A 57,671-nucleotide genomic window follows, 5' to 3' on the forward strand; every position below is an offset into this window, starting at 1 on the left:
TTGCGCCGCCTCGTGGCGCAGCGCCAGGATGTCATTTATACGTTGGGAATTATCGAATTTTCCGGCGTTCGGGCCCTGGTCGGAGGCGCGGGTGGAGTAGGCCGCATAGACACGCTCGCGCAGGCGGCGGTCATCGGCGTAGGAAAGGACCGCCTGCACGCTGGGCTGGCGCAGGGTGATCAGCCAGCCGTCGAGGCCCTTCTCGCGGGCGTACTCGCGCAGTACCGCGCGGCCGGATTCGGGAATTCCCGCCAGCTGGGCCTCGTCGGTGAGGTGCTCGGTCCAGGCTTCGGTGGCGTCGAGCACTGCTTCCTCGAATTCGGTGCCCAGGCGCGACAGCTCGTTGGCGATCGCCTTGAAGCGCGAACGTGCCGGTTCTTCCAGGGCGACGCCCGACAGCCGGAAATCGCGCAGGGCGTGCTCGATCAGGGTGCGCGCCGGCCGTTCCAGCCCGGCATAGCCGCCGCCGTGGGTGATCGCTTCCACCGCCGCGTAGAGTTCACGGTTCTGGCCCAGTTCCGTAGCATGTTCGGTAATTGCTTCGAGCGCGGTCGAGTAGGCTTTGCGCAGCTCATCCGAATCTTTCACCGAATGCAGGTGAGACACCGGCGACCACGCGCGGCCCAGGCGTTCCTCGAGCGATTCCTGCGGGAGCACGGTGTTGGCGAAGGTGCGCGGCTGGGACTCGGCCGTCAGCCGTTCGATCGCCTGCCGATAGTCGGCCAGGATCGCGTGGATTGCCGGTTCGACATGTTCGGGCCGGATCTGCGAGAAAGCCGGAAGTTCAGCGTCGACGAGTAGCGGATTGGTCGCGTCCATGGCGTGGGTCTCACAGAAGGGGCTGGGGAGAATGAGCAAGGTGCGTCGGGCCGGGGACAAATTCAAGCCGTGCCGGCAGCGGCCCCGGCGTAGCATAGACGCATGACCGACGCGCTGCGCCTGCCCGTATCCGACGTGCGCCAGATCCTGCGCGAGGCGCCCTTGTTCCAGCACCTGGACGAGGCCGAGCTCGACCAGCTCGAACAGGTGCTGGAGTGGTCCGTCCTGCCCGGCGGCGCCACGCTGTTCGAGGAAGGGGATATCTCGGATGCGCTGTACGTCCTGCGTTCGGGCAGCCTTGGGGCATTCCGCGTACCGCGCAGCGGTGGTGTCGCGCGGCTGATCGGGCTGATCGCCGCCGGCGAAAGCGTGGGCGAACTCGGTCTGATCGTCGACCAGCCGCGCTCGGCCACGGTGCGTGCCCTGCGTGACTCGGAACTGCTGCGCCTGTCACGCGCGGGTTTCGATGCGCTCGTGCAGCGCCAGCCGCGGGCCATGCTGCAGGCCGCGCGCATCGCGGTGGAACGCCTGCTGGTGCGACGCACCGGCGAGCCCCTGTCGGTGGCGCGCACCTTCGCGGTGATCCCGCACGATCCCGGCGTCGACATCACCGGTTTCAGCCGGGCCCTGCAGGCTGCTTTGCGCGACTATGGAAGCTGCTCCCTGCTCGATGCCGTCACGGGCGCCGGCCACACCAGCGCCTGGTATTCGGCGCAGGAAGCCCAGGCGCGCTTCGTGCTCTACCAGGCGGGCCCGACCCTGGATGCCTGGCACGAGCTGTGCGTGCGCCAGGCGGATGCGCTGATCTTCGTGGCCAACGCCGTCGACCAGCCGGCAGCGTGGACCGACCCGTCCTGTACCGGCGCCGAAGAGGCGCTGCACCGGCCGCGGCACCTCGTGCTGTGGCATGCGCGCGGCGAGATCCAGCTGGGCCGCGGCGCGGCGTGGCTGGCCCAGGTGAAGGGGGCGCGACTGCACCACTGGTGCGGGCCGGCGGATGTCGAGCGCATTGCCCGCCTGATCGCCGGACGCAGCCTGGGCCTGGTGCTTTCCGGCGGGGGCGCGCGGGGATTTGCCCATATCGGCGTGATCAAGGCGGTGCGCGAGGCGGGGCTGCGCATCGATTCGGTCGGCGGCACCAGCATCGGAGCGATCATCGCCGCCGGCGTGGCCGCGGGCTGGAGCGACGAGGAAATGCTGCAACGCTACCGGCGCGCCTTCGTCGACGGGCGCCCGCTCAAGGACTACACCTGGCCCTTCCTGGCGATGACGACCGGACGGCGGGTCTCGCGCCTGCTGCGCGAAGCGTTCGGCGAGCGGCATATCGAAGACCTCGCGCTGCCCTATTTCGCCGTCTCCGCCAATCTCACCAGTGGCGATGCGGTAACGCACCGCACGGGCCTGCTGTGGTACTGGCTGCGCGCGAGTTCCGCGATTCCGGGCGTCTTGCCGCCGGTGTTTCACCAGGGCCAGGTACTGGTGGACGGCGCGGTGATCAACAACCTCCCGACGGACGTGATGCGCGACATGGCGGTGGGCGATGTGATCGGCGTGGATATCGGTGCCGATGACGTCCTGCGGGCGGAGGTCGAGGAGGTGGCGTCGCCGTCCGCCTGGCAGCTGTTCTGGGAGCAGCGCCGTCCGGCACGGCCGGGCCTGGTGAGCATTCTGCTGCGTGCGGGAATGGTCAATTCCAAGGCAGCGAACGCGGATCGCCGGCAGAAGGCCAGTCTTCTGCTCACACCGCCCGTGACTGGCGTGGGGCTGCTGGACTGGCAGTCGTACGAACGGGCGATCGAACTGGGCTATCAGTACGCGCTGCGGGTGATCGGCGGCCAGAAGGATGCGCTGGCCGACGACACGCCGCTGCTGTAATCGCCGGAAAGCCGGCGGCGTGGCTGTGCGCCCCGGCACAACACGGCGTTTCGGGGTGGCGTACATCTGGCATGGCCTGCCGTTCTGGTCATAGCCAGTTGTTCGGAGGGGAACCTCGTGCGCGTCGGACTGCTGTTAGTGCTTCTGCCGTGGCTGGCGCTGGCCCAGCCGGCCATCGACTACGACATCGTCTACGTGCGCCAGGCGCGCCATGGCGACCAGACCAATACGATCTGGCCGGAGGTGTTTCACCCGGCGCGCCTGGATCCCGGCGCCGACCTCATGCTGCGCCATCCTAATGGCAGCGAGGAGGTACTCGTTGCCGGCGGCACGGGGGGCGTGACGGATCCGTTCGTTTCCTTTGACGCGCAGTGGGTCTATTACAGCTATTTCCCGGACCTGCGTGCGGAATCGCTCAACAACCAGCGCGACGACCTGCCCGAGGCCGGCGCGGATATCTATCGCATCCACGTGGCCACGCGGCAGGTCCAGCGCCTGACGTTCGGCGAATTCACGCCCAACACCGGTGCCGGCCAATGGGACGAATCCAACCCGCTCGATCCGCCCGCCCCGTACAACCGGCTCGGCTACGGCATCCTCAATCTGGCGCCGTGCCCGTTGCCGGGCGGCCGCGTGGTGTTCACCAGCAACCGTAACGGTTTCGAACCGCCCAAGGGCTATACGGCGCCCACCCTGCAGCTCTTCGTGATGGACCAGGATGGCCGCAACGTCACGCCCATCGCGCCAATGAGCATCTCCAGCGCATTGCACCCGACCATCCTTCGCGACGGCCGCTTGATGTTCTCCTCGCACGAAGACCAGGGGCTGCGCGACACGCGCAACTGGGGCATCTGGTCGATCCAGCCCGATGGCCGGGGATGGAAGCCGGTGGTCAGCGCCTTTCGCGAAGGACAGGCCTTTCACTTCATGACGCAGCTGGGCAACGAAGACCTGGTCGTGGAGGACTACTACAATTTAAACAATAACGGCTTTGGCGCGTTGTACCGAATGCCATATCGGCCGCCGGCGGGTCAGCCGTCCTTCCACAGCGCCCTGATCGCCCAGAATCCGGAGATCGCCCGGACGATGAGCGACGGCACGGTCTACCCTTTCCGGATGCCGTTCACGCCGCGCGGCCTGTACTCCATCACGCCCTTCACCACGGCAGACGACGAGGCCGCGCCGCCGGGTGCGGGGGGAACCCGCGTGGGCAAGTTCACCCATCCGTCGGCGGCGCCAGGCAATCACCTGTTGGTGGTGTGGTCGCCGGGACCGGCCAACGACCTGGATCGCCCCACGCCCGTGCCGCGCTATGACGCCGGCCTGTACCTGGTTCCCGACGGCGGAATCGTCACCGCGCCCCAGCAGCTGGTGCTGATAAAGAACGACCCGGCGTACAACGAAGCCTGGCCGCGGGCGCTGGTGCCCTATCGCGCCGTGCATGGTGTCGACCAGCCCGACGAGCTGGCCTGGTTGCCCAACGACGGCAGCGCGGATGCGCGCCTGCCGGCCGGCACGCCGCTGGGAATGGTGGGCACGTCGAGTTTTTATAAAAGGGAGAGTTTTCCCGGGTGGGTGACGCCCTGGGCCAACACCTTCGACGGACTCGATGCGTTCAACACCGCGGAGAACGGCCAGAGCAGCAACTGGGTGACGCAGGGGTCGGATGCGGGCAAGTACAGCAACAGCGACATCTGGGCCGTGCGCATCGTCGGCATGGAACCGCATACCCATCGCAGCTACGGACCGAACCAAGGACGCCAGTTCTACAGTCATGCGCAGGAGCGCCTGCGCATACTCGGTGAGATTCCGCTGCGCAAGACCAGCAGCGGTGCGCCGGTGCTCGATGTGGAGGGCAATCCCGACACGAGCTTTCTGGCCAGGCTCACTGCGGATGCCCCCTTCACCTTCCAGACCATCGATCGCAACGGCATGGCGCTCAACGTGGCGCAGACCTGGCATCAGGTTCGCCCCGGCGAGAAGCGCGTCGACTGCGGCGGTTGCCATGCGCACAGCCAGGCACCGCTGGCCTTCGAGCAGACCGCCGCAGCGCAACCGGGATTTTCCACCTATGACCTTTCGCGCCAGACGCCACTGCTGACCCGGTCCGCGCCGGGCGGCGACCCGTCGCTGCGGGTGGAGGCCACAGCGATGCACACGGTGGAATTCATCCGCGACATCCGGCCGTTGCTGCAGCGCAGCTGTGCAGGTTGCCACCAGGGCGCCAGCCCGGCCGGGAATCTTGACCTTGCGGATACGGGCGACAGTAACGGCCTGCCGGGCGACTATCGGCGGCTGGCCGCCGACGCCGACGCGCAATATGGCTATCCGCCGCTGATCGGTCGCTGGCGCCAGACCAACGCGAGCCGCTATATCCGCATGTTCCAGAGCCGGCGGAGCCTGTTGATCTGGAAGCTGTTCGGCCAGCGGCTGGATGGCTGGAGCAACGCCTCGCATCCGACCGAAGCGGTGCCGGGCAACGTCGCCACGCTGCCGGCAGGTGCCGACCCGAACGCCGCCGACCTGGACTACACCGGCACGGCGATGCCGCCACCGGGAAGCCCCGTCACGCCATTGAGCGAAGAAGAGAAACTGCGCTTCGTCCGCTGGATCGATCTGGGCTGCCCGATCGATACGGGCAACGCAGCCCTCGGCTGGTTCCTGGACGACCTGCGTCCGGCGCTGACGGTGAGCCTGCCGCGACCGGGCTTCAATGCCCTGCCGGTCACGCAGCTGCGCCTGGGGATCTCCGACGCCAACAGCGGCATCGCGGCAGGCACGCTGTCCGTGCGGGCCAGCTTCATGGTGGCCGGGCGTGCACCCGGTTCCGAACTGGCGGACCTGGCGGCCCCGGTCGACGCGGATATCCGCGCCATTGCACTGGGACAGCCCCTGCCGCCGATGACCGACGCCTGGTTGCGCGCGTCGGTGCGCGACAACCAGGGAAATATCACCCGGGTGGAACAGCGGTTCAGTACCAGCGACCGCCTCTTTGCCGATGGCTTCAACTAGCGCGTCAGGAAGCGCGTCATGAAGTCGGCCAGCCCCTTGTACGGCGGCCGCAGCAGGGCCAGGCTCGACCAGCGGAACTGGTGGAACACCGGCATCTGCTTGGAGAAGGTCACGAAGCCGTGATGGCCGTGGTAATGCCCCATGCCGGACGGACCGACGCCACCGAACGGCAGCTCGCCCTGCGCGTTGTGCAGGAGGCAGTCGTTCACGCTGACGCCGCCGGCCACGCAGTGGTCGAGCACATGGCGGGTGCGCCGACGGTCGTTGTCGAAGTGGTAGAGCGCCAGCGGCCGCGGCCGGCGGTTGATGTAGGCGACGGCGGCCTCGACCGAATCGACCACGACCACGGGCAGGATCGGACCGAAGATCTCGGTTTCCATGACGCGACTGTCATCCGGTGCGCCGACGACCACGGTCGGCGCAAACACGCGTTCGGCGGGATTGTGGGCCGCATCGTCGGGAAGGGTGACCACGCGGGCGCCGCGGGCGCGGGCTTCGTCGACCAGGCCCTGCAACCGGGCATACTGGCGGTCGTTGATGATGCTGGTGTAGTCCGGCGATTCGCGTAGCGCCGGATAGTGGCGGCCCATGTAGTCGCGCAGCGCGCCGACGAACTGTTCCGGGTCGCGTCCCACCAGCAGCACGTAGTCGGGGGCGATGCAGGTCTGCCCGGCGTTGAGCAGCTTGCCGGCGGCGATACGGGCCGCCGCGACATCCAGTGGATAATCCGGCGCCACGACGGCGGGCGATTTGCCGCCCAGCTCCAGCGTCACCGGCGTGAGGTTCGGTGCCGCCGCAGCCATGACCTTGCGTCCGACCTCGGTCGAACCGGTAAACAGCAGATGATCCAGCGGCAGTGACGCAAAGGCCGAGGCCACTTCGGCGCCGCCCTGTACCGTGGCCACGCGATCTGCCGGAAACACCTCGGCAATCAGTTCCGCCAGCGCCTCGGCCGTGCGCGGCGTGTATTCGGACGGCTTGAGCATCACGTGATTGCCGGCGCCGATGGCGCTCACCAGCGGAATCAGGGCCAGGTTGACCGGGTAATTCCAGGGCGCAATCACACCGACCACGCCCAGCGGCTGGTAGCGGATCTCGGCGCGGGCGGGCAGGAAGATCCAGTCCACCGCACGGCGCGACGGGCGCATCCAGCGGCGCAGGTGCGCGCGCACCTGGTCGATCTCGTGCAGTACGGTCATGCCGTCGGTCAGCAATGACTCGTGGCGCGAACGGCGGCCGAAGTCGGCGGCCATGGCGTCCACCAGGCCGCCCAGCCGGCGCTTGAACGCCTCGCGCAAGCGCGCGAGATCGTCCATGCGCTGGGCGTAGTCCGGGCGTTTGGCATCCCAGGCCGCGCGCAGGCGCGCGAGCGTGGCGTTGAGTTCGGCCGTGCTGATGTGGGTATCCATACGGTGCAGACTAGCGCGCACCGTCGCCGACCGCGAGAGGGCGCAGCGGTCGGCCGGTGGCCGCACCGCCTGCCTTCCCGTCGGTCGCGTCGCGGGCTACTCTCTTTCGTCTGACTTTCGCGCGCTGTGCCGCATCGAGTATTGCCATGACCTTGCGAACCTATCGCGGAATCCACCCGGTGGTGGCCGATTCCGCCTATGTCGATCCGGCCGCCACCGTGATCGGCGACGTGGAGATCGGCCCGGATTCCTCAGTCTGGCCGGGGACCGTGATCCGCGGCGACGTGCACCGGATCCGCATCGGCGCCCGTACCAATGTGCAGGATGGCACCATTGTCCATGTGACCCACGATGGTCCCTACACGCCGGGCGGTTTCGCCACGCATATCGGCAGCGACGTCACCATCGGCCATGCCGCGGTGGTGCATGCCTGCACGATCGAGGACGCCTGCCTGATCGGCATGCATGCGACCGTGCTCGACGGTGCCACCGTGCGCAAGCACGGTTTCGTCGGTGCCGGCGCCGTGGTGGCGCCGGGCAAGGTCGTCGGCGAGGCGGAACTGTGGCTGGGCAACCCGGCCCGTTTCGTCCGCCGCCTGAGCGATGAGGAGATCGAGCGTCTGTACTACTCGGCGAAGAAGTACGTCGAGCTCAAGAACGACTATCTCTAGTACCTGTTGCGGCACGCATATCACCAACAGGCAGGAAGTGGATAAGCGCTCCGCAGTGGGGCGCCTATCGCAACACCGTAGGTGATGAATGCGAAAATCAACACCGGATGGCGAGCATGACGACTGCTTGCTTTCGCGCTCCTGGCGGGCGCTGCCTCTTCGTGTGCCACGTCAGCAAAGAGGCCACATGCCTGGTGTGAGGTGCCAATTGATGAGTGGACGCTAGGATCAAGCGTGCCAGCCAATCAGCAGCAATTGCGCGCGATGGCCGGAGCAACGGACTCAAACGCGGACCGGGACGAGTTCTGGTGTGAGTCAAATGATGGCCGGTTCCTGCTCTGCACGGCACCACGCCTTGGCCGCCGAACGTAAGTGCTTTGCACCGCAATACTTCTCCTCGCGATGGCTCTTCGAGCAGCGCAATGGCGCACGGCAGCCTTCCGAGAACGACTCGATCACGTTATGTGGGTATCACTAACGCGGCTACCGGGAGCAGCCGCCCCGCGCGGCGAGTTCGTCTCGCGTCCATTTGTCGATTAGCAACGCTACTCTCGGTGACATACGCAAGTGCACTAATCGCCATGCCGTGTACATTTATCTACACGGCGATCGCCTTGTGCCAGCCGCCGGATGACAGGGAATCGGTAGGACCCTTAGGAGTTAACGTGAACAAGATAGTTGCTCGGCCGTCTCGCTTCGTCCTGGCCGCGTTCATGGCGGCTGGCGTTGTTCTTCCAATCGCCCCGACATTGGCCGCTGAAGTCGTCCAGCAAGACGTCGTCAGGACGATCAAGGTCGAGTTGCGCGATGGAACCAAGGAAAACGCGGACGCCTACAAATGGCTTGCGGCCCGGATGGCGGAAAGCCGTGCGCTAGACACAATGAAGGCACCGACTGCGGGTGACATCGAGGTCACGTATACGTGGCATGGGCAAGCGAGGGGGGATGACCCGTCCTCAAACCCACCTTTCAATCTTCCGATACATGGACAGAACGGCGACGTTGTTCGGTTTACCCGCCAACGGGCGTGCACTGATGGTGGCGGCTCAATGGCGTGGATCTATGCGTGGAAAAGCACGGGTGACGCAGGCGGCTGGGTGCTCCGTGATTATCGCTTTGACAACAGTGACAATAGTTGCAGCAACGGATGATTAGCCGCGGCTTACATTGAACCACTCGCAGTGGCAGTACCGGAGCCCCGCCCCGTGCGGGGCTCTGCAATTTCAGCTATTCGTCTAACGTCTGTCGTAGCGGGTGCGCACAAGACCGAGGCGGTGCGTAGTTGGTTCGCTCAGCGTCCGCGCTACCACCTGCACTTCACCCCGACAATCGGCTTCATGGCTCAACCGCGTCGAGCGCGTCTTCTCCACCTTGACCACGCGCTGGCTCAAGCGTGGCGCACCCGTGAGCGCCGGCCTCGAACGCTCCATCCGTGAATACCTGCGCCAACACAACCAAGATCCAAAGCCGTTCACTTGGCGACGCACTGCCGGCCAGATCATCGCCAGTGTCGGTCGGTTGGCGCGCGCAATTGGTTCGATTGCTACCACGGTAACTCGGTGCCGTCGTAGCTGATAAAACGGCCGGCGTCGCCGGGTGTGAGGTCCAGCATGCGCGGCAGCAGCTGGGCGACCGACTCGGCGGCCGACAGCGGCGCCTTCGCGCCGCCCATGTCCGTATGCACCCATCCCGGGTGGAAAGCGCCGACGCTGATGCCACGCGGCGCCAGTTCCGCCGCCAGCAGGCGCGTGGCCATGTTGAGCGCGGCCTTGCTCATGGCATAGCTGGGCGTGCGGAACGCCGTCGTCTGCGCCAGCGAGGCGATCTGGCTGGAAATATTGGCAATGCGCGCATTTGCCGCCTTTTCCAGAAAAGGCATCAACGCCTGGACCAGGAGCAGCGGCGCGGCAGCATTGGTGACGAAGCTGTCGGTCAATGACTGTGCATCGACCTGGCCCAGCCGTTCGCCGGCCTTGAGCACACCGGCATTGTTGATCAAGAGATCCACATGGCCGCACACCAGGCCCAGCTCGTGGACGAAGGCCTGGATGGATTTCTCGCGTGCCACGTCCAGCGCCAGCGCATGCAGGTGGCCCGGATGCGCGCCGGCCAGGGCCGTCAGCGTGAGGGCGCCGGCGGGTTTGCGACAGGCGGCGACCACGCGCCAGCGACGCGCCAGCAGCTGGTGCACGAATTCCAGTCCGAGGCCCCGATTGGCCCCGGTGACGACGGCGATACCCATACCGGTTCCTCCGCGCTTCTATCGCGAGTGTAGCTGCTGCGTCGCCGGCAGCGCGCAGCCGGGGGAACCCCGGCGGCCGGTCGTGGTCGCTAGCGTTGCGTCCGGCCACACGGCTCGCTAGCCTCGCCCGGTTGCATTGCCCATCTCCTGGAGAGCCCCATGCGCAATACGCTTGCGTTCGCCATCGGTGCGGTGTTGTCGATCGCCACGGCGTTCGCCGCCCCCACCGACACCATCGACATCCCGTTCGAGAAATTCGAGCTGCCCAACGGTCTGACGGTCGTCGTGCACGAAGACCGCAAGGCGCCGGTGGTGGCCGTGTCCGTGTGGTACCACGTCGGTTCCAAGGACGAAAAGGCCGGCAAGACGGGTTTTGCGCACCTGTTCGAGCACCTGATGTTCCAGGCGTCGGAAAACCACAAGGACGAGTACTTCCGTCCGTTCGAACTGGTCGGCGCCACCGACATGAACGGTACGACCTGGCTGGACCGCACCAACTATTTCCAGACAGTGCCGACCACCGCGGTCGACATGGCGTTGTGGATGGAGTCGGACCGCATGGGACACCTGCTGGGCGCGGTCGACCAGAAGACGCTCGACGAGCAGCGTGGCGTGGTGCAGAACGAAAAGCGCCAGGGCGAGAACGAACCGTATGGCCGCGTGTGGGAACGCCTGCAGATGGCCAGCTTCCCCGAAGGCCATCCCTATCGCTGGGAAACCATCGGCTCGATGGAAGACCTGAACGCGGCAAGCCTGGATGACGTCAAGCAGTGGTTCCGCGACTACTACGGCGCGGCCAACACCACGATCGTGCTCGCCGGCGACATTGACGCGAAGACCGCGCGCGAAAAAATGCAGAAGTATTTCGGCGATATCCCGGCCGGCCCGCCAATCGCACGGCGCAAGGCCTGGGTGGCTGCGCGCACGGAATCGACCCGCGACCACATGCTCGACCAGGTGGCGCAGACCCGCATCTACCGGAGCTGGAATGTTCCCCAGCGCGGCACAGCCGAGCTGACGCACCTGCAGCTGGCTGCCGCGGTGCTCGGCGGCAGCAAGACCTCACGCCTGTACGAGCGGCTGGTCTTCAAGGATCGCATCGCCGATACGGTCGACGTCAGCGTCGAACCGTTCGAACTGGCCAGCCTCTTTGGCCTCCAGGTGGACGTGAAGTCCGGTGTGGAGCCCCAGCGGGTCGAACAGGTCATCGCGGAGGAATGGCAGCGTTTCCTCGACAAGGGCCCGACCCAGGAAGAACTCGATCGCGTGCGCACGGCCGCGCGGGCCGGTTTCGTGCGGGCGCTGGAGAAAGTCGGCGGGTCGGGCAAGGCGCAGGTATTGGCCGAATCGCAGGTGTACCTGGACGACCCGGCGGCCTTCAAGCGGGCCTTGGCGCGCATGGACGCCGCCACCATCCAGGATGTTCATGCCGCCGCACGCCAGTGGATCAGCAAGGGTGACTACACGCTCCAGGTCGATCCCTACCCGGCGCACCAGACAACGCCCTCGACGGTTGACCGCAGCAAGGGCGTCCCGCGGGTCACGGAATTTCCGGACCTGGCCTTCCCGGCGATCGAGCGCGGCAAGCTCAAGAACGGCATCGAGGTGGTGTTGGCGCGCCGTGCCACCGTGCCGATCGTGCAGCTGAGCATGCAGTTCCACGGTGGCTACGCCAGTGACAAGGGGCGCAAGCTGGGCACCTCCAGCTTCACCATGGGCATGCTCGACGAAGGCACCAAGACCCTGGGGGCGCTCGACATCGCGCGCCGCCAGGAAGAACTGGGTGCGGCTATCGGCGCCGGCGCCGGATTGGACAATGCAGCCGTTTCACTCAATGCGCTCAAATCCCAATTGAAACCATCGCTGGCGCTGTTTGCCGACGTGGTGCGCAATCCGGGCTTCAAGGAGGCGGACCTGGAGCGCCTGCGTGGCCAGTGGCTGGCCGGCATTGCGCAGGAGAAGACCGAGCCGCAGTCGCTCGCCCTGCGCGTGTTGCCGCCGCTGGTCTACGGCGAGGGCCATCCCTACGCGATTCCCCTGACCGGCTCGGGCACCGAAGCATCGGTCAAGGCGCTGACGCGGGCCGACCTGGAGTCCTGGCATCGCGAGTACCTGCGTCCGGAAAACGCACGCATCCTGGTGGCCGGCGATACCACGCTGGAGGAGATCACGCGCGAACTCGACGTGGTGTTCGGCGACTGGACCGTCCCGGGCACGCCGGCGAGCAAGAATGTGATCGATACGGTTTCGCTGCAGCCCAGGCCGCGCGTCTATCTGATGGACAAGCCGGGTGCGCAGCAGTCGATGATTCTCGCCGGCGAGGCGGCGCCGTCGTCGCGGGCGCCGAACTATCTGGAAATCGGCACGATGAATTCCGCCTTCGGCGGCAGCTTCACCTCCCGTCTGAACATGAACCTGCGCGAGGACAAGCACTGGGCCTATGGCGCCGGCAGCTTCCTGGGCACGGCCGAAGGACAGCGCCTGTTCATCCTGTACGCCCCGGTGCAGACCGACAAGACCGCCGAGTCCGTCGCCGAAATGCAACGCGAAGTGCGCGAGGTCGTGGGCAAGCGGCCGCTGACGAAGGAAGAGATCGAGAAGATCAAGGTCAGCGATACGCGCGAACTGCCCGGGCGCTTTGAAACGATTGGCGCGGTACTGGGCGCCGTCACGGATATCGTGCGGTTCAATCGGCCGGACGACTACGTGCAGACGCTGAAAGCCCGCGTGGAAGCCCAGGATGAGGCCGCCATCCACGCGGCCACGCGCGAGGTGATCAAGCCCGACGCCCTGACCTGGGTGATCGTCGGCGACCTCAGCAAGATCGAGGCACCAGTGCGTGCGCTCAATATCGGCGAGGTGAAGGTGATTGACGCCGAAGGTAAGGTCCAGCGATAGGCATGACATACAGGTAGGGCCGGTTACCCTGGCCCTGCTGGCGGCGGGCGGCCCATGTCGCCCGCCGCGGCAGCGGCTTACGGCCCCGAAGTGGAGAACGATGATGAAACGGATGATATGTGTCGGCCTGGCGGCAATGCTCGCGTCCGGCTGTACCTGGGTGAAGCTGGACGAAGCCGGCTCGCAGGTGCGCGTGGCCTATGACGGTCGCGTCGACGGCTGCAAATCGGTGGGCGAGATCAGCGTGTCGGTGAAAGACAAGGTCGGCTTTTACGAGCGCAACAACCTCAAGGTGAAGGACGAGCTGGAAACCCTGGCGCGTAACGAGGCGTTCGGCATGAAAGCGGACACCATCGCGGCAATGGGGGAACCGCGCGACGGCGAGCAGCGTTTCCGCGCCTTTGCGTGTGGCCGCACCCAGGCCTTCCGCGACACGCCGGCGACGCCGTCCCGGCGCGATGACAACGCGGTGGAGACCTTCCCGGTCAAGGACCACTGACCCGGGCAACCCCGAAACCAGAGCGCCCGCCATCCGGCGGGCGCCTCGTTTTCACGGTGACGGGCAGGCGCCCGTCCCGGCCGGACGCGTCAGGCGCGTCAGCGGCAATGTCTGCGGCGCCTGCCCGCTCACGCGCAGGACGGCGTTGCCCGCGTCACACCCCAGCCGCAGCGACAGCGACACGCGATCCGTCAGATGGGTGATGGCGGCTGCAGAGAACGCGTCGCCAAAGTGCGTTCCCACCGGAACCACCATCGGGACTTCCACGCCCTGCGCGAGGGATCCTTCCGCGACCCCGACCGCCCATCCGCTGAAAGGACTGGAGCCCTGCGCGCCGTAATACATGACCAGTGCGTGCGTGGCGTCGAGCTGTTCGACGTGGAAACCCGAACCATTGTGCGCCGGGTCGTACCAGGACCCGCTGGCCTGCGCCGGCGCGCCACTGACCGGTGCGTCGCAGGACAGGCCCTGCAGTCCGGTCAGGCGCGTCAGTGGGACACTCCGGGCCCCCCAGCCGGCCGGGCCTTCCCAGCGCATCGAGCCCGTGCGGCAGTCGGTGAAGCTGATCCACAGGCGACCCCAATGCTGCAGCGGCGCCTGCGCGGCGCCCGGCACGTCGGGGCGGTGATTCATGAAATCGATGGCGACGCCACCCGGCACGATGGTGCCCGCGCCGATCATCCAGGCCTGCGCCATCGGGCTGCCAGTCGGCGGATACGTAAAGAAGTAGGCCAGTGCCCGGTGTTCGTCGAGGATCTCCAGTGCGATGCCCTCGCCGTTGCGCGACGGATCAAACCAGTTGCCGCTGAAGCGGCCGTCGATGACCGGCGTGACCGGCGGGCGCGGCGTGACGACGCTGTCCATCGCCGGCGGCACGATGCTGTCGTCATAACGGCATTCGCCCGTCATCGGCACCGTCAGGCAGCCACTCTGGAGGCTCGCCACGGTCGGTTTCGCCCCGCCATCCTTCCAGCGTCGCAGGGCTTCCCAGGCCGCGGCGCCTTCGCGATCGCTGAATCCGCAATGGCTCGGCGTCGTTTCCCGCACGATCGCGCTGACCAGCTGATCGGCTCCGACGCGCCGCCGCAGCTCGTGCTGGTGCGCCGGTACGACCAGCTGGTCGTCGCTGGTGTGCAGCGAGAGGATCCTGGCGGTACCCACATCGCCGCGGAAATCCGAGCGCCAGCGGAACTCCACCGCCGCCAGCGGATCGGCATCCACGCGGCGGATGCGCAGGTTCATATCCGCATCGCCGTAGTGCGCGCCGGTATTGCCGAAGGGATTGCGCCCGCCCATCTTGTCCGGAGCGCGCAGGACATCGCTCAGTACAAAGGTGGAATAGGCGATATTGGTCATCAGGAACTTTTCATCCGTGATGCCGGTGAACTGCTGCAGGCGCGACAGCCGCTGGCGCATGCCGTTGGTGCGGATCGACTCGGGCAGGGTGATGCCGGTGCAGACCGTCACGTTGTACAGCGCACGCCGGACGTCCGGATCAAATTCCAGGTAGTCCAGGTTCTGCGGGATGTCGTTGAGGTTGTACGCCCAGGGATAGGGCGGAGCACCTTCCTTGAGCTCGCCGGCGTTCACGCCGTCACAGACCACGTCATAGGCCAGGCGAAGATCCAGGCCCGAATCCCAGGCGCGCGAGGCAGCCACCACGGGACACAGGGCGAGCGCGCCTTTCACCAGGGGCTTGAAATCCGGTTCCTCGGCCAGTTTCAACGCCACCAATCCCCCCATCGATCCGCCGAAGGGAACCAGTTCGCCCGGGTCGCCGACCTGGGTGCGGAAGATCTGCAGCAGTTCGCGGTTGTCATCGATGGCGCGGAACAGGGCCCAGCCACGCTGGCTGAAGCCGGAGGCGGCAATCGCATAGCCCTGGGCCAGGGCGATGTCCTCCAGGGGACCCAGCGAAGGGTCATCGTCGATCGCGAAGTTCAATCCATGCTGGTACAGCACCAGCGGTCCGCCCGCGCGCCAGTCGTCCGGAACGGCGATCCGCCAGGCGGCTCCCGACGGTGAGGTGCCCGAATACTCGCGCACCGCGTGGGCCGGTGAACCCAGCGCGATCCCCAGCGCCAGGATGAAGAAGATGATGCACTGTCTCATTGCCTGTCCTTTGCCGTCCTGCCACCGTCCGCCCCGTCGCGTCAGCGTATAACCTGTTTACTGAACCGCCTCTGCCCGCTGTCCAGCGCTCGCATAGAATCAAGCCAGCAACGGGGGGAAGACGGTGGCGATCCCGCGGGGGGCGAGGACCAGTCGGCCAATGCGCCGCATCGCGGCAGCCTGCCTCTTTGTCTTCTCGCTGGCCCTGGGCAACGCCGTTTGTGCACGTCCGGCCATCCTTGCCGCCTTTCCCGCTCACTGGTCCGCGCCACTGGCCGACAGCGTGGGCTACCTGCTGCACGCGGCCGGCGAGACGGACTCGGCCGCAGACTGGTGGGCCTACTGCGTCGAAATCGCGGCTCCCGCCGGTGCCGTCGAGCGCGAACTGGGTTGCCTGGGCCGCGCCGCGGCCGCGGCGGCGGCGGCCGGCCAGGTCGCGCAGGCGGGAGCGCTGCAGCAGCGGCGATTGGCAATGGCGCGAACGCGGGCGCCTGCCCATGCCGCCGATGCCCTGATCCAGCTGGCGATGCTGGCGCGCCGCGCCGGCGACCTGCCGCAGGCCGAAAGCCACTACCGGTCGGCGATTGAACTGGCGCGTGCCGCGGGCCGGGTGCTCGACCAGGCGCGGGCCTTGTCCGGCCTGTCCCACGTCCGCAAGAACCAGGGCGACTACTACGAGGCGCTGGAAGCGGAAACGGCCGCACTGGCCCTGCTGCGCGGTCGTGACCGGCCGCAGCAGCTCTATACCTCCTATCTGCACCTGGCGGCCCTGTACGAACAACTGGAGGACATGGACCGCGCGCGCGATTTCCAGGCCCGCGCGCTGGCTGCCGCCGGTGTCTCGCCCGATCCGCTCGACCGCGCCACCGCGGGCGTTTCCATGGCCGGTCTGCTCAATGACAGCGGCAGTCTTTATGCGGCGACTGCCGAGGCCCTGGCCGCCGACGCCGAACGGACCTTCGCCCGCCTGGGGCACCGCCCCGGGATGCTCGATGCCCGCTTCCACCAGGCCCGCGCGCGGCTCCTCCAGGGGCGCCTGGACGCCGCGGAGGCGATCCTGGTGCCGCTGCTGGCGGATGCCGAGGCGCTGGGCCAGCGCGCCAGCCGGGCCCATATCCTTTTCCGGTTGGCCGAACTCAAGCACGAGCGCGGCCGTCTTCCCGAGGCCATTGCCGACGCCCGCGCCGCGCTGGCGATCTACCAGCAGATCGATAACCCGCATCGCCAGGCCAAGACTCACGCCCTGCTGCAGCGCCTCCACACCGCGGCGGCCGATCCGGCCGCCGCGCAGCGGCACGAGCTGGCGCGCCTGCGTCTGCGGGAAAACCTGTTCGACGCCTCGACCATGCGCCGTGTCGGCGCCTTGTTCGAACAGCTGCGCGCCCAGCGGGAAGCCGGCCAGCGCCAGCTGCAGGACCGGGACAACCGCCTGGCGGCCGTGGGCTACGAACGCGATGTATACCTGCGCAGCTTCTACGCACTGGTGGCCATATGCCTGGGGTTGGCCCTGGTGCTGGTGACGCTGCGTTATCGCGCCAGCCTGGCCCGCAACCGTGACCTGAGCGAACGCGAGCGGGCCGGCCGTGGCGAGCGCGCCCGGTTGGAAGAGATCAACGCCCGCCTCTACACCAGCGCGACGACCGACCCCCTCACGGGCCTGGCCAATCGCGCGCACGGCCTGGAGCGGCTGCAGCAGTCCCTCGCACACGCGGCGCAGGGCGAGGTGATCGCCATTGGCCTGGTCGACGTCGATCACTTCAAGCGCATCAACGACACCCACGGACATCTGGCCGGTGACGCGGTCCTGCGCCTGGTCGCCCGGACGCTCGCGCTGCATCTGTCGGACGCGGTCGTGGTGGCCCGGCTGGGCGGCGAGGAGTTCCTGATCGTGCTCGATGGCGAGGTCGCGGACGCCCCTGCCGCGCGACTGGACGAGGTGCGGCGCGCCATCGCGGCGGCGACCCAGAAATCGACCTACCTGGTCACCGCCAGCATCGGCTGGTGTGTACAACGTGGCCCGCGCGGCGACATCGACCTGCTGCTGGCCGCGGCGGACGCGGCGCTCTACCGGGCCAAGGCGATGGGCCGCAACCGCGTGGAGGGCAGCGCCGAGGCGGTGGAATTCTGAGCCGGCGGGCCGCGGATCGCGCCGAACCGTCCCGCCCGGCAGGCCCGGATTAGTTTGTGCCAGCGGGCCGAAGCGGCTAGCCTTGCCGCCTTTCCCGACGATTCCGCCAGCCATGCTCTTCAAGCACGTCGCCATCGCCAGCGTCGCTCATATTGACGCGCCCGTACGTCTTACGTCGTCAGAACTGGTCGAACGGCTGAAACCGACGATGCAGCGGCTGGGTATCCGGGACAACGTGCTCGAAGAAGTCGCCGGCATCCACGCGCGGCGCATCTGGGAAAAGGATACGCAGCCCTCCGAGGCCGCTACCGCGGCGGCGCAGAAAGCGCTGGCCGAGTCGGGTGTACCGCACGAGAAGATCGGCCTGCTGATTAACACCTCGGTCTGCCGCGACTACCTGGAGCCGTCGACCGCCAGCATCATCCACGGCAACCTGGGCCTGGCGGATACCTGCCAGAACTTCGACGTCGGCAATGCCTGCCTGGCGTTCCTCAACGGCATGGACATCGCCGCACGGATGATCGAACGCGGTGATATCGAGTACGCGCTGATCGTCGACGGCGAGACGTCCAATCTCATCACCGAGAAAACCATCGAGCGCATGCTCGACCCGAACATCGGCGAGCGCGAATTCCGCAGCGAGTTCGCCTCGCTCACGCTGGGTTCCGGCGCCGCGGCGATGGTGCTGGGCCGACGCGAGCTGCTGCCCAACGGACACCAGTTTCTGGGTTCTGTCACGCGCGCGGCGACCGAGTTCTCGCACCTGTGCCGCGGCAACTTTGATCGCATGATCACCGACACGCGCACGCTTCTGACCGAGGGCCTCAAGCTCGCCGCGAAAACCTTCCAGGCCGCCCGGGCTGCCCTGGGCTGGGCCATCGACGAACTCGACGAATTCGTCATCCACCAGATCAGCCGTGTCCACACGGAAGAATTCTGCAAACTCCTGGGCATCGATCCGACCAAGGTCCTCGCCATTTTCCAGGAACACGGCAACATCGGCCCGGCATCGGTGCCGATCGTCCTTTCCAAGCTCAAGGAAATGGGCCGCCTGGAAAAGGGCAAGCGGGTCGCTCTCCTGGGCATCGGCTCCGGCCTGAACTGTTCGATGGCCGAAGTCGTCTGGTAAGACGCGCCGCGCCCTTCACGGCGCGGCTTCCGCTGTTGTCCCCACTGCATGACGCGCATGGCACCCCTACCCGACTATCCGTTCAACGGCCGGCGTTTCACCCACGCCAGCGGCCTGGTCCAACACTATCTGGACGAAGGTCCGCGCACGGCACCGCCGGTCCTGATGCTGCACGGCAATCCATCCTGGTCGTACTACTGGCGCCGCCTGGTGCTGGCACTGCGCGGCGATTTCCGCTGCATCGTGCCCGACCACATCGGCATGGGCCTGTCGGACAAACCCGACGACGGCCGCTACCAGTTCACGCTGCAATCGCGCGTGGACGATCTGGATGCGCTGATCGAACACCTCATCGCCAACGAAGGTGCGCCGGCCAGCGGCTGGACCCTGGTGCTGCACGACTGGGGCGGCATGATCGGCATGGCCTGGGCCTGCCGCCGGCCCGACCGCGTGGCGCGCCTGATCGTGACCAACACCGCCGCGTTTCCCAACCCCAGGGACCAGAAACTGCCGGTCGCCCTGCGGCTGGGGCGCGATTCAAAACTCGGCGAATGGCTCATCCTCGGCCACAACGCGTTTGCCCGCGGTGCCGCCCGCTGGGGCGTGACGCGCAAGCTCGACGCGCCGGTGCGCGATGCGCTGGTGTCTCCCTACGACACCCCCGCCAACCGCCTGTCGACCTTGCGCTTCGTGCAGGACATCCCGCTCTCGCCGGCCGACCGCGCCTGGCCGCTGGTCGAATCGACCGGCAAGGCCCTGGCGCAGTTCGACGACCGGCCGATGCTGCTGGGCTGGGGCATGCGTGACTTCGTCTTCGACCCGCTCTTCCTGGCCGAATGGCAGCGCCGTTTCCCCAAGGCCGAAGTGCAGGCCTACGCCGATGCCGGGCACTATGTGCTGGAAGATGCGCACGAACGACTGGTGCCCGCCGTGCAGGGATTTCTCGCCCGCACGGCCTAGGACCGGTCGTTCTCCTGCGGCGGTTGCCGCGACAACGACAATCAGGTGAGCCATGAGCGGCTTTTCCGATGGCTGGCGATGGAGCGAACTGGCGGGACTGGCCGCACTGACCCTGGTGCTGCTGGTCGCCTGGCAGATTCCCTATTTCGGTCTGGTGGTCTACCCGTTCCGCCTGTTCGGCACCTTCGTGCACGAACTGTCGCACGGCATGGCGGCGCTGGTGACCGGCGGGCACTTCGAACGCTTCACTGTCAGTCCGGATCTCTCCGGACTGGCCTGGTCCGCCGGTGGTATCCGATTCATCATTTCCAGTGCCGGCTATGTCGGCAGCGCCGTATTCGGCGGCATTCTGATCCTGCTGGCCGCGCGCGGCGTGACGGCGCGCGTGCTGCTGACGGCACTGGGACTGCTGCTCGGCGTGCTCTGCCTGCTCTTCGTGCGCAATCTGTTCGGCATCACCACGGGGCTGGCGCTGTCAGCGGCGATGGTGCTGGGCGGGCTCCGCCTGCGTCCGCCCTGGAGTGACATGCTGCTGCTGGTGCTGGCGCTGCAACTGGTCCTGGATGGATTCAACAGCCTGTTCACCCTGCTGCGTCTGTCGGCCCACAGCACGGTGCAGACCGACGCGCTGTCGATGGCGCAGGCCACCGGCATTCCTGCGGTCGTGTGGACGGTCGTCTGGACAGCGCTGTCGGTCGCCATGCTGGTGGTGACGCTACGCCTGGCGTATCGCCGGCGCACGGACGTGGCGCGCAACCCCTAGTGGCGTCACTGGTGAATCGGAAACCGCCGACGTGCGCCGGCTGCTTCCGCTTCTTCAGTTACAGTCCGCGGGTTGATCCGCGCACGAGGAATCCATGGAAGACACCGTCAATATCGCCGCCACCCTCACCCGGATGGCGCGTGAGCAACCGTCCGCGATCGCGCTGCGCGTGCCGGTCGGGCGTGCATCGGCCGGCGTCCTGCCGCCCTATGCGGAAATCACCTACGCCGCGCTCGACAGCGAAAGCGACCACACCGCGGCGGCGTTGCAGCGCGCCGGTATCGCGCGCGGCATGAAGACGGCGCTGATGGTGCGTCCCGGGCCGGACCTGTTCGTCCTGATGTATGCCCTGTTCAAGATCGGCGCCGTCCCCGTGCTGATCGATCCAGGCATCGACCGTCGCGCGCTCAGGCAATGCCTCGCGGAGGCGGCGCCGGAAGCGTTCATCGGTATCCCCCTGGCACAGTTGGCACGCTGGATCCTGGGCTGGGCGCGGCGCTCGGTGCGCATCGTGGTGACCGTCGGCGGACGCTGGGGCTGGGGTGGGCAGACTCTGGCGGCACTGCGTGCCGGAACGCCGCGCGATACATTCACCGCAGCGCCCACGCGCGCGGACGAGCTGGCGGCGATCCTCTTCACCTCCGGTTCCACCGGCGTGCCCAAGGGCGTGGAATACCAGCACCGCCATTTCCTGGCGCAGGTCGACCTGCTGCGCGAGGCGTTTGCCGTTGCGCCCGGCATGGTAAACATGCCCACCTTTCCACCTTTGCCTTGTTTGATCCGGCGCTGGGCTCCACGTCGGTCATTCCGGACATGGATCCGACACGGCCGGCCAGCGCCGACCCGCGCAAGCTGATCGCCGCGATCGAACGCTACGGCGTCACCATGCTGTTCGGCTCGCCGGCGCTGCTCGATACGCTGTCGCGCCATTGCGAGCGCCACGGCGTGATGCTGCCGGGGCTGCGCATCGTGATTTCCGCCGGTGCGCCGGTTGCGCCGCCGATCCTGGCGCGGATGCGCGCCTGCACCAGCGACGCCGTGCGCATCTATACGCCCTATGGCGCGACCGAATGCCTGCCGCTGGCGGTCATCGAAAGCCGTGAACTGCTGGAAGAAACCCGCACGGCGACTGACAACGGCGCCGGCACCTGCGTCGGTCGGCCGATCGCCGCCAATACCGTGCGTGTCATCGCCATTGACGAGGCGCCGATCGCCCAATGGTCCGGCGTGCGCGCCGTGAATACGGGCGAAGTGGGCGAGATCTGCGTGGCTGGCCCGACGACCACCGAGCGCTATCACGCCCGCGAAAATGCCACGCGCCTGGCCAAGATCCGCGAAACCCTGTCGGACGACAGCGGCGTCCGCGAGCGCATCGTGCATCGCATGGGCGACGTCGGGTATTTCGACGAGGCCGGTCGCCTGTGGTTCTGCGGCCGCAAATCGCAGCGAGTGACCACCGCTTCGGGCGACCTGTACACCGAGCAGGTGGAGCCGATTTTCAACACCATCGCCGGAGTGCGCCGCAGCGCGCTGGTGGGTGTAGGCGAACCGGGACGGCAGGAACCGGTGCTGTGCCTGGAGCTGGAGGCCGGTCATCGCGATGCGGCGGAACGCATCGAGGCAGAGGCGCACAACGTCGCCGCACGCCACGGGCACACGCGGGCGATCCGGCAGGTGCTGATCCACCCCCAATTCCCGGTCGATATCCGTCACAATGCCAAGATTGGCCGCGAAAAGCTCGCCGTCTGGGCGGCCGGACGCCTGCGGCGTCCCCACGCAGCAGCCCCCTGAGCGAGCCCCGCGCCGGCGTGAGTCGGCGCCGGCGCTGCCGCCTCGTTTCGCATCTCGGGCGCATCACCATGAATTCGAAGGATCAACTGCACACGGGTTTCATCGGCTTGGGCGCGATGGGCTGGCCGATGGCCGCGCATCTCAAGCAGGCGGGCCTGCTCGTTGCCGTCGCCAACCGCAGCCCTGAAAAAGCCCGTCGCTTCGCGGACGAACACGGCGTCACCGCGCACACCTCCTACCAGGAACTGGCCCGACAGTGCCGCGTCGTCGTGCTGTGCGTGTCGGCGGATTCGGACGTCATCGCCGTCACCCGCGACATCGCCTCGGCCTGCGCGCCCGGCACGGTGGTGATCGACCATTCCACGGTCTCGTCGCAGACGGCGCGTGAAGCGGCCGCCATCCTCCGCGCCGCCGGTGCCGATTTCATCGACGCGCCGGTTTCCGGTGGGGTCGAGGGCGCCCGCAACGGCAAGCTTTCCATCATGGCCGGCGGTGAAGCGGCGACGCTGCAGCGGGTCATGCCGGTGCTGGAAGCCTACGGCTTGCGCATCACCCACATGGGCGAGGTCGGTGCCGGGCAGAACACCAAGGCGGTCAACCAGGTTCTCGTCGCCGGCATTGCGCAGGCGGTGACCGAAGGCCTGGCCCTGGGCGAAGCGCTGGGCCTGGACCCGGCCTCCCTCCTGCCCACCCTGGCGGCGGGCGCCGCCGGCAACTGGTTCCTCGACAAGCGCGGCGCGACGATGCTCCGCAACGAGTTCAGCGTCGGCTTCAAGCTGGGTCTTCTGCACAAGGATCTGCAGATCGTCCGGGGCCTGGCCGAGGCCGCCGGAACCGACCGCGGCATCATCGAGAAATCGCTGGCCGACTACGCCCGCCTGATGGAGCAGGGCCACGCCGACGACGACATTTCCGCGCTGATCCGACTCAAACGCCCGCGCGTCTGATCGCGTGTGCGCCACGTCACGCCGACACCGTTTCCTGCTGGCGTCTTCACGGGACGCGGCGTAAAAGGGGGTCTTTCCAGGAAGGGAGTACATCGCATGCGTACGCATGTTCTCGTTGCCGCCACGCTTGCAGCCCTGGCCTTCGGTGCATCGGCGGCGCCGCCGGCGGATCTGGCCCTGGTCCGCATTCCCGACAGTACCACCACGTTTTCCGAGCCGGTCGCCGTCCGGGCCCCCAAGGACGGCAGCAACCGTCTGTTCGTGGTCCAGAAAGGCGGTGTGATCCGGGTCATCAAGAACAACGTGCTGCTGGCGACGCCGTTCCTGACCAAATCGGTGACGACCACCAGCGAAAGCGGACTGCTCGGCCTGGCCTTCCATCCCAATTTTGGCAAGGCCGGTCTGCCGCACAACAACGAGTTCTACATCTTCTACACGCGGCCCAGCGGTGATCCGCGGCTGGGCTCGCAGCCGGACCAGGTTGTTGCCCGCCACACGGTTTCCCCTTCAAACCCGGATGTGGCCAATCCCACCGGCACCATCGTGCTACGCATTCCGGACCTGGCCGGTAACCACAACGGCGGGGATATCCACTTCGGTGCCGACGGCTATCTGTACATTTCGTCCGGCGACGGTGGACCGCAAAGCAATCCCCACGGATTTGCCGAATGCCTGTGGTTGAAGCCGGCGGACAACAACAAGAACAGCTGTGGCACGAATCCCAGCGGCACCCAGTACTACCTGCTCGGAAAGATGCTGCGCATCGACGTCGACAACCGTGGCGGCGCGGTGACGTCGGACATGTGCGGATCCAACGGCATCTCGCCGGCGGAGTATTCGATCCCTGGCGCAAATCCGCATACGGGCACCTCCAATACCTGCGATGAAATCTGGAGTCGCGGGTTCCGCAATCCGTGGCGTTTCAGCTTCGATCGCGCCGACAACCGCATGATCATCGGCGATGTCGGCCAGAACACCTACGAAGAAGTCACGGTTGAGCCTGGCAACAGCACGGGTGGATCGGACCACGGCTGGAGCCGGTGCGAAGGCCGCCACTATGACGACGCCTCAGGGACCGGCACCACCTGCCCGGCCACGACCTCGACCGTCGCGCCGGTGATCGAATACAGCCACAGCTTCGGTTGCGCCGTCGTTGGCGGCTTCGTGTATCGCGGTCCGCTGCCGTCGATGCGCGGCACCTATTTCTACAGCGATTCGTGCACCGGCACCCTGTGGTGGGCGGATACCACGGGCGCGACCTGGGACAGTGGTGGTCTGAACAACACCGGACTTGGCAGCGGCGGTGTCTACGGCTTCGGTGAAGACGAAAACGGTGAGATTTACGTCGCCGAGGGTGGTGGCGAAATTCACCGTCTCGCACCGAATACGATTTTCACCGACGGTTTCGAAGACTGACCTTCACGACGCCGGACCGGTGGCACGCCGCCGGTCCGGATGCTTTGCGCCTCCGGTGACCCGGGCGATAATCGCCGGATGCTCCATGTCGTCCTCCACCAGCCCGAGATTCCGCCCAATACGGGCAATGTGATCCGCCTGTGCGCCAACACGGGCGCACGCCTGCACCTGATCCGGCCGCTTGGCTTTGAGATCGACGACGCCCGCCTGCGGCGCGCAGGCCTGGACTATCACGAATTCGCCGCACTGGCGGTGCATGACAGCTTCGAGGACTTCCTCGCGCGCGCAAAGCCTGCGCGTGTGTTCGCATTGTCCACACGTGGAACGCGAAGGCCGACCGACGTTGCGTTTGATCGCGACGATGCGATCGTCTTCGGTTCGGAGACGCGTGGGCTGCCGCAGGCGATGCTCGACGCCCTGCCGTGCGAGCAGTGCCTTCGACTGCCGATGCGGCCGAACAACCGCTCGCTCAACCTGTCGAACGCCGTGGCCGTGGTCGTGTTCGAAGCGTGGCGGCAGTTCGGCTTCGACGGTGCGGCGTAGGCCGCGCGTCAGCGGTCCTTGCCGCGTACCCGCACATCCATCGGTGCCAGCACCCACGCCAGGGCAATCAACTGGTCGCGCTCCGGCGCGCGCTTCTTGTGCAACAGGGCGCCCAACCGGTGCAGCAGCTGGTTGATCTCCACCAGTTCGCGCTCGCCGACCCATCCCTTCGTGCGCGATGCCCATAGTGCTCTGGCCGGGCCTTCCACGACCACGTCCGGGTTTTCGATGGCGCGTTCGAAATCGCGCGACGCATTGCGCAGCAGGCTCGCCACCACCTGATTGACCGCCTCGCGATTCTTGCGCTGGCGCGGCACATAGCGCAGTTGCAGGCGCGCGCCGGGACCGGCTGTGCTGCGAAAGCGTTTCACACCGTCTTCGCCGGTGGCATCCACCAGCAGGCCCGCCTTCACCAGCACGCGCAGATGGTAGTAGAGGCCGTCGGCGGGCTTGCCGAGGTTCTCGGCCAGCTGTGCGACGGTGGCTTCGCCGCCCAGGGCTTCGAGCGTATCGATCAGTTCCTGCCGGGCCGAGGTCGCCAGGGCGCGAATCTCGCGCGGGCTTTCCACGGGCCGATGTTTCCGCGGCTGTGCCATTGGTTGACTTGCCTGCTTTGAAATTTCCAGCAATTATTCAATAGAACCATTCCTTCGACAATGGCAGGAACTCCGATGAAACGACGAAAGCGATGGCTGGCCAGTGCACTCTTCCTGTGTGCCCTCGCGCCGTCTGCCCAGGCGGCAACCACAGATGTGTTTGCCGAATGCGCCCGCGCGGCTGGTGACTGGAAGGCGGTGCGCATCGTGCAAAGCGAGGGCGAGCTGCGCGTCGGCGGCCTGAAGGGGCCACTCGAGGGCAGCGAAGACGTCACGACCGGGCAGCGCATCACGCGCTACGACCTGGGCGTCGTGAAGGGCGCGGAGGGGTTCGATGGCACGTCTGCCTGGTCGCAGGACCCTGGCGGCGAAGTCACGGCGCTCGACACCCCCGAAGCGCGCCGGCGCACGGCGACGGACAGCTGGATCAGCCGCCGCGGCTACTGCGGGGCCGATGCGCAAGGTGCGACGATCGGTCCGGTGAGAACGGCTACCGAAGAGGGACGTCCCTTCCAGGTCGTCGACGTGACGCCGGTGGACGCCAACGCGATAACACTCTGGTTCGATGCCACGTCGCATTTGCTCGCGCGCACGGTGACCCGCAGCGGCAGCGACACGGTGACGACGACGTATGACGACTGGCGCAACGTCGACGGCATCCAGCTGCCGCATCGCATCGTTTCCGACAGCGGCGACGTGCGCAATCGCAGCGAAATCCTCATCGCGCGCTACCGGCATTCGGCGGCCGCCGATGCGACGCGATTCGCGCGCCCGCCGATGCAGCGGGGAACAGCACGGGTCGAAAACGGCCACACCACCGTGCCCTTCGAACTGGTCAACAACCACATCTTCGTCACCGCCCGCGTCGACGGAAAACCCCTTCACGTACTGGTCGACACGGGAGGCGCCAACATCCTCGTGCCGCAAGCCGTGCAGCGGCTGGCACTCAAGTCGGAAGGCCAACTTGTTGCGCGTGGCGTCGGTGAGAAGGCCGTCGACCTGGGAATGACCCGCGCGCAATCCCTGACGCTCGCGGGACTCACCTTCGAGCAGCCGTCGTTCTACGTGATCGACCTGGATGTGCTGCCACAGGTCGAAGGCGTGCCCGTGGACGGCATCCTCGGCTACGAAGTCTTCCGCCGTTTCATCGTACGCATCGACTATGCGGCGCGGACGCTGCACCTGTACGACCCGTCCTCCTTCACGCCACCGGCGAAGGCGACGGCAATGTCGTTTGCGCTGACCGAACGGATCCCGCTGATCGACGCCACGATCGACGGCCTGCCGGCGCGCGTATCGATCGACACGGGGTCGCGCTCGTCGCTGAGCCTGCATTCGCCCTTCGTCCGGGAGCACGGATTGGTCGAGAAGCTGCGCGGTGGCCCGGAGTCCGTGGCCGGCTGGGGCGTCGGTGGTCCATCGCGCGCGCGGCCGGCACGCTTGCCCAGCCTGAAGATGGGGGATGTGACCCTGCGGAACCTGGCGGTGGATCTTTTCACCGGCGACAAGGGCGCCTTCGCCAATCCCGAGATTTCCGCCAATCTGGGCGGCGGCGTGCTGCGTCGATTCACGGTCACGCTGGACTATGAGAACCGCCGCATCTACCTGGAACCAAACTCGGAATTCGGTGAGGCCGACTCGTTCGATCGCAGCGGACTATGGCTGCACAGCGATGGTGCGGCACTCAAGATCGTGGAAGTGGCGCCGCACAGCGCGGCCGAGAAGGCCGGACTGAAAGCAGGCCAGCGTCTGACAGCCATCGACGGCATGCCGGTCGCCCGGCGGACGCTCGCGCAGTGGCGCGCGCACCTGCGTGACACCGCAGCCGGTCAATCCGTCGCGCTGCAAGCGGAAGGGCAGTCCTCGCCCGTGGCCGTGGTCCTGGCCGATCGGATTCCCGCACCGGCGCAATAACGCTGGTAATCCCCCGCTGAGAAGGCCGCGCGGCCTCGTTCGTCAGCCGGAGGGAAAGCGCGTGCGGGCCGCCGGAGCAGGCGCCGTTGCGAGCAGAGGGGAAATGGCGAGGCGAGAGGGAGAAGTGCCTAGCCCGGTACCGGTGATCGGGGGGGAGGAGGGAGTCAGCCGGTACCGGGCAGGCGGGGAACCCGGGCGTTTCAGAACTTGGGGACGCCATGGGCATCTTCAAGGTCCGACAGCGTCGCTGCCAGGCGACGTGGGGAACTTTCCCCAGCTCCGTCCAACCGCATCGAGGCGGGGGAGGAGCGCGTTGGATGGAGCCAGGGAAGCCCTTAGCGGTAGTCCATCCGCATCAAACGCCGGAACGTGTCGGTCGGAAATCCGACCAGGACGCTCCCGTCTAATGGTGTGATCCGATGAGGAGCGGTGGCGCAACAGGCAGTTTGCTGTTACCGGCACCGGGCAAGGCCGCGCTGCGGCGCTCGACATCCCCCAATGATCCAGGCGTTTCGCCTGAAACGCGATCTATTCCGAGCGAAAGCACCAGATCGGCAACACGCAATCGGTGAGTTTCGCCATAACAGATTGCGGCTTCGACGCGAGCTGCGAGCGACGCGCTCTACGTCGGTCGTCGGTTCTGCGTACCTTCCAGCGGCCATGCACCTCACCGCGGAAGACGTCGAACCTGTCGACCCGGGGAGAATTATCCGGCGCGATATGCCCAACTTGAATAGGACCAAGGTCGTAGGTCGGCCCGACGCCGCAAAACTCTTTTAGCGGATTTGGACGTCTTTACGGATATTTCAAACAAAACAACCGAAATTCAGCCAAATTCGGATGTCAGGTCTTCCGGAACGTCAAGATCGTTTGCAAGTTCCTCGCACACAATCGGCGTGACCTGATCCATCCGCTCCTGCAGCAGGAAACGCGCGCCCCGCTCGCCGGAGAGCCCCGCATTTTCCAGCCAGGAACGCGGCAGGACAGCCGGAACGCCGATGCAATCGCCATAGCGGCTCGCGACCGCGCGCAGCGGCGAACGGTGCCATGTCTCAACCAGGTCGCAGACGTGCGTAACCGGCAGCGCGTACTGATCGCACAGCAGGATCACCACACCGGTACAGCCCTCGTGCAGCGCCTGTACACCTTCGCGCAACGAACTGCCCATGCCTTCTTCCCAGTGCACCGCCCGCACCGGACGGACGGGCAGGTCCGCCACCTCGCGGACGATGGCGTCGGCAAGATGACCAACGACGAGCACCGCGTCATCCGGCTGCACCGCGAGTGCGAGGCGGCAAGCGCGTCGTACCAGTGACTCACCGCGCCACCGCACCAGCTGCTTGGGCCGGCCCAGGCGTCGTGAACGCCCGGCGGCAAGGACGACGACACCGATCATCCGCTGACGCCAGACCGGAACTGCGCTAGCGCGGCAACGATGGCGAGCGCGATGGCTTCCGGCCCTTCGCCGCCCAGGCGCAGTCCGACGGGTCCGTGCAGCCGCGGCTCCAGCGCCCTCGCCTTCGCCTCGCCCAGTTCGTCCAGCAGCATCGCGCGCCGCGCCGGAGGGCCGAGCAGCCCGACAAACGGAATGACCGAATCAGCCAGCACGGACAGATAGCAACGATCGTGTTCGATGTGGTGGCTCATGACGATGGCCGCGTCGAATGTCGCAACTTCCAGCGCGAAGGCGCAGTCGCGCGGAGCCGCGGACGACACGCTGTCGGCGTTCGCCGCCATCGCTGCCCAGCGCCCCCGATGCTCCACCACGTGCGTGATCCAGCCGACCGAACGGCACAGCTGCAGCAGCGGCGCGGTCTCAGGGCCGGCGCCCAGCAGCATCAGCCGCGGTGGACGTGCGATCGTGACCATCCACTGGCGCGCAGACGTACCCGGCACCGTACCCGGCCATTCCCACCGTTGCCCATCCACCTCCGCCGCACCCGCCCCGTGCGCATCCAGCTGCAGTGAAAGATTTCCCGTGGCAGTTCCGAGCGCACGCAAGGCCAGCGTCAGCGGCGATGATCCCGAAAGTGGCAAAATAGCCAAATGAATAATGCCGCGGCAGCCGGACATGGAACCGAACACGCGGTCATCGTCCGACAGCGTGTTGATGGCGAATACGCGGGCCTCGCCGCTGGCGATCACCTGCGCGGCCGAGTGCTCCAGCTCGGCTTCGAGGCAACCACCCGAAAGCCAGCCCTCGCGGCGCCCGGCCGCATCGACCAGGATCAGCGCGCCGGGTTTGCGATAGGTCGACCCTTCGGTCGCAACGACGATGCACAGTGCCGCGTGCTGCTGCGGGCGCTCCGGCAGCGCCTGCAGAATGGCCCGCAATCCGCCGGCGGGGGCCAGCTCGTTTCCCAGGCGTGCACTGCGCTCGACAATCATTCTTCCAACCCCCACTGACCCGTCCCGGCATTCTAGCGACGCGACCGCGCCACGCCGCAGCGCCCGCCGCACGATCGGCACCCTCCGGCGCCGCGCCGGGTCAGCGGCGGTCGATCCGGCGGTACTGGATCGCCTCCGTAAGGTGCGGGGTACGAATCGCAGCGGACTCATCCAGGTCGGCGATCGAACGCGCCACCCGCAGCAGCCGGTGGTAGGCCCGGGCCGACAGGCCCAGCTTCTCGACGGCGCGCTCGATCAGGGCGCGATCACCGGCGCCGAGCGCGCAATCCCGTTCCACCTCGCGATTGCCCAGCGCTCCGTTCGGCTTTCCGGCGCGCTGCATCTGGCGGTCGCGCGCCGCCAGTACCCGCGCCGCGACAACGGCCGTCGATTCGCCACCGCCCGTGACCCCATGCAGCTCGCCGAGCGGCAGCCGGGGAACTTCCAGGCGCAGGTCGATCCGGTCCAGCAGCGGCCCGGAGACCCGTCCGCGATACCGCTGCACTGCGTCCGGTGAACACGTGCAGTTCCCGCGCGGATCACCAGCGTAGCCGCAGGGGCACGGATTCATTGCGGCAACCAGCTGGAAGCGGGCGGGAAACTCCGCCTGTCGCGCGGCGCGAGAGATGAGGATATGGCCGGTTTCCAGCGGTTCACGCAGCACATCCAGCACACGCCGCTCGAACTCGGGCAGCTCGTCCAGGAACAGCACGCCGTGATGGGCGAGGCTGATTTCGCCGGGACGGGGAATCGAACCGCCGCCCACCAGCGCCGCGGCCGACGCAGTATGGTGCGGATAGCGGAACGGACGCTGCTTCCAGCGTAGCGGATCGATACTGTGCCCGGCGACCGACCGCACGGCGCACGATTCCAGCGCCTCGGCGTCCGCCAGCGGCGGCAGCAGGCCGGGAAGGCGGCTGGCCAGCATGGTCTTGCCGGTACCGGGCGGACCGACGAAAAGCATGTGATGCCCTCCGGCAGCCGCGATCTCCAGTGCACGCCGCGCCTGGGCCTGGCCGCGCACGTCGGCCAGGTCGGCATCGGCCATGAGCGGTGAACATTCGCCCAGCGACTCGGGCCGCGGCAGCTGCGCAGCGTCGCGCAGGTGGGCGCAGACATCCAGCAACGAGTGCGCGACGCGGATGTCGGCGTCCTCGACCAGGGCCGCTTCCGGCGCATTGGCCGCGGGCACGATCGCGCAGCGGCCCGCCGCGCGGGCGCCCAGCAATGCCGGCAGCACACCCGTCACGCGGCGCAGCTCACCCGACAGCGCCAGTTCCCCGACGAACTCGCACCGCGCCAGCGCATCGCGCGGAAGATGGCCCGAGGCGGCCAGGATGCCCAACGCGATGGGCAGATCGAAGCGACCGCCGTCCTTGGGCAGGTCCGCCGGCGCCAGGCTGACGGTGACACGGCGCTGCGGGTAATCCAACTGTGTATTTTGTATGGCGACGCGGACACGGTCGCGCGATTCCTTCACCGCCGTTTCCGGAAGACCCACTATCGAAGTTCCCGGCAGTCCACCCGAGAGGTGGACTTCCACCGTCACCGGTGGCGCGCAGACACCTTCCTGCGCGCGGGTGTGCACAATCGCAAGGCTCATAGAGATATCCGTATGGGCGGGTTGGCGCCGAAAATCACATCCGTTCCACGCCTGCCGCTGAAGGTGGCCGTCCATGGCCGGGTCCGCACACGCCGGGAAAGCGAAAACCTGTGCGGATATCCAAGCGGTCGGGCATCGCGTGATGCCGGAATCGACAGGCGCGGCGCATGATGTGCCGCGAGGCATGAAAGCCTGCGCTCTGGTTCGCGGAACCTTGCCGAAGGTGGTATTCAGCTGCCCGCGTAACCCGGCGCTTGCTAGAACGGATCAAGCTGGGAGGAGAGTTCGCGAATGCGGCGTTCGACATCAGCCAGGCGCTCCCAGGTCATCGCGGACACCGCGCGCTGGAGTTCCAGTTCCTGCCGTGACACCAGGCCTCCGTCGCGCAGTTCCTGCCGCGGGCCGCGCGCGTCGGCGACCACGCCAAGCGCTTCGAGGAGCTCCTCCTCGGTGAACAACAGCTCGGAGAACCGGCGCGGCGAGCGTGAGCGGGAAAAATCCATTTGTCACTTCCTTCCGTGGTGGGGGTGGAGGAAGTGTAGGCAGTGCGCCGTTCACGCCCTATGGGTGAACGGCGCGTCGTGCTATCAGAAATTTCTGATTTGAGCGGAACGCCGGTGTGGAGAGAGCACGGCCGCACGGCGCAGCGCCGCCGTGCGCCACCCTACAGGACCCGACTAGTTACCGGCAGAGCCGCTCACTCGTCCGACGCAGGCCGCTGCTCCAGCTCCGCGACGCGGGCTTCCAGCGCTTCCAGTTTCTCGCGGGTGCGCAGCAGCACGGCGCGCTGCACGTCGAACTCCTCGCGGGTGACCAGGTCCATGCGGCGCAGCCCGGCGCGCAGAGTGTCCTTGAAATTGTTGGCGAGGTCCTGGCCGGCGGCATTGAGACCAGGGGGCACCAGCTCGGCCAGGCGCCGGGCCAGTTCGTCGATGTTGCGTACGTCGATCATGGTGATGTCTCGCAAGGGGATGGTGACAGTGTAGCTGCTGTGGTGCGGTGACGGACCCGGACAGATCCGCGCACTGATGGATCCGAAACCTGAGAGTCCCGAGGCATCCGTTCGCGCCGGGGCTTGGGCTATATTCCACCTGACCAGACGCAACCGACCGGGATCACCGCATGAAAATGATCATGGCCATCATCAAGCCGTTCAAACTCGATGATGTGCGCGAAGCCTTGTCCGAAGTCGGCGTACAGGGCATCACCGTCACCGAGGTCAAGGGCTTCGGCCGTCAGAAGGGCCACACCGAACTGTACCGGGGCGCCGAGTACGTGGTGGATTTCCTGCCCAAGATCAAGCTGGAAGTGGCCGTGAGCGAGGAGATGGCCGAACGCGTGGTCGAGGCGATCATGCATTCGGCCAACACCGGCAAGATCGGTGACGGCAAGATCTTCGTCTATGCGCTTGACCAGGTCCTGCGCATCCGCACCGGAGAACTGGACGCGGACGCGCTCTAGCGGCTAGCGCGTATTGTTGCGCGGCGCTTCTTCGCGTCCGCGGCCGTCCTGACCCTTGTCGCTCTGGCGTGGACCGGGCATGCCCTGGTTCGGTGTCTTCACGTCGGGTTGCTGGTTTTCCTGCTGGCGTCGGCTGTCCTGGCGATTGCCCATGGTGCTCTCCCGAAGAGCCGCTTTCCGCGGCGGTCAGGGCAGGAACGGCAAGGTTCATGCCGTCGCTTCCCCCGCGTCGACGTACCCGCCGGGACGTCGCGCCGCGCAGCCTGCCGGAATGGACGCGATCATCTTGCGCATTGCCCGGTGCCCGCCGGCGTTTCGAACGCGACCGCTCAGGTCGACCCGTCGTGCAGGCGGATGGCCCAGTTCTCGGCAACCAGCGGACGGCCGAAGCGGGAATCCAATTCTTCACTTTCCCGCCGGAAGCCGGCTGCGTGGTAGATCCGTCGTGCGGCATCCAGATGCGCATGCGTCCAGAGCACCATGCGCCGGTAACCGGCGCCGCGCGCAAATCGCACGCATTCGTCGACCAGGCGGCGGCCGAGTCCGTGGCCGCGCGCCGCAGGTTCGAGCAGCAACAGACGCAGCTTGGCCGTCGCGTCGTCCTCGCGGACGACAAATACGCAGCCGAGCCGCTGGTGATCACGTTCGGCGATGAAGGCGCGTTCGCGCCGGGGATCGTGCTGGCGCCGGAATGCCGTGGCGACTTCGGCCACCAGGGTTTCGAAAGCGCTGTTGTAGCCGTGTTCGACGGCATAGAGCACGCCGTGGCGTTCGATGATCCAGCCCAGGTCGCCGGGCGCCAGGTCGCGCAGCAGGATCGGGCCGGTGTCGCGCGGTGTGCCGAGTATCTGTCGGATACGGCCGAACGCGGCCAGCAGGTCTGCCTGGCCGGCGGCATCGACGTCCGCCAGCAGTCGGCGGATATCCGCGGCCGCGCGCGCATCCAGTGCGGCGAAGAGCGAGCGGCCCTTGGCGGTGAGCACGATCTGGCGGCGGCGGGCATCCAGCGGTTCCGGCGAGCGGGCGATCAGGCCAAGCCGCTCGAAGCGGGCGAGCAACCGGCTCAGATAGCCCGTATCCAGACCCAGTTGCGTAGCGATGTGAGTGGCGGCGGGCGATGCCACGGTTGCCAGTTCGTACAGGACACGCACCTCGGTCAGGCTGAACGCACTACCCAGTAGGTGCTCTCCCAGCACGCCGATGCGCTGGGTGTAGAAGCGATTGAAGGCGCGGATGGCGCGGACCGTATCGGAATCGACAGCCATGGTGCGGTTTCCTTCACGGTCAGTGCGGAAGACACGTCGTGCAACGTCCACATGACGATTGACGATGACATCAGAATAGTTGACGCCGTCAGCGATCTCCACAATGACGCCGCACAAATGCGTGCGCACGACCCTGCTTATGCCGCGTGCAGCCGAACGGCTCCCGCAGCGCCGTGGAATGCGGCTGGGGAAAAGTGATTTGACGCATCGCACCATCCATGCTTCATTCGGAGGCGTCGCACGACCAGATCGTGCGGCCAAGCTACATGGAACGTGCTTTGCCCACGCCCCATCCGCGTGGCCGCACTGGATCGGCTACCGCGGCTCAGCCAGGAAATTCGCATGACGCGACGCAACACGCCGCGGCTTTACGACCCGGCCATGGAGCACGACAGTTGCGGCTTCGGACTGATCGCGCAGACCGGAGGCAGGCCCAGCCGCTGGCTGGTCGATCAGGCGTTTGCCGCGTTGGGGCGCATGGCCCATCGGGGCGGCGTCAACGCCGACGGCATTACGGGTGACGGCAGCGGCGTGCTGCTGTACCGGCCCACCGCCTGGTTGCAATCACTGGCGGCGTCAGCCGGTATCCGGCTCGCACCGCGTTTCGCCGCCGGGCTGGTGTTTGTCAGCCATGACGCGGCGTCGGCGCAAGCGTCCTGTGCCACCCTGGCACGCCTGATCGAACAGGAAGGACTGAGCGTTGCCGGCTGGCGCGAAGTGCCGGTGAACGCCGCGGCCTGCGGGCCGCTCGGCAGCGCGTATGCGCCGCGTGTGCGTCAGGTGTTCGTGAACGCGCCATCGGATTTTGACGAAGCCTTCTTCGAACGCCGCCTGTTCCGTGCGCGGCGCCGCGCCGGCCAGGCGCTGGAGCAGGATGAACAGTTCTACATTGTCAGTCTGTCGGCCGCGACCATCGGCTACAAGGCCATGACCGCGCCGGGGCGTCTGCGCGATGCCTTCGACGACCTGTCTCATCCGGAGCTTGCCGCCTGCGCTGCGGTCTTCCACCAGCGCTTCTCCACCAACACGCTGCCCAACTGGCGCCTGGCTCAACCTTTCCGGCTGCTGGCGCACAACGGCGAGATCAACACCATCCGGGCCAACCGCTCCTGGGGCGCCGCCCGCGCGGTGAAGATGGTGTCGCCGCTGGTGGATCTGTCGGATATCGGGCCGGTGGTCGGTGCTGCGGGTTCGGATTCGCAGAGCCTGGACGAAATGCTCGATGTGCTCCTGGCGGGCGGGTTGGACCTGATCACCGCGATGCGCATCCTCGTTCCACCGGCCTGGGGAGCCCGTGACGACCTCGACGAGGACCTCGAAGCCTTCTACGAGTACTACGCACTCCATAGCGAACCCTGGGACGGCCCCGCCGGCCTGGTCATGTGCGACGGCCGCTACGCGGTGTGCACGCTCGACCGCAACGGCCTGCGTCCGACACGCTGGCTGCGCAGTGAGGACGGCCACGTCGCGATCGCTTCCGAGGCAGGCATCTGGGACATTCCCGAAGAGGCGATTACCGCGAAAGGCCGGTTGGGGCCGGGTGAAATGCTGGCGATCGACCTGGTCGAGCACCGCGTGCTCGACAACGCCGCGATCGATCGGATCAACCGTGCACGCGCACCCTTCAAACAGTGGCTGCGCGAGGAAGTGACCTACCTGGAATCGCATCTGATCGACCCGGCGCTGGCCGCAGAGCCGTTCTCGCCGGACGTGCTGGCGCGTTTCCAGAAGCAATTCGCCCTCACCCGCGAAGAGCGCGACGTCGTGCTCAAGTGCCTTGCGCAGGATGAGGCCGAGGCGACCGGTTCGATGGGCGACGACACGCCGATCGCCGTGATGTCACAGCAATCGCGCCCGCTGTACGAATATTTCCGCCAGGCATTCGCGCAGGTGACCAACCCCCCGATCGATCCCCTGCGCGAACGCCTGGTGATGTCGCTGGTCACGCAGATCGGGCGTGAGGGCAACATCTTTGCGCTGTCGCCGGAAAACGCGCGTCAGGTGCTGCTCAACTCGCCGGTCCTGTCACAGCGCAAGCTGCGCCAGATCCTCGCCCTGCCCCAGGCGCAGGATGCGCAGATCAAGCTTGATCTCTACTACGACCCGCACGTCGGATTGCGCGCCGCCATCGAGGACCTGTGCCTGCGCGCGGAGGCCGCGGTGCGCTCCGGCGTGCTGATCGTGCTGCTGTCGGACCGCTACCCCGTACCCGGACTGCTGCCCGTACATGCGCTGCTGGCGGTCGGTGCGATCCACGCGCACCTGGTCCGCGCGCAGCTGCGCTGCGACTGCAACCTCATCGTCGAGACGGGCACCGCGCGCGATGCGCACCACTTCGCCTGCCTGATCGGGTTTGGCGCGACGGCGGTGTATCCCTACCTGGCCTATCAGACCCTGTACGACATGAACCGCCGCGGCGAAATCCAGGGCCGCGAAGGCGAGGCGCCCTCGGAAATCGGCCGCAGCTACCGGCGCGGCATCCGCAAAGGGCTCCTGAAGATCCTCTCGAAGATGGGCATCTCGACCATCGCCGGCTATCGCGGCGCCCAGCTGTTCGAGATCGTCGGGCTGGATCGCGACGTCGTCGACCTGTGCTTCCCGGGCACGCCGTCGCGTATCGGCGGCGCCGGATTTGCCGACATTGAAAACGAATACCGCGACCAGCTCGCGGCCGCGCGCGATCCCAGCTACGCCCTGCCGCCCGGTGGCCTGCTCAAGGCCGTACCGGATGGCGAATACCACATGTATAACCCGGCCGTGATCGGCTCGCTGCAGGCTGCCGTGCGCACCGGCGATGCGGCGCTGTACTACGACTATGCCGATCACGTGAACACGCGTGCGCCGGCGGCGCTGCGTGACCTGCTGGACCTCGTACCGGCTGGCCCGCCGATTCCGCTGGAGGCGGTGGAACCGGTGGAATCGATTCTGCGCCGCTTCGATTCGGCGGGCATGTCGCTCGGCGCGTTGTCGCCGGAGGCCCACGAGGCGCTCGCGATCGCGATGAACCGGCTGGGTGCGCGCTCCAATTCCGGCGAGGGCGGCGAAGATCCGCTGCGCTACGGCACGGAGCGGATGTCCAAGATCAAGCAGGTCGCCTCGGGCCGCTTCGGCGTCACGCCGGCGTATCTGGTCAATGCCGAGGTGCTGCAGATCAAGATCGCCCAGGGCGCCAAGCCCGGTGAAGGCGGGCAGCTGCCGGGCCACAAGGTCAACGGGCTGATCGCCCGCCTGCGCTACGCCAAGCCTGGCATCGGCCTGATCTCGCCGCCGCCGCACCACGACATCTATTCGATCGAGGACCTCGCCCAGCTCATACACGACTTGCGCGAAATCAACCCGACCGCGCTGGTTTCGGTGAAGCTGGTGTCGCATGCGGGCGTCGGCACAATCGCCGCCGGTGTCGTCAAGGCGGGCGCGGACCTGATCACCGTCTCCGGCCATGACGGCGGAACCGGTGCCAGTCCGCTGACATCGATCCGCTACGCCGGCTCGCCCTGGGAGCTGGGACTGGCCGAGACGCAACAGACGCTCGCCATGAACGGCCTGCGGGACCGCGTGGTGGTGCAGACTGACGGCGGCCTGAAGACGGGCCTGGACGTGATCAAGGCTGCCGCGCTCGGGGCCGAAAGCTTCGGCTTCGGCACCGCGCCGATGGTGGCGCTAGGTTGCAAATACCTGCGTATCTGCCATCTCAATTCCTGCGCGACGGGCGTGGCGACCCAGAACGACGTGCTGCGGCGCAAGCACTTCCTGGGCCTGCCGGAGATGGTGATGAACTATTTCCGCTTCGTCGCCGAGGAGGTGCGCGGCATCCTGGCCGGGCTGGGCATCGCGCGGCTGGGTGACGTCGTGGGACGCGTGGACCTGCTGCAGCGGCGCGCGGGCGTCACGGCCAAGCAGGAACAGCTGGACCTCGACCCGCTGTTGCATCGCGCCCAGTTTGAGCAGGCACGCCTGGTTGGCGATTGCGCGGCACCTTCGGCAGCGGCTTCCGACAGCCTCGCCGAGCGCATCGTGGCTGATACGGCGGATGTGGTGGCGGCGCGCGCCGGCGGCGAGTTCCGCTACAGCGTGCGTAACACCGATCGCTCCATCGGTGCACGCCTGTCGGGCGAGATCGCGCGCCGCTGGGGCGACGAAGGGCTCGATGCCGAACCGCTGACGCTGACCCTCACCGGCAGTGCCGGCCAGAGCTTTGGCGCCTGGAACGTGACCGGCCTGCACCTGCACCTGACCGGCGAGGCCAACGACGGTGTCGGCAAGGGCATGCACGGCGGCCGCATCGTCGTGCGGGCACCGGCGCAGGCGCGCTACGCGACCCACGAAAGCGCCCTGGTTGGCAACACCTGTCTGTATGGCGCGACCGGCGGCGAGCTGTACGTGGCTGGCCGCGCCGGCGAGCGTTTCGGCGTGCGCAATTCCGGCGCCCTGGCGGTGGTGGAAGGCGTGGGCGACCACGGCTGCGAATACATGACCGGTGGCGCGGTGGTGGTTCTGGGCAGCGCGGGTCTCAACTTCGGCGCCGGCATGACCGGGGGCTACGCCTACGTGCTCGACCTGGAACGCGATTTCGTCGATCGCTACAACCACGAGCTGGTCGATATCCACCGCATTTCGCTCGAAGGCATGGAGAACCACCTGCAGCATCTGCGCGGACTGATCCGTTCGCATATCGCGACGACGGGCAGCGCCTGGGCCTCGCGCCTGCTGGTGGACTTCCGGGACGTTCTCCACAAATTCTGGCTGGTCAAGCCCAAGGCGGCGAGCCTTGACGCGCTGGCCGAGGCACTGAGGCGCGCGGCATGAGCGAAAAGACATTTCCCTTTCTCAAGTTCCACCGGGCGTTGCCGCAGGAAGTGCCGGTGCCGGTACGTGTGCTCGGCTACGGCGAGATCCACGGCAGCTACCTCAACGGCGATGCGAGCGATCAGGCCTCGCGCTGCCTGGATTGTGGCAATCCCTACTGCTCCTGGGGCTGCCCGCTGGCCAACCGCATTCCGCAATGGTTGCAGCTGGTGCGGGACAACCGCATCGAGGATGCGGCCACCCTGATGCACGAGACCAATCCCCTGCCGGAAATCTGTGGCCGGGTCTGCCCGCAGGACAGGTTGTGCGAAGGCGCCTGCACCCTGGAGGAAGGATTCGGCGCGGTCACCATCGGCAGTATCGAACGCTGGGTGACCGACGAAGCGCTGCGGCGTGGCTGGCGTCCGCCGATGATCACGGACGAACGCAACGGCCGCCGGGTGGCCATCGTGGGGGCCGGCCCGGGTGGACTGGCCGCGGCCGACCGGCTGGTGCGCAGCGGCACCGCGGTCGACGTGTTCGACCGCTACGAGGAAATCGGTGGCCTGCTGACGTTTGGCATTCCGGCGTTCAAGCTGGACAAGAGTGTGGTGCGGACGCGCCGCGCGGTACTCGAAGAGCTGGGGGTGCGTTTTCACCTGGGCGTGGAGATTGGCCGCGACCTGGCATTCGACGCACTGCTGCGCGACTACGACGCGGTGTTCATGGCGACGGGCGCCTATGCCTTCGTCGATGGCCGTCTGCCCGGCCAGGACCTCCCGGGCGTGCTGCCTGCGCTGCCCTTCCTGGTTGCCAATGCGCGGCGTCTGCTGGGTACGGCCGGCGGCGATGCCGTGCCCGATCTGGCGGGCAAGCGCGTGGTCGTGCTGGGCGGTGGTGATACCGCGATGGACTGCGTGCGTTCATCCATTCGCCTGGGCGCGGCGAAGGTCAGTTGTGTGTACCGGCGCGACGAGGCCAACATGCCCGGCTCGCGCCGCGAAGTGAAATACGCCAAAGAGGAAGGTGTGGAGTTTGTGTTCCAGCGCCAGCCACTGGCCGTTCTGGGCGCGGACCGCGCCACCGGGGTGCGCGTGGTGCAGACCGAGCTGGTCGCTGGTGCGCGCGGCCGGGCCTCGTCACAACCCGTGGCCGGCAGCGAGACTGAACTGCCGGCCGATGTGGTGATCCTGGCGTTCGGCTTCCAGGCCAGTCCGCCCGACTGGTGCGATGCGCTGGGCATCGAGCGCGATGCGAATGGTCGGATCCGCGTCGGCGGTGCCGGTCGGCTGCCACTGCAGACTACGCATCCGAAGGTGTTCGCCGGCGGCGACACCGTCCGTGGCGCTGACCTGGTCGTACGCGCCGTGCTCGACGGCCGCGAGGCGGCCCGCTCGATCGACCGGTTCCTGGTCGCGCAAACGGCCGTACCGGCCTGAGCGCTGTTTTCCCGCCGCGCGGCTGCGGCCGCCGCGGGACCCGTCGGCACAAAGCGCGCATTTCCAGTGAAGCGCGTCACGTCCCGGCTTGCCCGGCCCGCAGGCGCCTCCCATACTGTCGGATCACCTGTGGGTAGTGGGGAGGTGCCATGCGCAGCATCGGTCTGATCGGCGGTCTGCTGGTTTCCACAATGGCGTTCGGTCTTGAGCCGCCCGCCAGGGAAGAACCTGCCCCGACGCAGGAAGAGCGGATCAGCCGCATGATGCAGCAACCGGCAGCCTCGCCGGCACCGCCAGCGGCACCCAAGGCCGCTGCAAAGCCGGCGCGAAAGGGCAAGGCGGCGGCACCGGATCCCCACGAGAGCCTGATCGGCCAGAACGTCGCCGTGGAGACGGGCGACCGGGGGCTCTACCTGGGCGTGCTCACGGCGGTATCCAAGGATGCGCTGACCCTCGAGATCACCTTGCCGACCCGGCGCATCGCGTTTCCCATCGCGCGCTCGAGCGTGGCGCGGGTGACGCCGCGCTGAGCCGGTTCTGCGCTGCTTCGTGCCCTGTGCGGCGGATTTGATCGACCCGGGTGAAACATGACTCTGGCTTTTCTTGCATTTGCGGTATCCCTGATCGTGAGCCTGTTGATGGTGGTGCGCGTCTGGCGCGCCAGCCCCATGGACGGGATCCTGTCGCTGCTGGTGCCCTTCTATCTGCTGATAGCCGTGGTGAAGTACTGGAGCGATCCGGAGCACAGCATTCGCGGGCATGCGGTCATCCTGATCCTGTGTTCGGCGCTGGCTTACTATGGAATGAGTAGCGCCGTATCGGACTACGCGGACCAGATCGAACAGCAGACCATCGAACTGACGCCGCAGCAGAAGGCCGCGCTGGAAAGCGGTGACGACGAGCAGATCGCGCGGGTCATGGATGAGCTGCGCCAACAGCACGGCGTACCGCCCCTGGGCTATGCGGGCGATGATGCAGGCGGCCAGGCCGAGTCGGCGCCGGTGGTGTCGTCCACGCCGGCGGTCTCCGCGCCGTCTTCCGCCAGCAACACGTATGAGTCTTCCAGTGCGGGCAGTGAAGAGAGTGCAATGCCGGTCACGACGCGCCCGGTCCCGGTCGCCAGCTACGCGGACGTTGCCAACAGCGTGGTTTTCCAGCGCGGCCGCTGGGCGCGCGAGGCCACGGGCTTCAGCCTCGACGTGCCGCACAGTTTTCACATCCTCGGCGGCAACGATGCGCGGCGCCTGACGACCGCCCTGGGCGGCGCGGAGGATTCCCGCCTGATCGGCTGGGTGCAGCACGAGAACCTTGATATCAAGGACACCAAGGCCTGGCACGTGAAAGTGCGCTGGCATCCGGACGGCTGGATCGGTGCCGATGCCAAGGGCCTGGACAGCATTGCCCTGTTGCAGAAGGCCCAGGCCCAGGGCGCGCGCCCCACTGGCGTGCTCAGCAGTGCCGGCGACCTGGTCGGCTATGCGGTGGCGCCGGGTTTTGACGGACACGTGGTGGACTGGAGCGAAGAGCGCCTGGCGCCCGACAGCGACAAGACTGTGGTCGATTGCCACGCGGTGGCGCTGGGACTGCGCGGCGCCGTGGAGTTCACCATCCTGGGGATGCCGGCGGCCTCGCGCGCGTTGTGCCATTCCAGCGTGCTGCTGCTGGCCAACCGGATCACCTTCAACACCGGTCGTGAGTACACGCCGACGGCGCCGGGCGACGGGTTGCCGCGCGCACCGTATACGTTGTCGGGCCTGATCACGCGGGGCCCCTAGCACCGCGGTTGCAGGCCGGTCGGTGCAGCGTTGGCCGGGTCCCCGGCGCGCGCGGTAGTGTGCATACTCGGGCCCTCGACGGTCAGCATTCGCCGGACCTTCCGGAAATTCCCGCGGCCCGTCGCACGGCGAAGGCGCGGATTCCGGCGGCGCCGGGCGTTCGGATAGGAGACGGGCCGCAATGGCTGCCCCCGCCTTCGGAATCCAAAACGTACGGAATAGAATAAGAAGCTCGTGCGAAGTGCCTGGATCGACAGGCCTGCGCTCCCTCACCCCGCAGGAAGGCGAATCGTGAGCAGCAAATTACGTGTCGGCGTCATTGGTGGAACCCGTATCCCGTTTTGCCGTAACAACACCGCGTATGCCGATGTCGGCAATCTCGGCATGTCGATCAAGACCCTCGGCTCCCTGGTCGAAAAATTCGGCCTGCATGGCGTGGAGCTCGGTGAGGTGGCGCTGGGCGCGGTCATCAAGCATTCGTCCGACTGGAACCTGGCGCGCGAAGCCACGCTGTCGTCGGGTCTGGCCCCCACCACGCCTGGTATCACCATGGCGCGGGCCTGCGGCACCTCGCTCGATACCATCGTCCACATTGCCAACAAGATCGCCCTGGGCCAGATCCAGGCCGGCGTTGGCGGTGGTTCGGACACCACCAGCGACGTGCCGATCGTCTATGGCCGCAAGCTGCAGCAGCGCCTGCTGTCCCTGGTGCGGGCCAAGTCGCCGCTGGACAAGATCAAATCCGGCCTGCGCGGCTTCCGCTTCGGCGAGCTCAAGCCGCATTTCCCCGGCGTGGCCGAGCCACGTACCGGCAAGTCCATGGGCGACCACTGCGAGCTGATGGCGCGCGAGTGGAACATCCGCCGGGAAGATCAGGACAAGCTGGCCTGGGAAAGCCACCAGAAGGCGGCCGCGGCGTACCAGCGCGGCTTTTTCAAGGACCTGGTCGTACCGTTCCGTGGCGTGGAACGCGACAACATCCTGCGCGCCGACACATCGCTGGAGAAACTCGGCACGCTCAAGCCGGCCTTCGACAAGCATTCGGGCAAGGGCACCCTGACTGCCGGCAATTCGACCGCGCTCACCGACGGCGCCAGTGCGGTCCTGCTGGCCAGCGACGAATGGGCGGCGGCACGCGGGCTCAAGGTCCAGGCCTACCTGACCCACGCCAAGGTCGCGGCAGTCGACTTCGTGCACGGCGAAGGTCTGCTGATGGCGCCGGCCGTGGCCGTGTCGCAGATGCTGCAGGAAGCCAACCTGACGCTGCAGGATTTCGATTTCTACGAGATCCACGAAGCCTTCGCCGCCCAGGTGCTGTGCACGCTGCGCGCCTGGGAGAACGCCGACTACTGCCGCAACCGCCTGGGGCGTGCCGAGCCGATGGGATCGATCGACCCGGCCAAGATGAACGTCAACGGCTCCTCGCTCGCACTGGGTCACCCTTTCGCCGCCACCGGCGCCCGCATCGTGGCGACCTTGGCCAAACTTCTGGAAGAGAAGGGCTCGGGCCGCGGGCTGATCTCGATCTGCACGGCCGGTGGCATGGGCGTCACCGCCATTCTCGAACGCTGAGGCGGGTCACCCCTGCCGTCTTGCGCAGCGGACGGGACGCGGTAAAGTCCCGTTCGCGCCGCTCCGATGTGCGCGCCGACAGTGGGGAGAAAAATGGATAGTTCAAAGCACGCGCTGGTCCTGACCGGTACTCTGCAACCGGGCTACCAGGCCGATCAGGTGTGGCCGGCACTGGCCAGCTATTTCCGCATGGAGACAGCGAAGGTCACTGACCAACTGGTGCCGCGTTCGCCGGTCACCGTCAAGGAGAGCGAGGACCTGGTCAAGCTGCAGGGCCTGCAGGACGGCCTTCGCGGCCTGGGTGCCGACAGCGAGATCTTCCCGCTGGATGAGCGTGGTAGCCTTTTTGTCGTGATCGGCGGCAAGCCGCGCGGCCCGGTTCCCTACAGCCTGGTGGAAGCCCGCGTGGCCGCCGGCGACTGGTCGGGCAATGTCGAAGTCGCCAAGGTCGGCAGCAGCAACTGGCAGGCCTTCAGCCGCCTCAACGCCCCTGCCGCGCCGCCGTCGCCACCGCCGGAGTTCGGTGCGCCGCCGCCGGCCCCCCGCGGAGCGCCGGTCGAACACACGGCCTATATGGCGGCACCGCGTACGCCGCCACGGCCGCCGGCCGCCGCCGCTTCGCCCTACGCGCCACCCGAAGCGACGCTCTCCAATGCCGATGGCCCCGTATTCGAATCCGGCGAGCCGCTTCCCGCCGGCGATGCGATCCACGCCGGCTTCTGGCGACGCTGTGCGGCGGCGACACTCGATGGTTTGATCCTGGCCATTCCCAACAATCTGCTGGGCATGATTCCGTTCCTTGGATTCATCGCAGCGATCGTCGTGGCCTGGCTGTACAGCGCGTTGATGGAAAGTTCGGAACGCCAGGCGACGGTCGGCAAGATGGCGATGGGCCTGAAGGTCACCGACGAGTACGGCAACCGGATCGAATTCGGCAAGGCGACCGGACGCCATTTCGCCAAGATCCTCTCGGCGATCATTCTGGGCATCGGCTACATGATGGCCGGCTTTACGGCCCGCAAGCAGGGTCTGCACGATTCGCTCGCCGGTACCTGCGTGGTATTTGACGACGTCACGCCGGGCCAGCCGCTGCCGACGGAGCGCCCGCCGATGCCCTGGTACGGCTGGTTGCTCAATGTGCTGCTGTTCGTGATTCCGATCGTCGTCGGCATTGGCGTGGCGATGGTGCTGCCGCAGATGATGCGCAACATGAACTGACCCTTGCGGACACCGCAAACGCAAGAAGGGCGCCCCGGGGCGCCCTTCTTCGTTGCGCTGGCGCCGCGACGTCGTCGCAGGGCCTGGCAGTGATCAGCCGAACTTGAACAGGGTCGGGCGCCAACCGCCGCCCGCGCCGCTGTAGGAGTCACGGCGACGGCGGCGCATGCGGTCCTGCAGTTCGTCGCGACGGCCTTCCAGCCAGTCGGCGCGCTGCACGTCGTGGTCGGACGCATCGACGCCCAGCCGACGTGCTTCACTGGTGCGGAAATCGCAGAAGTCCTCGTAGGCGTCCAGCTCATGCTTGAGCTCGCGGACGCACAGTTCGATCATGATGGCATCATCGAGGAAACCCAGCACCGGCACGGTGTCGGGAATCACGTCCTTCGGGTCTGCGAAGTAGGTCAGCGCCGAGAGCACGCGCTGTTTGTCTTCGTCGGGCAGCGCCCAACCGGCGTCATGCACCATCTCGATCATGGCGCCGAGCTTGCCCAGGCGCTCGCCGATGAACGCCGGAACGGCGCAGCCGGCCGAATCGGCCAGCAGCCTTTTGGCGGCATCAGTGACCTGTTGCGCCGAGAGGTGCCTGGCTTCGTCCTGGGCCTTTCGCATGCCGTCGATGAAGTGCTGCAGATCGGCATCGCCGAGTTCAATCGTGATGGTGAGGGACATGGAAAGATCCGCGTTCGTAGGGATTAGGCAGACTAGCCAGAGCCAGTCGGCGACGTCAATTCGATATAGGGCTGGGGTCCGCATGGTAGCGAACTTTCCCTGCCCTGGCGTAGCCCGCAGCGATGAGGCGCCTCGGCCTGGCCCTGTATAAAAGGGCGACCGGACGCAGGGTCTTGCTAGAGGATGCCCACCAGGCCAGCCCCGAAGGCGGTCACGATGCGTGTGTAGATCGACTTGAGCGGTAGTGCCACTTCGGGGAAGTCCCCAACCGGTTCATAGCACTCGTAGAACCGCGGATCGGTGGAACGCAGGGGCTGGCAGCCGGGCTTGAGTTCAAAACTGGTGGCATAGCGGAACGGCCAGATATCAAACACCGGCAGTGCGGCGGAAAGATCAGCGATGGCATCGTTGACGCCTTCCACCAGTCGCGGGCGCGGGCGTTTGGCGACCGTCCAGGAATTGCCCGGCTCGGTATCGCGCAGGATCGAGGCGCGCAGTGCGGTGGAAAATGCCTCGTCGGCGATGATGAAACCCGATTCGGTGTTGTAGTTGTCCGAGCGCGGATCGAAGTTGTGCGAGCCGATCAGCGAGATCCGTCCGTCAATGACGAAGGATTTCGCATGGATGCCCATGCGCACGCCCCCGCGCTTGACCGGCGCCGGATCGAAGCGGCCGCGGCCGGTATCGCCGTCGCGGCCCGACAGGCGGGCGTAGTCGGCGACCAGTTCCGGCGCGTGCGCCGGGAATGGACGGAACTCGAAGATCTCGAAACCGAAACGCTTGATGTAGCGTTTGCGGTATTTGTGATAAAGCGCATAAACATAGAATGCGTCGGTTGCCGCAAGCGAGTTGGTCGACACGACCACGCGCAGCTGCGGGTTGCTCTCGTGCAGTTCACGGAAGACGCGCCGCGCCGGCCGGCTGATGACCAGGTACGGCGTCTGCACGATAATCTCCTGTTGCGCGCCCTTGAGCAGGGTGATGATGCGCCGGGTCAGTTCCTGATCGGCGTGGTTGTCGGGCTGAATTGGCTTGTTGGGAGAATCAGAGAAGTAGTCGACCGTGCCGACGCGGAACGCCGTGTCGACGAACGCCTGGCTGATCCAGGCCGTGTCGTCGGCTTTTGCCGAGAGTGCTTCCACGCGCGGCGCGTTCTCCCACGCCGGTGGCGCCCAGGCGCCCGGCAGCGGGCTGTCCGAGAGCAGGCGGCGATTGACGTCCTTGAGCTGGGCCATGGTGCGTGTGCGCGGGTGTACCCAGAACAGTTCGAACGATTGCAGCATCTGCCGTCCGGCGACCGGGCCGGTCACCATCACGTCGCGATCGCGGTAGTCGTAGGCCTCGTCCCAGTCGAAATAGCGGTTCTCGTAATTGCGCCCGCCGGCGATGCCGATGACCCCGTCGACCAGCAGCAGCTTGTTGTGCATGCGCTGGTTGAACTGGAAGAAGCAGCACAGCAGGTTGGCGGCGAACTCGAGCGGGGGCGTCGCCGCCTTGTCGAAGGCCGGATTGTAGAGGCGGATTTCAAGATTGACGTGGGCGCCGGCGACCTGGCTCAGCAGGGTGCTGTCGCCCAGCGAGAACAGCTGGTCGGCGAGGATGCGCACGCGCACGCCGCGCCGCGCCGCCTTGATCAGCTCATCCAGCACCAGGTACCCCGCATCGTCCTGGGAGAAGATGAAGGTCTGGGTATCGATGCTCGCGCGCGCGGAGCGGATCAGATGGATGCGCAGCGCCAGCGATTCCGCGCCGCGATCCAGAATATTGGCGAAATGCACCGGTGCGGTGTCGCTCGAGCCGGCGCCGGCCTGATCGATCAGGCGGCGCAGCGGCGTATCGCTGGCGCAATGGTCTGCGCTGCCGCAGTGGTCTTTCCGGTCGACCTGTGCCTGGATGACCGCTTCGGCGCGCCGTACGCGGTCGCGCGACAGGGCGCAGCCCTGCAGGAGCAACAGGGCGAGGAGGAGGACGATCATGCCACCCGGGCACAGGCAAGACAGGCGCAACGAGAACAGACGCATCAACCGCTCAACTGGAATCACCGGCCGCAGCCGCAAAGATCACGAAATGCAGCCGAACGCGGTCACTGAGCGTGCCGCGTCGGCTGCGCATGCCAAATTCCGCCCGGGAGATCGCGCCCTCGGCCTGCACCGGGCAGGCGCGGGAGGCACGACCGGGGCATTGGGATGCCGCCAGGTGGAACCGGGTGGGACGTTGAATCCCCCGTACTGTCAATTTTCCCGGGATATCGCCGCCGCTGTCGAGCACCGCCAGCGGAAACGGTTCTGAGGTAAATGTGATTACTGGAAATTGCGCGACATCGAAGAACTCGGCCGACTTGACCCAGGTTTCGTGCGACTGCCGGCGCATGTCGACGCGGCGCGCATCAATCACCGCCTCGACCTGCGCCTGCCCGGCTTGCGCATCAATGCGCACATGACCGCTGACGCCGCTGAACCGGCCGGAAATATCCATCAGCCAGAGCGCACGGACGGTGAATTCCGCGCTGCTGCGCTGGCGGTCCAGCGCGATGGTCTCTGCGGTCGCTGCACAGTTCGTCAGGGCGCACAGTCCGGCCAGCGCCAGACCGTGCCAGAGTGCCGCTGGCCGTCCCTGTGCCATGGCCGCTCAGGGTGACCAGAACGCCTTGAGGCTTCCGGCGCCTGGTTCGAGCGAACCGTCGAGTTCGAGCCAGGCGATACCCGCCGGTGGCATGCCGCGAAATTCGCCGGACTGGCCGGTCGCCAGCAGGGCCACGAGGGTTTCGATACCGGGATTGTGACCGACCAGCAGGACCTGCTCGGCGTCGCTGTGCGAATCGAGCAGGCTCATCAGAGTGCCGGCCGTGGCGTCGTAGATCGCCGGCTCAAAACGCGTATCGCTGAATTCCAGTGCGGCCAGGACGCGTTCCAGGGTTTGCCGGGTGCGCGCAGAGGGCGAACACAACACCCGCGCCGGCCGGGCGCCGCGCCGCTTGAGCCACGCGGCGGCGGCCTCGGCTTCGGCCTCGCCGGTCAGGCTGAGGTTGCGTTCATCGTCGGCCTCGCCGGCGCGGGCTTTCTCGGCATGGGCGTGGCGCAACAGAATCAGTTCGTGCATCGCATTCCCCTCTTGGGCCGTCATGGCCGGCCTATGTTGCCGCAAGCACGGGCACTCGTGGCAAGGGTTGCCGATGCGGTAGCGGTGCGGAACCTCAGTCGTGCTTCTTCAACCAGCGCAGGAGCGGCTTCCAGTCGTCCTGGTGACCGCGCACCGCCTCGGAGTGGTAGTCGAACAGGCTCTTGCCCAGGCCCGTGGCCATCACATACCCCTGGGTGTCGCGGATCTCGGCGACGACCGGCAAGGCCATCTGGCGCATCTGTTCCAGGGCCAGCTGGGTACCGTGGGTCCAGGGACGCAGGCGATTGGCCACCAGCCCCCCGCCGACCTTGTCGCGCTTGATCCGCGCCAGTTGCGCCAGCCCCTGAACGAAGGGACTGCTCGCCTCCAGGTCGAAGGGCGACGGCAGCACGGGCACCAGGACGGCGTCGACGAAATCGAGGAACCCTTCGATGTCTTCCACCGTGGAGCCGGCGGCGGTGTCGATGATGACGCGCTGCGCCCCGTCGGGAATGCGTTCGCGCCAGCCGCGGCGGGTGCCGTCAATGGGCAGCACGGCGCTGGCCATGCCTGCCCGGCGTTCGCACCAGTGCCGGCTGGCGGCCAGCCGGTCGCAATCCACCAGGACCGTATTGAAGCCCGCGATGGCATCGTGCGCCGCGAGATGGGTGGCGAGGGTCGTCTTGCCGCAGCCGCCCTTGCAACTGGCTATCAGGACTTTCCGCATCGAAATCGTCCTTGCGTGGCCAAACGCCCGGGAGCGTACATCGGCCGGGTGCTGCTGGGAACGATGCGGTGCCTTTCGGCGGCCTGCGCTGCTGCGTCTATGGCAGCAGGCCAAGCCCAGGTAGACCTGAATCGAGGGCGTGCTCTGATTGTCTGGAGCCCTTTGAGTCGGGGGCGGCCAAACGCCGACAATTCCGGCGTTTGGCGGGTGGGGTGTGTTGGCATCGGCAGGCATTCGGCCAGCCCGCTTGTTCAGATCATTGCCAGGTGCGCCATTCGTCCATCGCACGCAATCGTCTACTGACGCCCCGGGAAAAGTGTGCGGACGATGCGGCACTCGCGGAGCCACGGCCTATTGCGCCTGGCGTGGCACCCAGTCCGGTGGTGGTACGAGGGATTTGCCCGCGCGTTCCAAGGCGCGTTTCATGGAAGCGATCTCGTCGCCGGTGGCGAGGAATTCGTCATTTCGTGCCTTCTGGTCTGCGCGTGACAGCGTGTTAAGCAGCTTGAACTGCCACCGAAGTGTCCGGTGTTCTTCTGCTTCGTCCGCAGTCTGTGACCCCATGCGAGCCTGTATGCCTGTTCCGATGATCCGATCGATCACGGTGTTTGACCGGGTCAGCGGACGGGCGGCACCGCTACAGGTTTTGCGGACCTCTTCGGCCGTCGGATTGCGACAGGTGACATTCAACAGATAGAACGGTTCTCCGGCCATGGCCACCGACGAATCCAGGAATACTTCGGCCTGCCTGAGGTCAGTCAGCGCCTCGTAGGCCGCGCGATGGTCCGGATCTGCACTGGCTGCGGCCAGCACGCCACGTATCCACTCGACCCGGTGCGCATCGAATCGCGTCGACCCGGCCATCCGTTCATACGCCATAGCGGCAACGGGGGCGTTACCCCCACGCTGGGCGGCTTCGGCCAGTATCAACCAGGCGGCACCGTTGTCGGGTTCACGTTCGGCCAGCTGCTGGAGGAACGGAATGACACGTTTGTCGGCTCCACGCTGGCGCAGCAGCACGCGTGCGGCGATCCACTGCAAGTTCGTGTCGTCCGGTTCAGTGCCAGCCAGCAGGATGGCCAGGGCGATCTCGTCTTCTGCCGGATCCGTTCCGGGGCACTCGGAAATGCTCCGCAGATACAGGCTGCTCGCTTGTTGGACCGGCCGTGAATCGACGCTCAGGCGTTGCTGCAGTTCACAGCGCAGCTGCTCCCAGTCGGTTGCGTCGGCGCTCTCGACCGACCCTGCTGCGATATCCATCGCCGTCGCAGTGACGGAGCCCGTCGTGGCCAGCAGGACGCCGACCGAGAGGCAGAGCCCAGACCACAATCGGCAGCGCGCGTTAAGCAGGGATGCAGACATGCAAAATCCATTCGTTGCAAGGTGGAACCGCATCGTATGCGCAGTGCGAGCGCGAAGTGGCCCCATCCATGGACATGGAAACGGTGAAAGATGCGCGCCACACCCCTGCGCTGGCGGACGGTGGTCGCTGCGATGTGGAGCGGTGCTATGGTTTTCCTTTCGAGCGGGGCGCTATACCCAGTCATCACGCCTCGCGGTCGGGCGGCGGCACCGCGCTTTCGGCAACTTCCGCCAAAGCGCAGGCGATCACGATGCCGATGCCGCGACGAATAGTCATGAACCTATCTCCGACAGGCTGGGAAAGGCCCCAGGTTGGACCAACCACTCCGCGCTGGGAAGCAAATCACTGCGACCGACCGTTCCCTCGGGGAGCACAAAACCGGGGCAGCAGCGATCGCTCGCCGCCGCCCCAACGCCGCATCACACGGTGATTTCGCTGACGGGTTCCAGATCGACGAAAACGACGTAGGTGGCGTCTTCGCAGGAGAAGGTGACCTGCCAGTCGCCCTGGGCTGTTGGCGTCACCACGGCATTGTCGAAGGCCGGGACACCCGCCGTCGTGGCGGGCGACTTGCCGGTCAGTTCGAGCAGGCGGGCGCATGCGCAACGCAGGGCCTGGAAGCGAGGGTATTCCCGCGCAGTCAGGTAGGCGTGCGCGGTCAACAGGTAGAGCGGATTCACAAGGGGCCTCTCTTTGGATGAGTGGGGTCGGGCGCCTGTCACGCAGGCGCCGTCGGTCAGGGCTGGAAACGGACAACGGTCGCTTTTCGGTTCAGTCCCGTCAGGACTGCGGAGGCGCGTCAGTGGTCTCTGCGGAGGTTTCGCCGACGTCGGGCGTCTCGCTGGGCGTTTCCGGCTCATCGTCCGGGTGCGATTCCGGCATCCAGTTCGGCGGCATCGGCGACATCAGGCCGAGTTTTGTTGCCGCGGCCTGCATGGCTTCGAACTCGTTCGGATTGGCGCGCCAGGCGACATGGAATTCATGTAGCAACTGGCGGAACCGGGCGCCGCCGTCGTCGCCCAGGTCGGCGGAAACGATGTGGGTCAACCATTGCGCCTGGCGTTCGCGCAGCGCGAGTTCCGGATCGGTTTCGCCCAGCTGCTTCAGCAGGCGGAAACCGGCCCGCTGCAGCTCGAAGCGATTGCCCTTGAGCGCAAATGTGCGCGCGATATCCGCGCAGGCGGCGAAACGACGCGGGTCGGCGTTCTTTGCTTCGGTGCGGCCGCAGGCCTGCGTCAGCGGGTAGAGCGACGGCTGCATCATCGATGCGGATCCCAAGGCACCGTAGAAATCGAGGTCTGCCTGGTCGACGCCCGGCATTACCGGCATGTTCGTTGGTGACGTCGGAAAGCGCTTTTCGAGATCCAGTGACAGGTTCACGAAGTCGACCGTGTGATCGTCCACGCGCGGTGCCGCGGCCATGCGCGCCAGGATGGTGTCGACGCCCTGCGCGTCGGACACGCTCGCGGCAAGCTTGAGCGAGGGCAGCCAGGCCAGGGCATTGTCCGGCTCCAGGCGCATGACGGCGGCAGTGGCGTCCGGATCGGGCGTCGGTGCGGCGCAGCCGCCGCTGGTGTTGGGCATGTGGGTGAGCGCCATCCACTGGATCAGCGTGTCGTCCGGCGCGGCGGCCGCGGCATTGCGCAGCAGCTCGGCCCGTTCGGCGGCGGTGGGCAGCGCCGGCTTGTCGGCGGCAGATTCGTCATCCCAGTACCGTTCCAGGGCCATCTGGGAGGCGGCGGCCCAGTCGCGTGGCGCGGCGCTTTCGCGCAGGCTCTGGTAACGCGCCATGCCTTCCTTCGTCGCGGTGGCGCGCCACTGGGCGTACTGGGCCTTGAACCGGGCTTCCTCTGCCTTTGCGGCAGCATCGTCCGCCGGTGAAGGGACGACCGGCTCGGATGTCGTGCCGGCGGCGACCTTGGTTTCCTCGGCGCCGGCGACGGCGAACACGCTGGAGAGGGCAAGGGCGATCAGGGTGCGGCGAAGCATGTGTGGCTCCTGGGCTGGTTCGGCGCCATCGTCCGCAGGGATTGCGGCCGGCGACGGCGCTGGGGCGGGCAGATTCGGGCCCGTTCATGACTCTCTACCGGACTCCGGTCGTGCAGGTGATCAAACCGGGCCCGGCTGCGCGGCAGTGCAACATGGCCGGAAGAGCCGGAACGACGGAACGTGGCCCGCCCGAGCCCCTCAGTAACCCACGGCCTGGCCGTCCTTGCGGCCTTCCGATGCGCCCACGTAGACCTCGTTTTTCGCATCCCGGAGGATGGCCTGGTAGCCGCCGTAGGGGCCGTCGGCAAAGGTGGCGCGGTGGCCCTTCTGCATGAGGCCGCGCACGGTTTCGTAGGGAAAGCCGGATTCGAGATTCACCTCGCCGCCGTCAGCCATCGCGGTGTTCTGGCCGGTCGGCTCGGTGGAGCCTTCGTGCTGGATACGCGGCGCGTCACCGGCCTCCTGCAGGTTCATGCCGAAGTCGATGAGATTGAGCACGATCTGCACGTGCCCTTGAGGCTGCATGGCGCCACCCATCACGCCGAAGCTCACCCAGGGCTTGCCGTCCTTCGTGATGAAGGCGGGAATGATCGTATGGAAGGGCCGCTTGCCGGGCGCAAACGCATTGGGGTGGCCCTCCTTGAGGACGAACATCTCGCCGCGGTCCTGCAGGATGAAACCCAGGCCCGGCGGCGCCATGCCCGAGCCCATGCCGCGGTAGTTGGACTGGATCAGCGAGACCATGTTGCCCCACTGGTCAGCCGTAGTGAGGTAGATCGTGTCGCCTTCCTCGAGCGGCGGATGACCGGCATCGACCGATCGCGCGGCGCGCGGCCCAATCGATTCGCGTCGCCTCGCGGCGTAGTCCTTCGCGATCAGGCCGGTGACGGGCGCTTTCGCAAAGGCCGGATCGGCGAAATGGGCAGCGCGGTCGGCGAAGGCCAGCTTCTTGGCCTCGACCAGCCAGTGCAGGTGGTCGACGCTGCCAAATCCGGCCTTTTTCAGGTCGAACCCTTCCAGGATATTGAGCATTGCCAGTGCAGCGATGCCCTGCCCGTTGGGCGGCAGTTCCCACACGTCGTAGCCGCGGTAGTTGGTCGAAACCGGCTGCACCCACTCGCCGGTGTGCGAAGCCAGATCGTCGCGGGAAAGAAAACCGCCGTTGGCGCGGAAGTAGTCGCCGATGATCGCGGCAATCTCGCCCTTGTAGAAGGCGTCGCGGCCCTGCTTTCCAATGCGTTCGAGCGTACTGGCAAGGTTGGGATTCTTCCACATCTCGCCTTTTCCAGGAGCGCGCCCGTCGCGGGTGAACTGCTCGGCAAAACCGGGATACTTCGACAGGCGCGGCACCGACAATGCCCAGTAGTGCGCGATCAGCTCGCTGACGGGAAATCCGTCGCGGGCGTAGCGGATGGTCGGTGCAAGCAGTTCCTTCATCGGCAGCTTGCCGAAGCGGCCGTGCAGGGCGAACCAGGCATCGACGCAGCCGGGCACGGAGACCGGCAACGGGCCGGTCGGCGGAATGTCGGTGTAGCCCCGCTCGACGAACCATTGCAGGGTAAGTGTCCGGGGCGAGCGGCCCGAACCGTTGTAGCCGTGCAGGCGACCGGATTTCGCCTCCCACACGATCGCGAACAGGTCGCCTCCGATGCCGCTGCCGGTCGGTTCCATCAAACCCAGTGCGGCGTTCGCGGCAATGGCGGCGTCGACGGCAGTACCGCCGCGCTTGAGCACTTCCAGCCCGATCTGGCTGGCCAGTGGTTGCGACGTGGCCACCATGCCGTGGGGGGCGATTACTTCCGAACGTGTAGCAAAGGCGCGTCCCGTGACGCGGTCGCCGGCGGATGCCAGCAGGGGGAACGTCAGCAACAGGCAGGCGATGGTGCGGCGCATGCGGCGACCTCCGGTGACGAAGGCCGCAGCATAGCGCGGCAGGAGCCCGCATCGCCCAGGCGATGCGGGCTGGCCGGTCAAGGAACGAACTGCTCGACGTGGATGCCGACGCCCTCGCCTTCCTTGCGATCAATGGCGAGCACGACTTCGTCATTGGCGGTCACGCGCAGCTGCGGCTGGGCCGTTTCGGTCAGGCCGCTGGCCGCGGTACGGGTCCACAGCGTATTGCCCTGGTCGTCGAAGGCCTTGAGGACCAGGTCGTCGCCGGTCGTGCCAGGCTGGCGATAGGCAGCGACGTACCGATTGGAACGGGTTCGGGTCCATACCGGGTTATCAGCGGCGGCGGGCACGGGATCGACAAGCGTGATGAACTGGGCGCCGGAAATGGCAGGCACGCTCACCAGGGTGATCTGGTCCGCCGCGTTGACCGTATACAGCAGGGCCCCATCGGGCAGGGCGGTCGACGCACGGATTTCTATGTCCGGCGGCAGCGGTTGCCAGTAGCTGGACCACGGTGTCACCGAGACCAGCATCGCGTCAGGAAAGGCCGGGTGATGTCCGATCAACACCCAACTGCCCTGTCCCTGGGACGTGGCGTGGCTGAACTGGGTGTCGGGCGGAAGGTTTATCCACGGACGATGCGAATCCTGGAACTGGCCGTTCCAGTAGCGCTGGATTTCCAGCACCGGCGCCCAGTCGCCCTGGCACTGGACCAGTGCCAGGGTTTCCTGCCACGAATTGAACGCGATATCGAGCACTCCCTGCCACAGCGACGGCGCGTCGCATCCGCGGAATGGCTCGGACACTGCCGGTTCGAAGTCATAGTGGTGGTAATACGTGTAGCGGGGATGATTCAGATCCTGCGGATCCTTCTGCACCACCACGAAGCCCCCGAACCCGTCGGCGATTGTTTCGATCACTCCTTCGCTGTCGCCTCGCGGAATGCGCACTTCGCGCCCGTAGGCATCACCCGGTTCGTAGAGGAAGAGAATGTCTTCGCGCTGGAATTCTGATCCGCCCTCGAACCAGGCGACGCGATAGCCGTTCTTCGCGGAAAAGCCCCGCGGATGGAATTCGCCATCCGAATAGCGCCAGTTGGAGACCAGCGACCACATCCACGCGTGTTCGCCCGTGCTGCCGAGCGAGTAGATGTGGCTCATCGTGTCCCAGTCGGTGTGGTTCATGCCCATCACGTAGACATGGCCCGCCTCGTCCGTCTGCAGGCCGATATTCGGGGCAAGTTCGGTGGGGAAATGCGGCCCGCTGAAGAGGTATTTCTGCCAGGCCTGCGCCTGGGCAGTACCTGCCAGCAGCAGTGTTGCCGCCAAGAGTGATTTCATGAATGACCTCCCTGATTGCAGGACGCAGCAATTCTCTGTCGGAAGGGCCCGGCAGTTCATGCTGCGGTCGGTATGTTGCCGCGAGTGGCGGCGCGGGAAGTATCGCAACCGGGTGTCTCACGGACTGATGCAAGGGACACGCTAGTGTGGTGTTCCATTAATACGCTTAACTAATTGCGCGCCCCAGCCGACCGACACTCGCGATGATCTGGTCGGCAGTGCGTCGCCAAGTGAACGGCTTTGGATCTTGGTTGTGTTGGTGCAGGTATTCGCGAATGGATCGTTCGAGGTCGGCGACGCTCACGTGTGCGCCACGCTTGAGCCAGCGCGTGGTCAACGTGGAGAAGAAGCGCTCGACGAGGTTGAGCCATGAAGCCGATGTCGGGGTGAAGTGCAGGTGGTAGCGCGGACGCTGAGCGAACCAGCTACGCACCGCCTCGGTCTTGTGCGTGCCGTAGTTGTCGAGGATGAGATGGATGTCGAGACCTTTCGGCGCATCGCGGTCGATGGCATTGAGGAACTCGAGAAACTCGGCACTGCGATGGCGGCGCTTGAGGCGGCCAATCACCTTGCCGGTAGCCACATCCAGGGCAGCGAAGAGCGAAGTGGTGCCGTGGCGCTGGTAGTCATGCGTATGCGTTGCCGGCTTGCCGAAAGTCATCGGCAGGCCAGGCTGCGTGCGGTTGAGCGCCTGAATCTGGCTCTTCTCATCCACACACAGCACCAAAGCCCGGTCAGGTGGCGCCAGATACAAACCCACAATGTCACGCACCTTGGCCACGACGTGCGGATCGGTCGACAGCTTGAAGGTCTTGGTCAGATGTGGCTTCAAGCCGAACGCACGCCAGATCCGATGCACGGAAGTCGCCGATACGCCGCTGGCCTGGCTCATCGAACGCACGCTCCAATGCGTTGCTTTCGTGGGTTTGGCTTTGCGGGTGCGTTCGATCACTGCCTGCACGCACTCATCGTCGACCGAACGCGGACGACCAGGACGCGGGGCATCGGTAAGCCCGGCAAAACGATACGCCGCGTAGCGACGGCGCCACTTCGATACCGTCTGCTCCGAGACAGCGTACTTCTTCGCAATCGCTTCCCCACCAAGCCCATCTGCGCACGCCAGCACGATTCGAATCCGAAGCTTTTCGTCTTCGGGCGCTTTGCGTACTGCCAGCTGCGCCAGCAATTCGCGCCGCTCATCGGCAGAGATCTCGAGCTTGCTGATCGGTCGACCCATGCGCGCCATCTTCGCAGTCTCCGTCGGGGACTACGAGAGATTACTCCTTTGGCCAATTAATTCAATCTATTAACGGAACACCACACTAGCAGGCTGTTGAGAAAGCCCCATTCAGTGCAAA

The 57,671-nt window shown here is 66.6% G+C and carries 43 protein-coding genes and 2 pseudogenes (1 of these 45 cut by a window edge); 22 read left to right on the forward strand and 23 right to left on the reverse strand.

What is annotated here, in order from left to right; genetic code table 11:
- Positions 1-819 carry the 5' end (the start) of a M3 family metallopeptidase gene (locus tag N4264_RS01935; protein ID WP_261695396.1) on the reverse strand. It extends 1,224 nt beyond the left edge of the window, so 819 of the gene's 2,043 nt are visible here — the first part of the coding sequence; its start codon is at positions 817-819; its stop codon lies beyond the left edge, outside the window.
- Positions 820-921: 102 nt separating this feature from the next.
- Between N4264_RS01935 and N4264_RS01940 the strand changes: the two genes are divergently transcribed.
- The gene (locus tag N4264_RS01940) at positions 922-2,694 is read left to right on the forward strand and encodes a patatin-like phospholipase family protein (protein ID WP_261695397.1); all 1,773 of its coding nucleotides are present in this window, start codon (positions 922-924) and stop codon (positions 2,692-2,694) included.
- Between the two features lie 117 nt (positions 2,695-2,811).
- Complete coding sequence (locus N4264_RS01945) at positions 2,812-5,706, forward strand: TolB family protein (RefSeq protein WP_261695398.1); 2,895 nt, start codon at positions 2,812-2,814, stop codon at positions 5,704-5,706.
- On the opposite strand, the gene N4264_RS01950 is transcribed toward N4264_RS01945, so the two are convergent.
- A complete protein-coding gene (locus N4264_RS01950; protein WP_261695399.1) occupies positions 5,703-7,115 on the reverse strand; it encodes a coniferyl aldehyde dehydrogenase in 1,413 nt (470 codons plus the stop codon). The two genes, N4264_RS01945 and N4264_RS01950, sit on opposite strands and share 4 nt — an antisense overlap.
- A gap of 146 nt (positions 7,116-7,261) precedes the next feature.
- Between N4264_RS01950 and N4264_RS01955 the strand changes: the two genes are divergently transcribed.
- Positions 7,262-7,786: a gamma carbonic anhydrase family protein gene (locus N4264_RS01955; protein WP_261695400.1), complete on the forward strand. Its 525-nt coding sequence runs from the start codon at positions 7,262-7,264 to the stop codon at positions 7,784-7,786.
- 665 nt (positions 7,787-8,451) lie between these two features.
- Positions 8,452-8,937: a hypothetical protein gene (locus N4264_RS01960; RefSeq protein ID WP_261695401.1), complete on the forward strand. Its 486-nt coding sequence runs from the start codon at positions 8,452-8,454 to the stop codon at positions 8,935-8,937.
- A gap of 392 nt (positions 8,938-9,329) precedes the next feature.
- Here the strand turns inward: N4264_RS01960 and N4264_RS01965 are convergent, their stop codons facing one another.
- Positions 9,330-10,028 (reverse strand): SDR family oxidoreductase, encoded by a 699-nt coding sequence (locus N4264_RS01965; protein ID WP_261695402.1) that lies wholly within the window; start codon positions 10,026-10,028, stop codon positions 9,330-9,332.
- Between the two features lie 159 nt (positions 10,029-10,187).
- Between N4264_RS01965 and N4264_RS01970 the strand changes: the two genes are divergently transcribed.
- Both N4264_RS01970 and N4264_RS01975 read left to right on the forward strand, forming a co-directional pair.
- A complete protein-coding gene (locus N4264_RS01970) occupies positions 10,188-12,926 on the forward strand; it encodes a M16 family metallopeptidase (RefSeq protein WP_261695403.1) in 2,739 nt (912 codons plus the stop codon).
- A 103-nt stretch (positions 12,927-13,029) separates the two neighbouring features.
- Positions 13,030-13,335: pseudogene (locus N4264_RS01975) on the forward strand (DUF4156 domain-containing protein); the annotation flags it as partial.
- A gap of 141 nt (positions 13,336-13,476) precedes the next feature.
- On the opposite strand, the gene N4264_RS01980 reads toward N4264_RS01975, so the two are convergent.
- Entirely contained in the window at positions 13,477-15,537 is a 2,061-nt protein-coding gene (locus N4264_RS01980; RefSeq protein WP_261695405.1) for an alpha/beta fold hydrolase family protein, read from the reverse strand.
- A gap of 160 nt (positions 15,538-15,697) precedes the next feature.
- Between N4264_RS01980 and N4264_RS01985 the strand changes: the two genes are divergently transcribed.
- From N4264_RS01985 to trmL, 8 genes and pseudogenes are all read left to right on the forward strand, one after another.
- Positions 15,698-17,665, forward strand: a complete 1,968-nt coding sequence (locus N4264_RS01985; RefSeq protein ID WP_261695406.1) for a GGDEF domain-containing protein — start codon at positions 15,698-15,700, stop codon at positions 17,663-17,665.
- Between the two features lie 112 nt (positions 17,666-17,777).
- A complete protein-coding gene (locus N4264_RS01990) occupies positions 17,778-18,794 on the forward strand; it encodes a 3-oxoacyl-ACP synthase III (protein WP_261695407.1) in 1,017 nt (338 codons plus the stop codon).
- Positions 18,795-18,851: 57 nt separating this feature from the next.
- Positions 18,852-19,754: an alpha/beta fold hydrolase gene (locus N4264_RS01995; RefSeq protein ID WP_261695408.1), complete on the forward strand. Its 903-nt coding sequence runs from the start codon at positions 18,852-18,854 to the stop codon at positions 19,752-19,754.
- Between the two features lie 52 nt (positions 19,755-19,806).
- Positions 19,807-20,517, forward strand: coding sequence for a M50 family metallopeptidase (locus tag N4264_RS02000; protein ID WP_261695409.1), 711 nt, complete (start codon positions 19,807-19,809; stop codon positions 20,515-20,517).
- Between the two features lie 94 nt (positions 20,518-20,611).
- Positions 20,612-22,308: pseudogene (locus tag N4264_RS02005) on the forward strand (fatty acid CoA ligase family protein).
- Between the two features lie 17 nt (positions 22,309-22,325).
- Positions 22,326-23,255, forward strand: coding sequence for an NAD(P)-dependent oxidoreductase (locus N4264_RS02010; RefSeq protein ID WP_261695410.1), 930 nt, complete (start codon positions 22,326-22,328; stop codon positions 23,253-23,255).
- Positions 23,256-23,351: 96 nt separating this feature from the next.
- The gene (locus N4264_RS02015; RefSeq protein WP_261695411.1) at positions 23,352-24,671 is read left to right on the forward strand and encodes a PQQ-dependent sugar dehydrogenase; all 1,320 of its coding nucleotides are present in this window, start codon (positions 23,352-23,354) and stop codon (positions 24,669-24,671) included.
- A 78-nt stretch (positions 24,672-24,749) separates the two neighbouring features.
- Complete coding sequence (gene trmL, locus N4264_RS02020) at positions 24,750-25,214, forward strand: tRNA (uridine(34)/cytosine(34)/5-carboxymethylaminomethyluridine(34)-2'-O)-methyltransferase TrmL (RefSeq protein WP_261695412.1); 465 nt, start codon at positions 24,750-24,752, stop codon at positions 25,212-25,214.
- A gap of 8 nt (positions 25,215-25,222) precedes the next feature.
- Here the strand turns inward: trmL and N4264_RS02025 are convergent, their stop codons facing one another.
- Complete coding sequence (locus N4264_RS02025) at positions 25,223-25,783, reverse strand: winged helix-turn-helix domain-containing protein (protein ID WP_261695413.1); 561 nt, start codon at positions 25,781-25,783, stop codon at positions 25,223-25,225.
- 102 nt (positions 25,784-25,885) lie between these two features.
- Between N4264_RS02025 and N4264_RS02030 the strand changes: the two genes are divergently transcribed.
- Positions 25,886-27,724 carry an aspartyl protease family protein gene (locus tag N4264_RS02030; protein ID WP_261695414.1) on the forward strand — a complete coding sequence of 613 codons (1,839 nt, stop codon included), beginning with the start codon at positions 25,886-25,888 and terminating at the stop codon, positions 27,722-27,724.
- A gap of 826 nt (positions 27,725-28,550) precedes the next feature.
- Here N4264_RS02030 and N4264_RS02035 read toward each other — a convergent pair.
- From N4264_RS02035 to ubiK, 5 genes are all read right to left on the reverse strand, one after another.
- Entirely contained in the window at positions 28,551-29,120 is a 570-nt protein-coding gene (locus N4264_RS02035; protein ID WP_261695415.1) for a nucleotidyltransferase family protein, read from the reverse strand.
- On the reverse strand, positions 29,117-30,112 hold the full coding sequence (locus N4264_RS02040; RefSeq protein WP_261695416.1) for an XdhC family protein: 996 nt from the start codon (positions 30,110-30,112) through the stop codon (positions 29,117-29,119). The genes N4264_RS02035 and N4264_RS02040 overlap by 4 nt, the downstream gene beginning before the upstream one ends.
- A gap of 100 nt (positions 30,113-30,212) precedes the next feature.
- Positions 30,213-31,715 carry a YifB family Mg chelatase-like AAA ATPase gene (locus N4264_RS02045; protein ID WP_261695417.1) on the reverse strand — a complete coding sequence of 501 codons (1,503 nt, stop codon included), beginning with the start codon at positions 31,713-31,715 and terminating at the stop codon, positions 30,213-30,215.
- Positions 31,716-31,972: 257 nt separating this feature from the next.
- Positions 31,973-32,218 (reverse strand): hypothetical protein, encoded by a 246-nt coding sequence (locus N4264_RS02050; protein WP_261695418.1) that lies wholly within the window; start codon positions 32,216-32,218, stop codon positions 31,973-31,975.
- Positions 32,219-32,412: 194 nt separating this feature from the next.
- Positions 32,413-32,667 carry a ubiquinone biosynthesis accessory factor UbiK gene (ubiK, locus tag N4264_RS02055; protein WP_261695419.1) on the reverse strand — a complete coding sequence of 85 codons (255 nt, stop codon included), beginning with the start codon at positions 32,665-32,667 and terminating at the stop codon, positions 32,413-32,415.
- Between the two features lie 170 nt (positions 32,668-32,837).
- On the opposite strand from ubiK, the gene N4264_RS02060 reads away from it, so the two are divergent.
- The gene (locus N4264_RS02060) at positions 32,838-33,176 is read left to right on the forward strand and encodes a P-II family nitrogen regulator (protein WP_261695420.1); all 339 of its coding nucleotides are present in this window, start codon (positions 32,838-32,840) and stop codon (positions 33,174-33,176) included.
- Between the two features lie 3 nt (positions 33,177-33,179).
- Here the strand turns inward: N4264_RS02060 and N4264_RS02065 are convergent, their stop codons facing one another.
- A complete protein-coding gene (locus N4264_RS02065) occupies positions 33,180-33,329 on the reverse strand; it encodes a hypothetical protein (protein ID WP_261695421.1) in 150 nt (49 codons plus the stop codon).
- Between the two features lie 176 nt (positions 33,330-33,505).
- On the reverse strand, positions 33,506-34,441 hold the full coding sequence (locus tag N4264_RS02070) for a bifunctional helix-turn-helix transcriptional regulator/GNAT family N-acetyltransferase (protein ID WP_261695422.1): 936 nt from the start codon (positions 34,439-34,441) through the stop codon (positions 33,506-33,508).
- Between the two features lie 342 nt (positions 34,442-34,783).
- Between N4264_RS02070 and gltB the strand changes: the two genes are divergently transcribed.
- From gltB to N4264_RS02100, 6 genes are all read left to right on the forward strand, one after another.
- Positions 34,784-39,247, forward strand: a complete 4,464-nt coding sequence (gene gltB / locus N4264_RS02075; protein WP_261695423.1) for a glutamate synthase large subunit — start codon at positions 34,784-34,786, stop codon at positions 39,245-39,247.
- Positions 39,244-40,665, forward strand: a complete 1,422-nt coding sequence (locus tag N4264_RS02080; protein ID WP_261695424.1) for a glutamate synthase small subunit GltD family protein — start codon at positions 39,244-39,246, stop codon at positions 40,663-40,665. The genes gltB and N4264_RS02080 overlap by 4 nt, the downstream gene beginning before the upstream one ends.
- A gap of 149 nt (positions 40,666-40,814) precedes the next feature.
- Entirely contained in the window at positions 40,815-41,195 is a 381-nt protein-coding gene (locus tag N4264_RS02085) for a hypothetical protein (RefSeq protein ID WP_261695425.1), read from the forward strand.
- Positions 41,196-41,252: 57 nt separating this feature from the next.
- Complete coding sequence (locus N4264_RS02090) at positions 41,253-42,440, forward strand: DUF2167 domain-containing protein (protein ID WP_261695426.1); 1,188 nt, start codon at positions 41,253-41,255, stop codon at positions 42,438-42,440.
- 249 nt (positions 42,441-42,689) lie between these two features.
- Entirely contained in the window at positions 42,690-44,012 is a 1,323-nt protein-coding gene (locus tag N4264_RS02095) for an acetyl-CoA C-acetyltransferase (RefSeq protein WP_425508328.1), read from the forward strand.
- Positions 44,013-44,105: 93 nt separating this feature from the next.
- Positions 44,106-45,230, forward strand: coding sequence for an RDD family protein (locus N4264_RS02100; RefSeq protein ID WP_261695427.1), 1,125 nt, complete (start codon positions 44,106-44,108; stop codon positions 45,228-45,230).
- Positions 45,231-45,323: 93 nt separating this feature from the next.
- On the opposite strand, the gene N4264_RS02105 is transcribed toward N4264_RS02100, so the two are convergent.
- The 11 genes from N4264_RS02105 to N4264_RS02155 form a co-directional block, all read right to left on the reverse strand.
- Entirely contained in the window at positions 45,324-45,902 is a 579-nt protein-coding gene (locus N4264_RS02105; protein ID WP_261695428.1) for a YkvA family protein, read from the reverse strand.
- A 176-nt stretch (positions 45,903-46,078) separates the two neighbouring features.
- Entirely contained in the window at positions 46,079-47,923 is a 1,845-nt protein-coding gene (locus N4264_RS02110) for a phospholipase D family protein (protein ID WP_261695429.1), read from the reverse strand.
- 7 nt (positions 47,924-47,930) lie between these two features.
- On the reverse strand, positions 47,931-48,524 hold the full coding sequence (locus tag N4264_RS02115) for a YceI family protein (protein ID WP_261695430.1): 594 nt from the start codon (positions 48,522-48,524) through the stop codon (positions 47,931-47,933).
- A gap of 6 nt (positions 48,525-48,530) precedes the next feature.
- The gene (locus tag N4264_RS02120; RefSeq protein ID WP_261695431.1) at positions 48,531-49,001 is read right to left on the reverse strand and encodes a SixA phosphatase family protein; all 471 of its coding nucleotides are present in this window, start codon (positions 48,999-49,001) and stop codon (positions 48,531-48,533) included.
- A 94-nt stretch (positions 49,002-49,095) separates the two neighbouring features.
- Positions 49,096-49,728 (reverse strand): nucleotide-binding protein, encoded by a 633-nt coding sequence (locus tag N4264_RS02125; protein WP_261695432.1) that lies wholly within the window; start codon positions 49,726-49,728, stop codon positions 49,096-49,098.
- Between the two features lie 351 nt (positions 49,729-50,079).
- The gene (locus tag N4264_RS02130; protein ID WP_261695433.1) at positions 50,080-51,090 is read right to left on the reverse strand and encodes a hypothetical protein; all 1,011 of its coding nucleotides are present in this window, start codon (positions 51,088-51,090) and stop codon (positions 50,080-50,082) included.
- 420 nt (positions 51,091-51,510) lie between these two features.
- Entirely contained in the window at positions 51,511-51,771 is a 261-nt protein-coding gene (locus N4264_RS02135; protein ID WP_261695434.1) for a hypothetical protein, read from the reverse strand.
- A gap of 100 nt (positions 51,772-51,871) precedes the next feature.
- Positions 51,872-53,080, reverse strand: a complete 1,209-nt coding sequence (locus tag N4264_RS02140; protein WP_261695435.1) for a hypothetical protein — start codon at positions 53,078-53,080, stop codon at positions 51,872-51,874.
- Positions 53,081-53,278: 198 nt separating this feature from the next.
- On the reverse strand, positions 53,279-54,973 hold the full coding sequence (ggt, locus tag N4264_RS02145; RefSeq protein ID WP_261695436.1) for a gamma-glutamyltransferase: 1,695 nt from the start codon (positions 54,971-54,973) through the stop codon (positions 53,279-53,281).
- A gap of 77 nt (positions 54,974-55,050) precedes the next feature.
- Positions 55,051-56,313, reverse strand: a complete 1,263-nt coding sequence (locus N4264_RS02150; RefSeq protein WP_261695437.1) for a hypothetical protein — start codon at positions 56,311-56,313, stop codon at positions 55,051-55,053.
- Positions 56,314-56,479: 166 nt separating this feature from the next.
- A complete protein-coding gene (locus N4264_RS02155) occupies positions 56,480-57,550 on the reverse strand; it encodes an IS630 family transposase (protein WP_261695438.1) in 1,071 nt (356 codons plus the stop codon).
- Positions 57,551-57,671: the final 121 nt, after the last annotated feature.

Source organism: Tahibacter amnicola, from assembly GCF_025398735.1.
GTDB lineage: Bacteria > Pseudomonadota > Gammaproteobacteria > Xanthomonadales > Rhodanobacteraceae > Tahibacter > Tahibacter amnicola.

Coding starts and splice junctions, on each gene's coding strand:
- N4264_RS01940 (WP_261695397.1), top strand. CDS start 922: ATGACCGACGCGCTGCGCCTGCCCGTATCCGACGTGCGCCAGATCCTG.
- N4264_RS01950 (WP_261695399.1), bottom strand. CDS start 7,115: ATGGATACCCACATCAGCACGGCCGAACTCAACGCCACGCTCGCGCGC.
- N4264_RS01955 (WP_261695400.1), top strand. CDS start 7,262: ATGACCTTGCGAACCTATCGCGGAATCCACCCGGTGGTGGCCGATTCC.
- N4264_RS01965 (WP_261695402.1), bottom strand. CDS start 10,028: ATGGGTATCGCCGTCGTCACCGGGGCCAATCGGGGCCTCGGACTGGAA.
- N4264_RS01970 (WP_261695403.1), top strand. CDS start 10,188: ATGCGCAATACGCTTGCGTTCGCCATCGGTGCGGTGTTGTCGATCGCC.
- N4264_RS01980 (WP_261695405.1), bottom strand. CDS start 15,537: ATGAGACAGTGCATCATCTTCTTCATCCTGGCGCTGGGGATCGCGCTG.
- N4264_RS01985 (WP_261695406.1), top strand. CDS start 15,698: ATGCGCCGCATCGCGGCAGCCTGCCTCTTTGTCTTCTCGCTGGCCCTG.
- N4264_RS01990 (WP_261695407.1), top strand. CDS start 17,778: ATGCTCTTCAAGCACGTCGCCATCGCCAGCGTCGCTCATATTGACGCG.
- N4264_RS01995 (WP_261695408.1), top strand. CDS start 18,852: ATGGCACCCCTACCCGACTATCCGTTCAACGGCCGGCGTTTCACCCAC.
- N4264_RS02000 (WP_261695409.1), top strand. CDS start 19,807: ATGAGCGGCTTTTCCGATGGCTGGCGATGGAGCGAACTGGCGGGACTG.
- N4264_RS02015 (WP_261695411.1), top strand. CDS start 23,352: ATGCGTACGCATGTTCTCGTTGCCGCCACGCTTGCAGCCCTGGCCTTC.
- trmL (WP_261695412.1), top strand. CDS start 24,750: ATGCTCCATGTCGTCCTCCACCAGCCCGAGATTCCGCCCAATACGGGC.
- N4264_RS02030 (WP_261695414.1), top strand. CDS start 25,886: ATGAAACGACGAAAGCGATGGCTGGCCAGTGCACTCTTCCTGTGTGCC.
- N4264_RS02035 (WP_261695415.1), bottom strand. CDS start 29,120: ATGATCGGTGTCGTCGTCCTTGCCGCCGGGCGTTCACGACGCCTGGGC.
- N4264_RS02040 (WP_261695416.1), bottom strand. CDS start 30,112: ATGATTGTCGAGCGCAGTGCACGCCTGGGAAACGAGCTGGCCCCCGCC.
- N4264_RS02045 (WP_261695417.1), bottom strand. CDS start 31,715: ATGAGCCTTGCGATTGTGCACACCCGCGCGCAGGAAGGTGTCTGCGCG.
- N4264_RS02050 (WP_261695418.1), bottom strand. CDS start 32,218: ATGGATTTTTCCCGCTCACGCTCGCCGCGCCGGTTCTCCGAGCTGTTG.
- ubiK (WP_261695419.1), bottom strand. CDS start 32,667: ATGATCGACGTACGCAACATCGACGAACTGGCCCGGCGCCTGGCCGAG.
- N4264_RS02060 (WP_261695420.1), top strand. CDS start 32,838: ATGAAAATGATCATGGCCATCATCAAGCCGTTCAAACTCGATGATGTG.
- N4264_RS02065 (WP_261695421.1), bottom strand. CDS start 33,329: ATGGGCAATCGCCAGGACAGCCGACGCCAGCAGGAAAACCAGCAACCC.
- N4264_RS02070 (WP_261695422.1), bottom strand. CDS start 34,441: ATGGCTGTCGATTCCGATACGGTCCGCGCCATCCGCGCCTTCAATCGC.
- gltB (WP_261695423.1), top strand. CDS start 34,784: ATGACGCGACGCAACACGCCGCGGCTTTACGACCCGGCCATGGAGCAC.
- N4264_RS02080 (WP_261695424.1), top strand. CDS start 39,244: ATGAGCGAAAAGACATTTCCCTTTCTCAAGTTCCACCGGGCGTTGCCG.
- N4264_RS02085 (WP_261695425.1), top strand. CDS start 40,815: ATGCGCAGCATCGGTCTGATCGGCGGTCTGCTGGTTTCCACAATGGCG.
- N4264_RS02090 (WP_261695426.1), top strand. CDS start 41,253: ATGACTCTGGCTTTTCTTGCATTTGCGGTATCCCTGATCGTGAGCCTG.
- N4264_RS02100 (WP_261695427.1), top strand. CDS start 44,106: ATGGATAGTTCAAAGCACGCGCTGGTCCTGACCGGTACTCTGCAACCG.
- N4264_RS02105 (WP_261695428.1), bottom strand. CDS start 45,902: ATGTCCCTCACCATCACGATTGAACTCGGCGATGCCGATCTGCAGCAC.
- N4264_RS02110 (WP_261695429.1), bottom strand. CDS start 47,923: ATGCGTCTGTTCTCGTTGCGCCTGTCTTGCCTGTGCCCGGGTGGCATG.
- N4264_RS02115 (WP_261695430.1), bottom strand. CDS start 48,524: ATGGCACAGGGACGGCCAGCGGCACTCTGGCACGGTCTGGCGCTGGCC.
- N4264_RS02120 (WP_261695431.1), bottom strand. CDS start 49,001: ATGCACGAACTGATTCTGTTGCGCCACGCCCATGCCGAGAAAGCCCGC.
- N4264_RS02125 (WP_261695432.1), bottom strand. CDS start 49,728: ATGCGGAAAGTCCTGATAGCCAGTTGCAAGGGCGGCTGCGGCAAGACG.
- N4264_RS02130 (WP_261695433.1), bottom strand. CDS start 51,090: ATGTCTGCATCCCTGCTTAACGCGCGCTGCCGATTGTGGTCTGGGCTC.
- N4264_RS02140 (WP_261695435.1), bottom strand. CDS start 53,080: ATGCTTCGCCGCACCCTGATCGCCCTTGCCCTCTCCAGCGTGTTCGCC.
- ggt (WP_261695436.1), bottom strand. CDS start 54,973: ATGCGCCGCACCATCGCCTGCCTGTTGCTGACGTTCCCCCTGCTGGCA.
- N4264_RS02150 (WP_261695437.1), bottom strand. CDS start 56,313: ATGAAATCACTCTTGGCGGCAACACTGCTGCTGGCAGGTACTGCCCAG.
- N4264_RS02155 (WP_261695438.1), bottom strand. CDS start 57,550: ATGGGTCGACCGATCAGCAAGCTCGAGATCTCTGCCGATGAGCGGCGC.